We start from the raw sequence: 56543 nt of genomic DNA on the forward strand, positions 1-56543 counted from the left end.
AGTGACGGATCTCGTGTGTTGTACATTCTTACTGGATTGAATGTGCGGCGAAGAGGTTCCAGGAAATAGCTCCACCGTATAGACCGTACCCGAAACCGACACAGGTGGTCAGGTAGAGTATACCAAGGCGCTTGAGAGAACTATGTTGAAGGAACTCGGCAAATTGCACGCGTAACTTCGGAAGAAGCGTGACCCCATTTTACGCAAGTATGATGGGGTGGCACAGACCAGGGGGTAGCGACTGTTTATCAAAAACACAGGGCTCTGCGAAGTAGCAATACGACGTATAGGGTCTGACGCCTGCCCGGTGCTGGAAGGTTAAAGGGAGGGGTGCAAGCTCTGAACTGAAGCCCCAGTAAACGGCGGCCGTAACTATAACGGTCCTAAGGTAGCGAAATTCCTTGTCGGGTAAGTTCCGACCTGCACGAATGGCGTAACGACTTCCCCGCTGTCTCCAACATAGACTCAGTGAAATTGAATTCCCCGTGAAGATGCGGGGTTCCTGCGGTCAGACGGAAAGACCCCGTGCACCTTTACTATAGCTTTACACTGGCATTCGCCAAGGCATGTGTAGGATAGGTGGTAGGCTTTGAAGCAGGGACGCCAGTTCTTGTGGAGCCATCCTTGAAATACCACCCTTATCTTCGTGGATGTCTAACCGCGGTCCGTTATCCGGATCCGGGACAGTGTATGGTGGGTAGTTTGACTGGGGCGGTCGCCTCCGAAAGAGTAACGGAGGCGCGCGATGGTGGGCTCAGACCGGTCGGAAATCGGTCGTCGAGTGCAATGGCATAAGCCCGCCTGACTGCGAGACTGACAAGTCGAGCAGAGACGAAAGTCGGTCATAGTGATCCGGTGGTCCCGTGTGGAAGGGCCATCGCTCAACGGATAAAAGGTACGCCGGGGATAACAGGCTGATGACCCCCAAGAGTCCATATCGACGGGGTTGTTTGGCACCTCGATGTCGACTCATCGCATCCTGGGGCTGGAGCAGGTCCCAAGGGTATGGCTGTTCGCCATTTAAAGCGGTACGTGAGTTGGGTTCAGAACGTCGTGAGACAGTTCGGTCCCTATCTGCCGTGGGTGTAGGAATATTGACAGGATCTGTCCCTAGTACGAGAGGACCGGGATGGACGTATCTCTGGTGGATCTGTTGTCCTGCCAAGGGCATAGCAGAGTAGCTATATACGGAATGGATAACCGCTGAAGGCATCTAAGCGGGAAACCAACCTGAAAACGAGTGTTCCCTATCAGAGCCGTGGAAGACGACCACGTTGATAGGACGGGTGTGGAAGCATGGCAACATGTGAAGCTTACCGTTACTAATAGCTCGATCGACTTCTTCGTTCCCATTGTTCATGCTCATCAAAGATGAACATCATCTGTTCTGTCCTGACGCGCATAGCGCTCCGGACGGGCCGCGCCACAGGTATTTTGCTTGAAAGCAAAAACCGGAAGGCGCGACGACCTCTGGTCTGTATGGCAAACATACGGGAAGGGTCGCAGAAAGACGTGTTAAATTAAATGAAGCGCAAGCTTCCCAGCTTCTCGAAACAACACTCATGTGAAAACATGAACTGTGTTGCGTTTTGCCGACCTGGTGGTTATCGCGGGGCGGCTGCACCCGTTCCCATTCCGAACACGGCCGTGAAACGCCCCAGCGCCAATGGTACTCCGTCTCAAGACGCGGGAGAGTAGGTCGCTGCCAGGTCTGCAAAACGCAACAAATATCTTCTCAAGCAAACTCTTCGGCCCAGCCGATACAAAGGGCCGCTCAAAGCGGCCTTTTTGCATTACGGAACATGAAAACATAAGGAAAACGCCTCGTGCGTCCCTTAAAGGAGACAAATCGCCTTCGGCAATTTGCTCCGGCAATATACATCACAGCTTCCCTGTGATGCAGTCGCGATAAATCCAATACGGATTTACGCTGGTCGCGATAAATCCAATAGGGATTTACGCTGGTAACGCGGGGTGGAGCAGCCCGGTAGCTCGTCAGGCTCATAACCTGAAGGCCGCAGGTTCAAATCCTGCCCCCGCAACCAATATCTTCAAGACTATCAACAACAAAGCCCTCCCATCCCGGAGGGCAATTTGCGTTTAGGGCCTTGGATACCGCAAATGACTTGCTGGCGGTATATCACCGTGGGACTCTGATAGCGTGCAGCGGTCGATCCATTACGCCCACTCGAGCTTCGCGGACCCAACAGGCTCACGGCCCCTATTCATTGAACACCTCCATCAAAAGTTCTTCTGACCCCATCAAACAGCCTATCGTGCTAGGTCTAAGGCAGCCGAAAGTGACCCCGATCGTGCGGGATTACCGGGTGGCTTTGGACAATGCCGAGTACGCTTATGGACCTGCCGAAGATAAAGACGCTGATTGATTTTGTCGGACGAACGAACGTCACCGAACTCATGGTGACAGAGAAAAGCGTAACTGTGCGGATATTCAAAACCGCACCTCGAACAGAGACTGGCAGCAATGTCTCGGTCAAAGCCGAGGATGACGCCCTGATCGATCGGTCGGAGTCGATCCTTCCTGCCACCACATCGGCCACCTCCGTTCATGCCCCGATTTTTGGCGTTTTGCATCGCGCTTCCGCGCCTGGACAACCTTCATTTGTCGAGGCTGGAGATGTGGTCGAGGAGGGGCAGGCCCTCTTCATCATCGAAGCCATGAAAGTCTTCAATAAAATTGTTGCGCCACGCGCTGGCCGGATCACCTATCTGACGGAGGTTGATGGTGGCGAGGTTGAGGCCAATGATTTGCTGGCGGAGATCGCGTAGTGACGAAAGGTCTCAACACCACATCGGATATGCCGGGTTTCGACACGGTCCTGATTGCCAACCGGGGTGAAATTGCTGCACGCATTCAGCGCGCCTGCCGCGAATTGGGCTTGGAGACCGTAGCCATCTGCTCTGAGGCGGACAGGCAGGCTCCATATGGCCAAACGGCTGACACCTTCCTTTGTGTTGGCCCGGCGAATGCTGCCAAGAGCTATCTCAATCAGAATGCCATCTTAATCGCTGCCCGTCTGACGGGTGCCGGTGCGATCCATCCCGGTTATGGATTTCTGTCCGAAAATGCCGCCTTTTCTCAGGCGGTCGAAGATGCCGGTCTCGTATTCATCGGTCCGGACGCAAGGTCGATCTCCACGATGGGCGACAAGATCGCTGCCAAACGGGCAATGATTGCGGCCGGTGTGCCATGTGTACCGGGACCGGATACAGCGCTTCCCGAGGATGCTGCAACGGTTGAGCGTATCGCGAATGAGATCGGCTATCCAATCATCATCAAGGCTGCGGGCGGTGGTGGCGGGCGTGGCATGCGGGTGGTGCAGGAAGCTGCCTTGCTTCATGAAGCCATTACGTTGACGAGGGAGGAGGCGAGGCAGGCTTTTGGCTCTGCTGTCCTCTACATGGAGAAGTTTCTCCAGCATCCCCGTCATATCGAAATACAGGTCTTGTGCGACACGCACGGCAATGCCGTCTGGCTTGGTCACCGCGACTGTTCGATGCAACGTCGTCATCAAAAAGTGGTCGAAGAAGCGCCAGCGCCTGGAATTTCGGTCGATGTGATCCAGCCGGTTGGTATGGCTTGCGTCGAGGCTTGCCGACAGATTGGCTATCGCGGGGTGGGAACTTTCGAATTCCTGTTTGAAGACGGCAAGTTCTATTTCATCGAGATGAATACGCGCTTGCAGGTCGAACATCCCGTCACGGAAATGACGAGCGGCATCGACATCGTTCAGGCCCAGATCAAGGCGGCGCAGGGTAAGCCTCTGGACTTGCGGCAGGCAGATGTTATCTGCGACGGACATTCTTTCGAATGCCGGATCAATGCCGAAGATCCTGATAAGTTTCTCCCCTCGGCGGGCGTCGTGACCGATCTTGTGCTGCCGGAAGGAGAGGGGATTCGCGTCGATACCCATATCCATGTCGGCTACCGGGTGTCACCCTATTATGATTCCTTGATCGCCAAGTTGATCGTACATGCGCCGACCCGTGCTGAAGCCATGGTTAGGATGCGCCAAGCGCTTGCGGGTACACGGGTGGAGGGTATTTCGACCAATCTTCCGCTCCTGCGCGTCCTGTTTGAGGACGACGCTTTTGCGCAGGGCGAAACAGACATTCACTATCTTGAACAATGGCTAAAAGAACGGAGCGCGGCATGAGCAGGCCCGACTTTAGCGACCCCGTCTTACTCACAGCTTTGACCGATATGCTGACGGATGCAGGCGTGGACGGCGTGGAAATCACGACGCCTGAGGGTCAGGTACGCATTATTGTTTCTGCCTCGGCAAGATCTGCAATTTCCGTCGCCGTCACTGTTTGCTCACCAAAGGCCGCTGTTTCGAAAGTGGTGGTAAAAGCGCCGATTGCCGGTCTCTTCTGCTCTTCTAAGCCTGCTCTGCCTGCAAAAATGCAAAATCTTCCGCGTTTGGTTGCTGCAGATGACGTGATTGGATTTATCCGGATCGACCACATTCTCATCCCCGTTGTCGCGGGTCGTAACGGTTCGCTCGTCAATCAGCTTGCCGTGCAGGATGCTCTGGTTGGTTTTGGTGATCCGCTGTTCGAAATCGAGCTTCAATCATGATTGCGACATCGAACACTCTAGCACCTCGTCACGAAATCCAGCCCGTCATCAAAGGCCAGGCGCGCGTTTCGTTCATAGGCTCCCGGTCATTCTTGCTCGAAGCATCCGGCGAATTTGATCTGCCAGCACAACGCTGGATCTGGGCGCTTTCGCAAACGGTAAAAGTCTGGGCAGGTGTTGCGGAAGTCATTCCCGGCATGACGAACCTTCTGGCGATTTTTAAGGAAACGCCTGAAGATCCAGAGTCCATCGTGTCTCAGTTGCTCGATGCCTGGGATAAAGCAGCCAGTCTGGATATTGTCGGGAAGACTGTTGAAATACCGGTACATTATGGGGGCGAATACGCTGCCGACCTTCCAGCCATCTGTGATTTTTCAGGGCTGAGCGACCGCGAAGTCGTGCGGATTCACCATGAGGCGACCTACCGCGTCTTCGCGCTTGGGAGCGCGCCAGGCTTTGGCTATCTGCATGGTCTTGATGCGCGCATCTATATGCCGCGAAAAACCGTGCCATCGATCAAGATGGAAAAGGGTTGCGTGACGATCGGTGGAATGCAGACGGGTGTGGCGATGTTGACCGGACCGAATGGGTGGAATTCCATCGGTTACGCCGATTTGCAGATGTTCGATCCCGCCTCTTCTTCGCCAGCTCTTTTGGCACCCGGAGATACGGTTCGCTTCATACCTACAGGGATCGAGCTATGATCGAGATTATCGAAACCGGCCCCTTCAACACCGTGCAAGACCTCGGTCGCCCCGGTTACCGTGACATCGGGGTTTCTGCTGGCGGTGCCATGGATCCTCTGTCGCTCAAGATCGGCAATATTCTGACCGGTAATGCCGCAGATGCTGCTGTCATCGAAGTCCAGACTTTTCCATTCAAATTGCGTTTTACGAAAACAGCAACATTTGCCGTTACCGGGACGGATGGGCCCCCGTTGCTTGACGGGAAAGAGCTGCTTTCCTGGTGCGCTCATATCGGCAAGGAAGGTCAGATACTGGAACTGAGGCAGCCGCCGAAACTCGCCCGCGCCTATGTCGCGGTTACGGGCGGGGTGGACGTTCCGGTTTTGATGGGATCTCGAAGCACGGCACTGCGCGGCAGTTTCGGCGGTCACGATGGGCGACCGCTTGCAAAAGGTGACAGGCTGGAAATAGGGGCTTCCGCCGATCTGTTACCACTGCCATCAAACGGGCTTGGTGTAGTTGAGCCTTCCGTGGCTTTGAGCGATATTTTCCCGCCTGTGGTGGACGGCGTTTTGCCGATACGTGCTATTCCGGCCGGTGAACAAAAGCTGTTTGCCAATGATGGCGAGGAATTCTGGAGCCAGATCTGGCGCATATCCTCCCGCAGCGACCGGACCGGTTATCGGCTGTCGGGTGATCCTATAAAACCGACCGAAACCATCGAAATGCGTTCCCACGGTGTGATGCCGGGCGTTGTACAGGTGCCGCCAGGTGGCGAGCCGATCATCCAGATGAGCGATGCAAATACGGCGGGCGGTTATCCAAAGATTGCCGGCGTGATCGAAGCCGACCTGTGGCGGTTAGGACAGGCACGCGCGGGTGGGAAGATCAAATTCGTGAAGTCCAATCACGAGGAAGCGCGTGTGGCCGAGCGGGCAGTTGCGAAATACGTCGATGATGTTCGCCAGACCTCACAAATGGTCAAGCGAGCGCTGAATGCGATGGGTTGACGGACAACCAGGGAGCAAAGGGAGGAAACGATGAAGATCGATCTGAACTCCGACATGGGCGAAGGCTTCGGTCCTTACCGGCTCTGTGACGACGAAGCGATGATGAAGATCGTATCGTCGGCTAATATTGCCTGTGGTTTTCATGGCGGCGAGCCAGATACGATGGCGCGAATGGTTCGCCTTGCCAAAGAAAATGGCGTCGGCATCGGCGCACATCCGGGATTGCCTGATAGGGCAGGCTTCGGCCGACGCGAAATGCCCTTCCAGCCGGATGAGTTGAGACAGCAGATGCTGTATCAGCTCGGGGCCTTGATCGCGATTGCCAAAAGCGAAGGCGTCGAAGTCGGGCACTTCAGTTTTCATGCGGCCATGGGCAATATGGTCAATCGCGACCCGGCGCTTGCCGATATGATGATGAATGCCATTTCTGCCGTTGATCCGAAGCTTGTGGTGTTCGTAACGCCGGACAGCGAAATCGAGAGAGCGGCAAAACGCGCTGGCTTGAAGACCCTGGCATTGTTTTTGGCCGATCGCGCCTATGACGCCAAGGGAAGCCTTGTCGCGCGGGGTCTTCCCGGCGCGCTGGTCAAGGATGAACCATCGGTGCGTGCGCGTGTCCGCCGGTTCCTGACCGATGGCACGGTCAAAGCCATCGATGGCACGATCATCACAATGCCGGCTCGCTCCATCCTCGTCCACAGCGATACGCCCGGTTCACTGGAGCTGGCGCGTATCGTGCGTAGTGAAATCAGCGCCTCCGGCGCAACGCTCGCGCCTGCCGCAGAACTCGCGTCTTAATGGGCCTCTGGTTGGCCCGTTCTCTAAATCTTACTGAAAGATCATGCAGATGCCCTCTACATCAGACCGCCTGAAAAACGTTTCCATCTCCGCTTCCGCCGCCATGACCCAACGCGCCAGAGAGCTCGCCGCGCAGGGTGTCAAGGTGGTCAGCCTCTCCTCAGGTGAACCGGACTTCCCGACGCCTGCTCACGCAATCGAGGCCGCGCACGAAGCAGCCCTTGGCGGGCAGACGAAATATCCACCGATGGATGGCACGCCTGCGCTGAAAGCCGCGATTGCCAGAAAGTTCAAGCGGGACAATAATCTGACCTACGATGCCAGCCAAATCATCGTTTCTGCAGGCGGCAAACAGGTAATTTTCAACGCCATGCTTGCAACCTGCAATCCGGGCGACGAGGTCGTTATTCCCACCCCGTCATGGGTCAGCTATGCGGATATCGTCAAATTCGCAGGGGGTGTTCCGGTCGCTGTGCCGTGCGTCGAACAAACCGGTTTCAAACTGCGTGCCGAAGATTTGGAAGCTGCGATTACGCCACGTACCAAGTGGCTCATTCTCAATTTTCCCAACAACCCCACCGGCGCCGCCTGTTCCCGCGCGGAGATGAAAGCAATCGCAGAGGTTATGCTGCGTCATCCCCATGTCTGGATCCTGACTGACGATATTTACGAGCATCTTGTCTATGATGGCTTCGAATTCGGTACAATTGCCGATGTCGAGCCGCGGCTTTATGACCGCGTTCTGACAATGAACGGCGTGTCGAAGGCTTACGCCATGACGGGATGGCGTCTGGGCTATTGCGCCAGCGGCTCGAAGGAACTTATCGCCGCAATAAGCAATGTAAACGGTCAGAACGGCGGCGGCATTGCCACTGTTTCGCAGGCGGCAGCCATTGCAGCGCTGGACGGTCCCCAGGATCTTCTTAAAGAACGCGCCGCTATCTATCGTGACCGTCGCGATTTTGTTCTGAGCAAACTCGGCGAGATTGACGGTTTGCGCTGCCATAAACCGGAAGGCGCTTTTTACCTCTATCCCAATATGTCTGGGCTTATCGGCAGGACCACCAAGGGCGGACGCAAAATCGAAGGCGATGTGGATTTTGTGATGGCGCTGGTGGATGAGCATCACGTGGCAACGGTACAGGGCGCCGCCTATGGTATGAGCCCATACTTCCGGATCTCCTACGCAACGAGCATGGAGATGCTGAGCGAAGGCTGCGCCCGCATTGCGCAGTTCTGCCAGGATATGCGTTGATCCTGAAAACGATCCTTTGGCTCGGTTGCCGGGCCAAAGGATACTCTAAAGTTTCAATTTTTCCGTCAGTTCCACCAGGATATCCTTGACGGCAAAAGCCGGCTCAGACAGCGAATTCTGGTCGGACATGCAGAGCGACAGTGTTTCTTCGATCCGTGGCGACAGCAGCCGGCAAATAAGTGGTTCGCTCGTTTCCGAGACGATCCGGTTGGCTATCGCTTTTGGCATGATGGTTGCGCCGAGACCACTGGCAACGGCGCGGGCAAGCGTCCTGACGATTTCCACTTCCGCGACGACCTTCAGATTGATCCGGCTGCGGGTGAATGCCGTGTCTACAGCGCGCCGGACAAAATTATACGCGGGTGGCATCAGCATGGGCATGCCATCAAGCGCGGCGATCGGCACCGGTTTTGAATCCGCTTCGATTGCGAAATCGCGATGTGCGACAAGATAAAATTCTTCGCTGAGCATGGGCTCGAATTTTACGCCCTTGATTGGTCCGACCCCATGGATCAAAGCCAGTTCCAGACGTCCATTCATGATCATCTGGCTATAGGTTTGTCCCACACTTTCCGTCAGGTGGATCAATATCCCCGGATGTCGCTTCCGCGTTTCCGCCAACAGCTCCACGGAAAGCGTTGCAGCGCTGCTGAATGGGACCAGACCGACAGAGACGCGTCCCGCAATTGAGTTACCCGCCGCCGATACGTCAACCTGCGCCTGTTCCATCTGGCGCAATATGATCTGTGCATGGCGGTAAACGGCATGCCCCGCATCCGTCATCGTCACGCCCTGCTGGCTGCGGATGAGCAATTTCTGGCCGAAATGATCTTCAAGCGCGGCTAGTTGCTGGCTGAGTGCCGGTTGCGCCAGATGCAGAATATCTGCGGCGCGCGTGATGCTGCCACTGTCTACGATGACGATGAATGATTTGAGACGTCTTATATCCATGCTTGGCGCAGCTTACAGGCTCGCACGCGTTTTGCAATCTGGGCGCCAGAGCGGAAAGCTCCTGCCTGGAACAAGAACATCCCGGAATCCCGTCTCTAATTGCCTGTTTGCGGGTCTCCATAAAACTTACTTATTACTCCAAAAATAATCGGTCTTAGGCAAGCAGGGAAAGCTTCGCTAGTGTTGATGGTAACAAAAAAGGGGATCAGAATGCCATTCTCCGATTACAAGACCGCTTTGGTCACCGGTGCTTCATCCGGTATCGGTGCCGCTGTCGTAGAGCGGTTTTGCCGCGAAAACATTGAAGTCCACGCGGTTGCCCGCAGCGCCGGCGCCCTGAATGAACTTGCCGAACGCACCGGCTGCATACCGCACGCGATCGACGTTACCGATCGCGCTGCAATTGCCGATCTTGCAAACAAGGTGCAGTTCGACATTCTCGTGAACAATGCCGGCGTCGACAGGCCGAAGAAGTTCCTTCAGGCTGATGCGGAGGATATCGACCTTTTGATCGATGTGAATCTCCGTGCCGTTCTCCACATCTGCCGGCTGATTGTTCCGGGCATGGTGGAGCGTGATCGCGGGCATGTCGTCAATATCTCGTCCATCGCCGGAAACTATAATTTCGGCGGCAACTCGACCTATCATGCCGTTAAAGCTGGTGTCGCCATGCTTTCGAACCAGTTGAGGCTGGATGCATTCGGCAGACGCGTCCGCGTAACGGAGATCTGCCCCGGCCGCGTGGCGACGGATATCTTCACTCACGTTCACGGCAACGATCCGAGCGTGCGCGAGCGCTTCATCGATGGTTTCGAGTTGCCGAAAGCGGAAGATATTGCCGACGCGATAGCCTTTGCCATTGCCGCTCCAGTTTCCATGAATATCGGCCATATGGAAATCACCCCGACATTGCAGGTTATGGGCGGACTTCAGACGGCCAAACCGCAGACTGTGGCGCAAGCTGACGCAGCGAAGGAACAAAAGCCGTGAGCGGTTTCGACCTGTCGGCAATCCTGAGCGACCCGCAATATATTGCAATGCTCTGGCACGGATTGCAGATGACCTTCGTCATCTTTATCGGGTCCTGGTCTCTCGCCATGACGCTTGCGCTGGTCCTGTTATGCGTGCGGTTTTCATCGTCGCGTTTTGCTGATCGCGCCGTGGCGGCCTATGTTTCCTACCACCGCAATGTGCCCACACTCGTGCAATTGATGCTGTGGTACTTCGGGATATTCACGCTCCTGCCTTCAGGTTTGACGGACTGGCTGATCGGTCACAATGCCGAAGCGATCTTTGCCGTGGTGGGTCTTGGTCTCTGTCAGGCAGCCTATTTCAGTGAGGATCTGCGTTCAGGCCTGCGCTCCGTCAGCCCGGGACAGATGGAGGCGGCCAAGGCATTGGGCCACGGTTATCTCTCCGCGATGCGCTTCATCATCATGCCGCAAGGCGTGCGTAATGCCCTGCCGCCGCTCATCAATCACAGTGTCTCCTTGTTCAAGAACAGCAGCCTCGCCCTCATTATCGGCGCTTCCGAATTGACGCATGCCATCAAGGAAATTGAAAATCTCAGCTTCCAGACCTTCGAGATCTATCTTGTCGGAACTGTTCTGTACCTCTTCTTCTCGCTGTTGATCATGGGTGCCGGTGCGTATCTTTCGATGCGCCTTGATCCGGCGTGGAGGGCACGCGGATGATCGGCGACATGATTACCATCGTTCATGACAACTGGTTGCTGCTGCTGATCGGGCAATATCCGAACGGCCCGCTTGGAGGGCTTGCGAACACGATCATCCTGTCTGCCCTTGCCATCGCACTGGCCTTTCCTGTCAGCATCCTTATGGCGATGGCGCGCCTGTCCAAGTGGCGGCTCCTGCGGTGGCCGGTAACGGGGCTGGTCTATGTCACGCGCGGCGTGCCTTTGCTCATGCTCATCCTGTGGAGTTATTTCCTCGTTCCGCTGTGGACCGGCGCAGACGTGCCGAGCTTCGTCATCATGTTGACGACGCTTGTCATCTATCAGGGCGCATTTCTCAGCGAAGTCGTAAGAGCGGGTATTGTCGCTCTTGGTGCGGGGCAGATGGATGCGGCGAGAGCGCTTGGCCACAGCTATCTCGGTGCAATGCGCTTCATCATCTTGCCGCAGGCGCTTTACAACATGATCCCCAGCATGATCTCGACATTCGTCGCCACGATCAAGGATACGACGCTCGGTTACGTCATCAACGTACCCGACCTCACCTTTGCGGCAAGTCAGGTCAATAATCAGCTTCTGACCCAACCATTCCAGGTCTTCCTCATCCTCGCGGTTGTCTACTACGCCATTTGCTGGAGCTTGACGTATCTCGCAAATGCCGTCGAGCGGCGTATCGCCAAACGCCGTGCCGGTGTGGTCGGTCGCCGGCAACAGGCATTGCAGGCGCAGGCGAAAATCATAACGGAGCAGCCATGACAAACACGGCATCATCAACACAGCAGACCATCCGCATTTCCAATGTCTGCAAGAGTTATGGCGACTACGAGGTTTTGAAGAATGTCGACGCCGAAGTCGCGCGGGGCGAGGTTATCGTCATCTGCGGCCCTTCCGGCTCCGGCAAATCCACATTGATCCGTACCGTCAATCGTCTCGAAGAGATCAACAGCGGATCCATCACGCTCGATGGGCAGGATATTCACGCGGCAACCAAGACAAAGGAACTCAATCTTCTGCGCAGCAGAGTTGGTTTTGTGTTCCAGAATTTCAATCTCTTCCCGCACCTGTCCGTTGTCGAAAATGTCACGATTTCCCCGATCCGGGTGAAAGGCGTCGCACCTGATGTTGCCCGCCAGAAAGCTTTGAAGCTTCTGGATCGGGTAGGCCTCTCCGACAAGGCCGGCGCCTATCCGGGGCAATTGTCCGGCGGTCAGCAGCAGCGCGTGGCAATTGCGCGTGCGCTGGCCATGGAGCCGCCCGTCATGTTGTTCGATGAACCGACAAGCGCTCTCGACCCGGAAATGGTTGGAGAGGTGCTGGCCGTCATGAAGGGGCTCGCGGCAGAGGGCATGACCATGCTTTGCGTGACCCACGAAATGGGCTTTGCCCGTGAAGTTGCCGACCGCATCTGGTTCATCGACGCCGGCGAAATTCTCGAAAAAGCGACGCCGGAAGAGTTTTTTACAGCACCACGCCATCCGCGCGCGCAGCGGTTCCTTTCCGATCTGCGCCACTGATACCAATCAATCATAAGAGGAGAACTGACCATGAACTGGAAATGCCTGACACTTACCGTTGCACTGGCTGGAACCGCTCTCGCGTCACCAGCGGCGGCTGATCAACTCGATACGATCATGGCGAACAAGGTGCTTCGTTGCGCAACCTTTGCTGATGTCGTGCCATTCGCGGCACCCGATCCGAAGACCCGTGAAATGGCCGGTTTTGACGTTGATCTTTGCAACGCGATCGCCAAGGAACTGGGCGTGAAGGCCGAAGTCAAACCGGTGTCGGTGGAAGCCCGTGTGCCGGAAGTCAAGCTTGGCCGCGTCGATATCACTGTCGCCAATCTCGCCTACACACAAAGCCGCGCCGAGCAGATTCAGTTCAGCGATCCCTATTATCTCGCCAAGGAAATGCTGATCGTGCCGGTTGATGATGCCGGCAAGAAGAAGTCGGATTACGAAGGCCAGCGTGTCGCCTCCACCAAGGGCTCGACCTCTGAAATGTCTATCAAGCTCAACAAGTCCGAGCCGCTGACCTTCCAGGATACTGCCTCTGCCTATCTTGCCGTTCAGCAGGGCAAGGCGCGGGGTATGGTGGCCAACACCATGACCACCACCAAGTTCATCAATGAATCGAAGACCAAGGGCAAACCGATGCGCATGATCGAGGAGCCGATGCTCTATCAGCCGATCGGTGTCGGCATGGCAAAGGACAATCCTGCCCTGACAGCGAAAATCAATGAAGTGCTGCGCACACTCGACGCCTCCGGCGAGATAAACAAAATCTGGGACAAGTGGCTTGGCCCGAATACCGAATACAAAATGACCCGTACGGACAAGGTCGTCCCGCTCTCCGAGCTGAAATTCGACCCGATCCCCTGATCCCGCCTGGCTTCAAGCCACGGCAACGATTGACACATGACAATTAAACTCAATGCGAGTGGCGGGACGTTCCCGCCGCCAGCCTTACCGTGGGAGGTTTTATGATCCACATTAAAGATATAGCAGAACGGCCAAGCAAGGCAGACGTCGAAGCCCTTTCGAAGTTTTCGCCGGCAACCATCCACGAGGCACAGGGTCGCAGGGGCGCACTTTCCTCCCGCATCAAGCCTGTCGATTACCGCATGAAACTGTGTGGTCCCGCCTTTACCGTCAAATGCGCGCCGCGTGACAACATCATGTTGCAGCTGGCCATTAATTACGCCAAGCCCGGCGACATCATCGTGGTTTCAGCTGGTGAGTACGAAGAGGCTGGTTCCTTTGGCGACGTGCTGGCAAATGCCTGCCTTGCAAAGGGGATCGGTGGTCTGGTGACGGATACCGGTGTGCGTGACACCTTGCAGCTTCGAGACCTTGGCTTCCCTGTGTTCTCGTTCAGCGTCTGCATCAAGGGTACCGTCAAGGAAACGATTGCCGCAGTAAACGATACGATCATCATTGGCGATGAGATCGTCAATCCCGGCGACATCATTGTTGGCGATGCGGACGGTTTGGTGGTTGTGCGTCGTGCGGACGCTCAGGAATCAGCACGTCTTTCGCAAATTCGCGAAGATGCTGAAGCGGGCTTCATTGAAGCTTACAAGCAGGGCAAATCCGTTATCGAAGTTAGCAATCTGGAGCCCGTCCTGAAGGCAAAGGGGCTTGTCGTTGATATCTGATTTTTGTGTGGTGCAGCGAGGCGCGTTTGGCGTTTTTGAACTTTTAAAACCGTCGCAACCATAGCTACATCAATGCAAACAAAAGCCCTCCCCCCGCGGAGGGCTTTTGGCTTCACGGCTGACGAGACCATCGAACTCCAGGAAGCCCCAAGGGCGGCCCTTCTTGCGCGCTGCGTGGCCAAGGATCCAGTATGGGCGGATCGCGGTTTTTTATGCGTTCCGAGCTATGAAGATACGTCCGATCGTGTTGAGCAGAATCTGCGCAGCCAGAATGGCGGTTGAGCCGGTGTGATCGTAATCAGGCGCGACCTCGACCAGATCAATGCCGACGATCTCGCCACGCTTTGCAAGACCTGCAATCAGTTCCAGTACCTCGTAATAGATGAAGCCACCATGGCTCGGGGTCCCGGTTCCTGGCGCGATGGACGGGTCGAAGCCATCGATATCGATCGAAAGATAATAGCGCTTGCCCGCGGGGATGCGCTCCACTACGGCGTCCACGCCGAGTTTGCGGATCTGGCGCACGGAGAGAATATCCGAGCCCTGGGAGCGGGCATAGTCGTATCCTTCCTTTGCGGTGGAGGAGACGTTGCGGATACCGAGCTGGGTCATTCCGGTGACCCACGGTTTTTCCGAGGCGCGGCGCATGGGGCTGCCATGTCCGAAGCGGACGCCGTGACGCTCATCAACGAAATCGAGATGCGCGTCGATCTGCACCAGATGGATCGGCTCCTGATCGCTGAAGGCATTGATGCAGGGGATGTTGATGGAGTGGTCTCCGCCAAGCACCACAGGCAGTGCGCCGGCTTTAAGGATTTTGCGGACGCCGAACTCGATATTCGCGTGGCTGTTCACCGTATCGGTATGAACAATGTCGGCGTCGCCTATATCGACGATCTTCACGCCTTCCAGATATGTGACGTCGTCCTCGTGATCGTAGGCGCCTGCGTGGCCGAAGGAAAACAGGGTGGAGGCCTCACGGATGCTGCGCGGCCCGAAGCGGGCGCCGGGGCGCCATTGCGTCCCAAAATCGAATGGGGCACCGAGAACCGCAACATCCGCGTCGATCGCGTCCCAGTTTTCGACGTAGGGACTTTTGGCAAAGGTGGAAATACCGACGAATGGCAGGTTCAATCGTCCGCCGTCATAGCCGTGGGCAGTCATGGAGATGTCCTTTCAGATATCAAAGTGCGCGCTCGCGCCAGGTTTGCAGAAATTGTGAAAGGCGTTCGCTCTTCGGATTACTGAAAAGCGTCTGCGGCGCGCCTTCCTCAACGATCTTGCCGTCATCCATGAAGACGACACGGTTGGCCGCATGCGCGGCAAAACCCATTTCGTGCGTGACGATGACCATGGTCATTCCTTCCGCCGCGAGCGTCTTCATGACGGAAAGCACTTCACCGACAAGTTCGGGATCGAGTGCGGAGGTCGGTTCGTCGAACAGCATGGCGCGGGGGTTCACCGCCAGTGCGCGGGCGATGGCGACGCGTTGCTTCTGCCCACCGGACAGGCCGTCGGGTCGGCGGTCAGCGAAAGCGGCAAGCCCGACTTTATCCAGCATGGCGCGGCCGCGCTTTATCGCTTCGGCCTGGGGAAGACCATGGACGAGCCTGAGCGCCAATGTCACGTTTTTGATGACGCTCATATGCGGCCACAGATGAAAGTGCTGAAAGACCATTCCAAGCGGGCGGCGCGTCTCTGCCAGTTCTTTCGGACCGGCGCGTTCGCGGCCAAGCGGGGTTTCACGCCAGCCGATCAGGCGGCCGAAGACATCGACATCACCCGCGTCATAGGGATCGAGAAATGCAAGCGAGCGCAGAAGCGTGCTCTTGCCCGATCCCGAAGGTCCGATGATGCACAGGACATCACCCATATGAATGTCGAGATCGATGCCTTTCAGAACGGTCTTGTCACCGAACCTTTTCTCCAAGCCGCGCGCGGAAATAACAACTGTTCGTTCGCTCATGTCAGGAGCCTTCGGTGGAAAGGCGGCGTTCGAGATAGAGGCCGAGCCGCGACAGGATTTCGACGATTGCCCAGTAGAGCAGGGCAATGGTGAGATAAGGGGTTACGACCGCGAAGGTGATCGAGCTGATCGTACCGGCGACCTTGGTCAGCTCGCTGAGCGTGATGACGGACAGAACGGCGGATTCCTTGACGAGATTAATGGCCTGGCCGACGGAAGCCGGCAGCGTCAGTGCCAGCGCCTGCGGCATCTGGATGTGGAGAAAGGTGTCGCCGGAGGTAATGCCCAGCATTCCCGCCGCTTCGATCTCGCCTCTTGGAACGGCATTGAAACCGGCGCGGAAAATCTCCGCAAAGGGGCCAGCGCCATAGAGGCCGAGACCGACGATGCCGGCGGCATAGGGGCTGAGGATCAGCCCCAATTGCGGGCCGCCATAATAGAAAAGAAACAGGATTAGCGCGAGCGGCGCGCCGCGGGCAAACTCCACATAAAGCCTTACCGGCAGGGAGATGGCCATGTACCGCGACCGTAGCGCCGCAGCCAGCACGATACCGATGATGACGGCCAGTGCGATACCCGCAATGGAAACTGTCAGTGTTGTGAGCAAACCGGCCGCATAGAGAGGAATATCGTTCAGGAAGCCGGAAATCATCGCGTCGCCCCCTTTGTGAGGTGCCGTTCGACAAGGAGGCCTATTCCCGCAAGCAGCGCTCCGACCGCGACATAAAGCAGGAGAGCCGAGAGATAGGCGTCGAGTGGCCGGAAGGTGGTGGCTGCATATTGCTGGGCACGGCGCGTCAAGTCGGTGACGGCGATGACCGAAACGAGTGAGGAGTTCTTCACGAGAGCCTGTATCTCGCCGACAAGTGCCGGCAACATGGTTCTGAAGGCCTGGGGCACTTCAATGTGCAGGAATGTACGACCTGCGGAAAGGCCGAGCATGGCGGCGGCTTCCCGCTCTCCCTTTGGAATGGATTGCAGGCCTGCCCTGTATATCTCCGACTGGAAGGCGGCTGTGTTTAGCGCCAGCGCCAAAGTTGCGGCAGCAACCGGCGTCAGATCCAGCCCCAGAAGTGGCAGGACGTAAAAGACGATCAGCAACTGGACTAGAATGGGCGTGCCTCGCCAAAAGGAGATGTAGAGACCGGATGCCAGGCGGGGCAGGCGGCCGCTGCGACCGCAGGCCGCGAGGAGAAGGGCCAGCGGCGCTCCCAGAAGAAGCGCCGAAAGGCTGACGGTCAGCGTGGTGAAGAGGCCGTCCACAAGAACCGGCCAGATGGCAAAAGATATCTTGTCCATGACCGGTTCGACCTGCCGGTCACTCAGTCGCCGGCAGAGTGGCGGGCAGTTCCATCTGCGCGCCGAACCATTTCTTCTGGAATTCGGCCAGTTTGCCGGATGCGTTGAGCTTTGCCAATTCACTGTCCATGAAGGCATTTAGCGTCGCACTGTCAGTATCGTTGCGGCCCGCCCATGAGAAATAGGTCTTCGGTCCGAAGGTCGGCAGAACGACTTCAAAAGCATCCGGCCGCTGGCGTGCAGCTTCCAGAAGGTTTGGAAGCGAGTTGACGACGGCGCGCAGGCGCCCGGCACCGAGGTCGGCATAAGCTTCTGAGAAATCCGTGTAGCTGGAGACCGTCGTGGCATCCTTGCCGGCCGCCTTCAGTTCGGCGGAAAACGTCTCAAGCGCCTTGAGCTGCGCGGAGCCCGCCTGCGAGCCGACGGGCTTACCCGCGATATCTTCCGGCTTGGAGATCTCGGCATCGCCCTTGCGTTTCAGGATTGCCATCGTCGCATCGGCAATGGGTGCTGAGAGCTTGTAGGCCTTCATGCGTTCCGGCGTCACGGTGACCGAGGTCACGACATAATCGAAGCGGCTGGCGGCAAGGCCTGGCAGGATGCCCTGCCAGGGCAGATCGAGACGCTTCAGCTCAACGCCCGGCAAGGCTTTCATGACTTCTTCCATGATGTCAGCGGAATAACCGACGATCTTGCCGTCCTCGACAAATTCGAACGGCGCAAACCGGGCCTCGGTTGCGACAGTGAAAACCTTATCGGCCTTGATCTTTTCCAGAAGATCGGCGGCATGGGCGGATGCGCCGAGGCTGACAGCGAAAGCTGCGCAGAGCGTGAGAGATTTCAGAGTGGGCAGGTTTTGCATGGTTTCGTTCCCTTATTGGTTTGTGATTGGGGAGGAGGAAACCATGGACATTATTCCAGAAAAATAGGAAACTGATGGAGTTTATATTTGTAAAATTGATGTAACGGTCCCCATGCAGCTCGCGCAATCCGACCTTCGTTCTCTCGCCGTCTTCCGCGCCGTCGTGGAGCACAAGAGTTTTCTCGGCGCGCAAATCACGCTCGGGCTGAGCCAGTCCGCTGTCAGTTTCCACATCAAGGCACTGGAAGACAGGCTCGGTTTCAAGCTGTGTCGGCGAGGGCGATCCGGTTTTGAATTGACGGATCGCGGCGCGCTCGTACATGAGCGTTCGAAAGTGCTGTTCCTGGCGCTGAACGCCTTCGAAAGCGATATCGGTACGCTCAAGAACCGTATTACCGGTACGTTGCGACTGGGACTTGTGGACAACACGATTACCGATCACGACCTGCCCATTCACCGGATCATCGCCCGCATCAGCGAAAAGGCGCCGGAAGCACGTATCGAGCTGGTGATCGACACGCCGGACGCCCTGTTGTCGGAAATTGCCAATGGCGGCCTGGACATCGCACTTTTACCGGAAACGCTGCCGTATCAGGGCCTGAAGCTTTCGCGCTTCAGGGAAGAGGCGCATTCACTGTATTGCGCGAAGGGACACCAGCTCTTTCATCTTCCCGATGCCGAACTTTCCGTCGAGCGCATCGAATCCTTCGATTTTGTCGTGCGGCCCTATGCCAATATGCGTGAGCTGCAATATTTTCCGCAGGCACGGGCGCGCGCTTCGGCCTCCAACATGGAGGCGCAGGCGATGTTCGTGATGTCCGGCCACTATGTTGGGTATCTGCCTGATCATTATGCAGATGATTGGGTCCAGAAAGGAATTTTCCGGCCGTTGATGGCAGCAAAGACCCGTATCCAGTCCACCTTCGTTATTGCCACGCGGTCCGCTGAAAAGCCTTCGACGGTGCTCGATTTCTTCATTCGCGAACTCGCCGGTTTCGCATCAGAGGCGTTTCACAAGAACGCGCGCAAGGCGTAGAGCATACGCCGCTCACAGCCCCGTCGTCGCGAACGCCGACGTATGTTCCAGAGGGGCAAGTGTGATCTCGGAAGAAATTGCCTTGCCGATGGCATCGCTGTTCGCTATCCATACTTCAATAATTCAAGGATTATTGAAGTATGGATCAGCATCAGGCTCTTTCGGCATTTGCTGCCCTCTCTCAGGAGACGCGCCTCGCGATCGTTCGAGCACTTGTCGTTGCCGGTCCTGACGGACTGGCCGCCGGTGCAATCGCCGAGCGCATGGGCGTCTCGGCAACGAACGTGTCGTTTCATCTCAAGGAACTGGAGCGGTCTGGCCTGGTCTCGCAACGACGAATATCGAGGTCTATCCTTTACAGCGCCAGCTACGACACTTTGGCCGAGCTTGTGAAATTCCTGGTAGAAGACTGTTGTGCCGAACATCCGGCGATTCTGGAGAATGTCGAGCGAAGCAATGGATGCGCCAGTCCGGCCGGCACTTCGTCCGATGGGGGCAATATCATTGCATAATTCGAAAGTACCTGCTGGCATCGTCTCAGCGCTTGGCCTCACGCAGATCATCGGTTACGGCACTCTCTATTACAGTTTCAGTATTCTTGCCCCCGGCATGGCGGAAGACCTCGGCCTGACATTGGCGGAGGTATTTGGCGTCTTTTCGGTGTCGCTATTCATCGGAGGTCTGTCGGCAACCTATATCGGCAGGCAGATGGATAGGATCGGAGCCGCCACGGTGATGACGGTCGGCTCAGGCCTTGCGGCCTTGATGCTGTCGCTCTGTGCCTGGTCACCGTCAGTCGCAATCTTCGCCGTTGCCATCATCCTGCTCGAGGTATCGTCCGGAATGGTGCAGTATCAGGCCGCATTCGCGACGCTGGTCGAAAGCGATCCCAGAACCGCATCCCGGAGCATCACCTACCTCACGCTGATCGGTGGATTCGCATCGACGATCTTCTGGCCGATCTCGGCCGCGCTTTCCGAATGGATGTCGTGGCGTGAGATCTATCTGGTCTTTGCAGCGCTGAATCTGTTCCTTTGCATGCCTCTACACGTCTGGATCATGCGCGTCGGCAAGACCGGACCGAATGCGGATGCGGCTGTGCCTCGCGAAGCCATAATCGGAGCAATCCCCCACGATGCGCGCCGCCGAAGCATGATCATGGTGTCGTTCGCCTTCGCGCTTCTCGGATTTACGCTTGCCGCGATCCTCGCGCACATGGTGCCGATGCTCGGTTCCATCGGGCTAGGTGGCGCGGCAGTAGTTATAGGATCTCTGTTCGGTCCGGCACAGGTCGCAAGCCGCCTGATCAACATGGTCTTCGGAAAGAACCTGTCGCCGCCAGCGCTCGCCGTCCTGTCGGCGGTGCTGATCGTGTTCGGCATCCTGATCTTGCTGGCAACGCGAGACTGGCTACCGGGGTCAGTCGCGTTCGCAATCTGCCTCGGGCTTGGGTCAGGCATCAACAGCATCGCGCAGGGTAGCCTGCCACTCTATCTGTTCGGATCGGAAGGGTATGGCGCGATCACGGGCAAGATGGCGGCAGCTCGACTGGCGCTCGGAGCCGGGGCACCCTTCGCGTTCGCGGCGTCCATGGAAAACTTTGGCCTGAGCCTGTCACTCATTGGAAACGCATGTCTCGGCGCGGTCAGCATCACGGCATTCGTTGCGGTGGCAGCGTCCTGTCGGCGGCCAGCCACCGCAACAACCTAGGTCGTCAGATCGACTTCAGGGAGACCCGCTTCTCCAACTCGACTGCTTCTTCCTTCCGCTCGCTGTAGCGGTCGGTCAAATAGGCCGAGGCATCGCGGGTCATGATGGTGAACTTCACCAGCTCCTCGCAGACATCCACCACCCGGTCGTAATAGGGAGACGGCTTCATCCGTCCGTTAGCATCGAACTCCTGATACGCCCTTGCGACCGACGACTGGTTGGGGATGGTGATCATCCGCATCCATCGCCCGAGGATACGCATCTGGTTCACGGCATTGAAGGACTGGCTGCCGCCGGAAACCTCCATGACGGCGAGCGTCTTGCCCTGTGTCGGGCGAACAGATCCGAGCGAGAGAGGAATCCAGTCGATCTGCGACTTCATGATGCCGGTCATCGCGCCGTGGCGCTCGGGGCTTACCCAAACCTGCCCTTCCGACCATTGCGAGAGCTCACGCAATTCCTGCACCTTCGGGTGGCTCACCGGTGCTTCGTCGGGCAAAGGCAGGCCCTTCGGATCGAATATCCGAACTTCGCATCCAAGTCGTTCGAGCAGCGGCCCTGCTTCGAAGGCAAGCAAACGACTGTAGGATACCTCGCGTAGCGAACCGTAGAGGATCAGAATGCGGGGCTTATGTGTCGAAAAGGCCGGACGCATAGCATCGAGATCAATCGCGTGCAGGTGCTGGCCCTCAAGTGCGGGGAATGTGTCAGGCAATGCGCTTTCCTTCATCATCGAGGAGCTGTTCGCCGTCTTCTTTGGTAAACGGCCCCTTGAATGCGTCTGCCGGAAGTATATCCAGAACCACTTCCGAGGGGCGCGACAACCGCGTACCCATTGGGGTGATGACGAATGGCCGGTTGATCAGGATTGGTGTCTCGAGCATGGCATCGATCAACTGGTCATCGGTCAGTTCAGGATATCCAAGCCCAAGCACCGTATAGGGCGTGCCCTTCTCGCGGATCGCCTCGCGGACGGTCAGCCCGGCGTCGGCGATCATCTTGACGAGTTGCTCGCGGCTCGGCGGGGTTTTCAGATACTCGATCACAGTGGGTTGAATACCGGCGTGCTCAATGAGTGCGAGGGTGTTGCGCGAAGTGCCGCAATCCGGGTTGTGATAGATGGTGACGTCCATGCTCATTGCCTTTCGGTAATTGTGTTTCGGGAAACGGCTGGGGCCGCCTCGTACCAATCCTTCGAGCGGTTCACGATCCAGACGACCGAGAGCATGACCGGAACCTCGATGAGGACACCGACAACGGTTGCCAGTGCTGCGCCTGATTGAAAACCGAACAGGCTGATAGCGGCCGCAACCGCGAGTTCGAAGAAATTGCTTGCACCGATCAGTGCCGACGGACCGGCAATGCAGTGCCGTTCGCCGCTCATCCGGTTCAGAAGATAGGCGAGCCCGGAGTTCAGATAGACCTGGATAAGGATGGGGATTGCAAGCAAGCCGATGACGGCTGGTTGGGCGATAATCTGCTCGCCTTGGAAGGCGAAGAGAAGAACCAGTGTTGCAAGCAGCGCTACCAGCGAAATCGGCTGCAGCCTTGCGAGAATGCGATCGAGCATCCGTGACGTTCCGTCCGCCATGAGCCGGTGCCGGATGAACTGCGCGAGGAAGACGGGCACGACGATATAGAGGGCAACGGAGAGGACGAGCGTGTCCCACGGAACGGTGATTGCGGACAGGCCAAGCAAAAGGCCGACAATGGGAGCAAAGGCGATGACCATGATCGCATCGTTGAGTGCGACCTGCGAGAGCGTGAATAGTGGTTCGCCGCGTGTCAGGTTAGACCACACAAAGACCATGGCAGTGCAGGGCGCTGCGGCAAGAATGATCAGTCCCGCAATATAGGAGTCGATCTGGTCAGCGGGAAGATAGGGGCGGAACAGCCAGCCGATGAAGAGCCAGCCCAGCAACGCCATCGAGAACGGCTTGACGGCCCAGTTGATGAACAGCGTGACGCCGATACCCCGCCAGTAGGTGCCGACCTGCGTGAGAGAGCGGAAATCGATCTTCAGCAGCATCGGAATGATCATCAGCCAGATCAGGATTGCGACCGGGATATTCACCTTGGCAATCTCGGCCGCGCCAATGAGCTGGAAGACGCCGGGCAGCAAATGGCCGAGGGCGACACCGACGATGATGCACAGAAACACCCAGACGGTTAGGTAACGTTCAAATGTGGACATCAGGCGGACTTTCCCGCGTGTGGAGTGCAGCAGGGCGTCAACTCGGCGATCAGCGGAGCGCAAAGCTCTGCCGATCCACCACAACAATCCTTCAGGAGAAACAGCGTCATGTCGCGAAGCTGTTCTATCTGCGCGCGATACATGATGATTCTGCTCTGGCGTTGCGATGATACGAGGCCCGCGCGTGACAGAACATTCAGATGCGCGGACATGGTGTTTTGCGGCACCACCAGCGCGCGCGCGATGTCACCCGCCGGCAAGCCTTCCGGTGCGTGCCGCACAAGCAGCCGAAAAGTTTCGAGACGGGTTGGCTGCGCAAGCGCCGCCAAAGCGAGAATAGCCTGTTCTTGTTCCATATATCCAGATTAATGGAAATATAGGCATAGTCAATGTGTTTTTGCGGGTGTTACCAAACACCACAAACTCCAGGGAATCATTTTACGAATATCGACAGAAACCCATTTCGGGCCGGTTTTTAGTGCGGGAAAATCGTCGGCCCAGTCGCTTCGGCGACTTGGTATTATTGTACATGCGAGTCCGCCTGCATGAGTGGGACGCCACCCATGCAGGCTTGCTTCAAGGCATTGCGGACGAAACCGGCAAGCGTTCTGTTCGGCTCACGCGCCCGAACGGTCTCTCTGTTCGCGCCATACGGCGAAAGCCTTCTGGTGTTCGTCCTTCGTGCAGGGATAAAGACCGATGATGGTTGCGCCGCCCTTCACCTGTTCGACCACGAAATCCTCGTAAGCGGTCATTTCCACCGCTTCTGTCGCGATTTCGTCGGCAATTCCGGCGGGGATGACGATGACGCAATCCGCATCGCCGACAATGATATCCCCGGGGAAAATCGGGGCATCGCCGCAGCCAATCGGGCCGTTGATTTCAATTGCTTCGTGTTTCGTGAGGTTTGTAGGGCTGGATGGTCGGGTGTGGTAGGCTGGAATATCCAGCTCCGCAATCGTCGCAGCATCGCGGAAACCGCCATCCGTAACGACGCCGGCAGCACCGCGCACCATCAGGCGGGTGATAAGAATATCACCAGCAGATGCGGCGCTCGGGTCTTTGCGGCTGTCCATGACCAGTACGTGGCCGGGCGGGCAGGTCTCAATGGCGACGCGCTGGGGATGTGCTGGGTTGCGGAATTCCACCAGCTGGTTGCGGTCTTCGCGGGCGGGCATGTAACGCAGCGTGAATGCAGGCCCGACCATGTTCGCGCCCTTGTGGCCAAGCGGGTGGACGCCCTGAATGACCTGGTTGCGCAGGCCGCGCTTGTAGAGTGCGGTTGCGAGGGTGGCGACGGAAACCGTCATCAATTTTTCCCTGGTTTCTGTATTCATCTTATTCTCCTCGAATAGCGTGAGTGTCTGCACATCAGTTTTTGTGGATCGGTTCGTCTATGAAAACGCCGCCCTGGTATTTCGCGATTGCGGCATCCGGATCAGGGCGAGGGACATCCCGTTCGATATCGGCCCGGAAGCGTGCGGCATTATCCCGCCGCTGCCAGCCGAGAAAATCGACGTGGGAATTATCCCACCAGCTGTCGTCATTGGCAGAGACGCCCCAGATGACCAGGCAACCGAGTTTTGGCGCGTGAAATACGGCCTCTACCAGGGAGACCAGATCGTCATGGCTGAGCCAGGTGGATAACATGCGCCAGTTGGTGGGCTTCTCTTCGCAGGAGCCAATGCGGACGATGGCCGTTTCCTGTCCGAATTTGGAATGGTAGAGGCTCGCCATTGCCTCGCCGAAAATCTTCGAGACGCCGTAAAGGCCATCCGGCAAAAACGGCGTCTGCGGCGATAGCTGCTCACCCTGCGGATAATATCCGATGGTGTGGTTGCTGGAGGCAAACAGGATGCGTGGCATGCCAGCAAGCCTTGCTGCCTCGTAAAGATTATAGACACCGCGCAGATTGGCGGCCTCGATGGGATCGTAAGCCTTTTCGACGGAGATGCCGCCGAGATGGACGATGCCGTCGCAATCCTTCACCAGCGCATGGACGGCGCCACCGTCCTCCAGAGAGCAGCGGATGATCTCTTCATTCGCTGCCGCCGCACCCATATCAACCACATCCGAAAGGCGGATGATCTCCGCGAGGTGGCCGAGCCTGCCGCGCAACATGCTGCCCAGCTTGCCGCCGGCGCCCGTAATCAGCAAACGTTTCATCATTTTGCGCGCTCCCGTCTCAGAATATGTCGGGTTCGCCAGCGGTGCGGCCGAAATCCGTCTGCAGGAAATCGAAATCGCATCCGGCATCCGCCTGGGTAACGTGTTTCGAGAAGATGTAGCCATAACCACGCTCGTAACGCGGCGGCGGCGCCTGCCATGCGGCCCGACGCTGGGCGATCTCCTCTTCGCTGACCAGCATGTCGAGACGGCGCTGGGGCAGATCGAGCCGCACGATATCGCCGGTCTTCAGCAGGGCAAGCGGCCCGCCGACGAAGCTTTCCGGCGCGACATGAAGAACGCAGGCGCCATAGGAGGTGCCGGACATGCGGGCATCGGAGATGCGCACCATATCGCGGTGACCCTTCTTGATCAGCGCCTTGGGGATGGGCAACATGCCCCATTCGGGAAAGCCTGGGCCGCCAAGCGGGCCCGCATTACGCAGAACCAGAACGTGATCGGGCGTCACATCCAGATTTTCATCGTCGATTGCCGCCTTCATCTCGGGGTAGCTATCGAAGACCAGCGCCGGACCTTCATGGAAATGGAGTTTCGGATCGCAGGCGGCGGGCTTGATCACAGCACCATCCGGGCAGAGATTGCCGCGTAGAACGGCAAGCGATCCTTCAGCGTAAACAGGGTTATCCAGCGAGCGGATGACGTCGTCATTATAGACCCGCGCGCCTTCGAGGTTTTCGCCCATGCTGCGGCCGGTAACGGTGAGCACGGAACAGTCCAGACGGCTTTCGATCTGCTTCATCAGGGCTCGCAGACCGCCCGCATAATAAAAATCCTCCATCAGGTAATCTTTGCCGGAGGGGCGGACATTGGCGATAAGCGGCGTCACGCGGCCGAGTTCGTCCAGCTCGTCCAGCGTCATCGGTACACCGGCGCGGCGCGCCATGGCAATCAGATGCACGACGGCATTGGTGGAACAACCGGTCGCCATGGCAACGATGGCCGCATTCCGAAACGCGGCCGCAGTAAGAATACGATCCGGGGTCAGCTCCTCGGCCACCATTTCCACAATGCGACGGCCACAGCCTGCCGACATGCGCTGGTGTTCGGCGTCCACCGCCGGGATGGAGGAAGCGCCGGGCAAAGTGAGACCGAGCGCATCGGTGATTGCCGTCATGGTCGATGCCGTACCCATGGTCATGCAGACGCCGGCGGAGCGGGCAATGCCGCCCTGCACGCCGCGCCATTCTTCATCGGTCACGTTACCGGCCCGGCGCTCGTCCCAGTATTTCCAGGCATCGGAGCCGGAGCCCAGCACCTTGCCGGCATAGTTGCCGCGCAGCATCGGCCCGGCTGGAAGATAGATCATCGGCACGCCGGCCGAGATCGCTCCCATGACGAGGCCGGGGGTGGTCTTGTCGCAACCACCCATCAGCACCACGCCATCCAGCGGATGCGAACGGATCATTTCCTCCGTCTCCATGGCGAGCATGTTGCGATAGAGCATGGAGGTCGGCTTGGTGAAACTCTCATCGACCGAAAGCGAGGGCATCTCGACCGGGAAGCCACCTGCCTGTAGGACGCCGCGCTTCACATCCTTCACACGTTCGGGAAAATGCGAGTGACAGGTATTCAGCTCCGACCAGGTGTTGAGAATGCCGATGACGGGTTTGCCGGCAAAATCCTCCTCCGAATAGCCAAGCTGCATCATGCGTGAGCGGTGGCCGAAACTGCGCAGATCGTCAGGCGCGAACCAGCGGGAGGAACGGAGTTTTTTGTCGGTCATGTCAAAGGTCCTGCTTTACGGGGGCGTGGCGACGAAGGCTTAGTCCTGCTTCAGCGTCTGCCCGCTTTTCGTATCGAAGAGGTGGATATGTTGGAGCGGCGCCGACATGCGGATGACTTCGCCAGCCGATGTCGATGTCTGCCCCGCAAGATGCAGGGTGACGTGGCTGCCGTCACCGAGGTTGCCATAGAGATAGGATTCCCCGCCGAGCTGCTCTGCCGTGCGCACGGACATGGTCACCGCACCATCCGGTGTGGGCTGCACATGGTTGGGGCGAATGCCGAGCGTGACCTTCTGGCCGGGTGCGTAGGAAAAGCCGCTCTGCGGCAACGGGATCAATTCGCCGGTCGCGATTTTAAGGGACGGCTGACCTTCTGCTACTACTTCGCCGGCGAAGAAGTTCATCTTCGGCGAACCGATGAAGCCTGCTACGAAAAGGTTTGCGGGGCGATTATAAAGATCGAGGGGAACGCCGAACTGCTCGAGCTTTCCGGCGCGCAGCACGGCAATCTTGTCGGCCATCGTCATGGCCTCGACCTGATCGTGGGTCACATAGATCATGGTATTGCCAAGACGCCGATGCAGGCTGGAGATCTCGCCGCGCATATCCACGCGCAGTTCCGCATCGAGGTTCGACAGCGGCTCGTCAAACAGGAAAACCCGCGGTTCGCGCACGACAGCGCGACCGATCGCGACGCGCTGTCGCTGGCCGCCCGACAGATCCTTCGGCCGCCGCTCAAGCAGCTGGTCGATCTGCAGCATCTTGGACACCTGTGAGACCTTCTCGACGATGTCTTTTTTCGGCGTGCCGATATTTTCCAGGCCGAAGGACAGGTTTTCCCGGACCGTCATATGCGGGTAGAGCGCATAGGACTGGAACACCATGGCAAGCCCGCGATCGGCAGCCGGAACCGCGTTCACCACGTCGCCGCCGATGACGATATCGCCGCCGCTCAGCTCTTCAAGACCGGAGATCATGCGCAGCAGCGTCGATTTTCCGCAACCGGACGGGCCGACGAAAACACAGAACTCGCCGTGCTTGATATCGAGATCGATACCCTTGATGACGTCGAGGGCGCCATATGTTTTTTTGACCTGACGAAGCTCTATACTTGCCATTGTGTCATTCCCTCCCTTGAGGATCATTTTCCGCCGGTCGATGCGATGCCGGTGGCGATATATTTTTGCAGGAACATGAAGACCAGCGCGATTGGCGCCAATGTCAGCACCGTCATGGCCAGCAGGTTGCTCCACTCTGTCGTCATTTCTCCCTGGAAGGAGTTGAGCGCCAGTTGCAGGGTGAAATTGTCGTTGCGCGTCAGCACGATAAGCGGCCACAGGAAGTCGTTCCAACGCCACATGATGGCGAGGATGGCCAGCACCGCTAGCGCCGGTGCAGACAGTGGCAGGATGATGCGCCAGTAGATTTTCCATTCGCTGGCCTTGTCCATGCGTGCCGCATCTAGGATTTCATCCGGGATGGTCAGCATGTACTGGCGCAGCAGAAATACGCCTGTCGGTGTGGCCGCTCCTGGGATGATCACACCCCACAGGCTGTTGATCATGCCGAGCTGGCTGGTGATGAGAAAAAGAGGAACGAGCACGACGGTCTGCGGGATCATCAACGTTCCGACGACGAGTGCCAGAACCACGCCTCTGCCCTTGAAGCTGTATTTCGACAGTGCAAAGGCCGCCATCGAGTTCACGATCAGCATGATGACGGTCGACGTCACCGTTATGAAGGTCGAGTTCCAGAAATAAAGCGGAAAGTTGAAGCGCTGGAAAAGCTCGGTGTAGTTCTCCGTCGCCAGTGCCACCTTCTCGGCCGGGCGCAGCTCGTTGAACGGCATCTTCATGACTTCGCCGGGCTTTGCCGGATCCACCACCTGGGCGACGAGCCCGACGCGCCTGATCATGCCGAGCTTGCGGCCTTCCTTGTCGACAAAGGCCGGCAAAGGTGCGGCCTGACCGTCAATGACCACGGTTTCCTGCGCATAGGGAAGCAGGCGCGGCGGAAACCGCTGGAGGTCGGCTTCCGTCTTGAAGGAGGAGAGAACGAGCCAGAGAACGGGTCCGAACATCATCAGAACGGCAACGCCGAGATAGGCGTAGGACAGCCAGTCGGTCCAGTGCAATTTGCCGTTTCTGCCGCGTGTGCGGGTTAGAAATGCGCCAATCCTAGCCATCGACTTTGCTCCTGTTGGCCCGGAATTGCAGGGCAGTCAGCACCACGAGAACCACGGCAAGCAGCAGCGAAGCGGCCGCGGCCAGTCCGAAGTTGCGGGGTGTTCCGGCAAAACCAGTCTGATAGATGAATTGAATGATGAAGGTCGTTGCCGAACCCGGCCCACCGCCGGTAAATGCGAAGACTTCATCGAAGGTCTGTACGCCCTTGATGAGGGACAATACGAGAACCACGAGCATGGTCGGGGCGAGAAGCGGCATTGTGATCCGGCGGAAAATCCGCCACGGGCTTGCCTTGTCCAGCTGTGCCGCCTCATAGACGTCACGCGGAATGGCCTGAAGACCGGCAAGCAGGATGAGCGTGTAGAAGCCCATATGCGCCCAGACGGACAGGAATACCGACCATCCAAAGGCAAGGTTGGCCTCCAGCAGCCAGTCCACCGAACCGATACCGAGGGAATCGAGCGCAGCGTTCAGGACGCCGAAACGCTGCAATATCCACTTCCATATCAGCGCCACGACCACCGGTGAAAGCAGCACGGGAAAGAAGAAGACGGCGCGGAAGAAACCGCGTGCCCTGATGTCACGGTTGAGCACGACCGCCGTAATCAGAGAGAAGCCCACCATGAACCCGACCTGCAGCACCACGAAGAAAAGCGTGTTCCAGACGGAGCGCCAGAAAAGATCGCGCTGACAGGAATTGGGATCGAAATAGTTCTGGCACGAGAGAAGGACCGAGAAGTTTTCGCCGCCCACGGAGGGGCGTTCCGACAGCAGGATATGCTCGCTGCCTGTCACTGAATAAGCCATGTTGAGAACGATCGGCAAAAACGCGAAGACCGCAAACAACAGGAGGTTGGGTGTCAGAAACACCCATGCGATGCGCCGATGCCCGAGCATTTTCTGCAAGAGGGCGAAAGGCAGCTCTATGATGCCCATGACGGGCGCAAGAAGTCTGTACATTGATGGTCCTCCTTCGATCCGGCGCGGCGCGGCAAGGCCGCGCCGGAAGGCGATGGATCACTTCGCCTGTTTCAACGCTTCCTCAAGATCGGCCTTCGCACGTGTCATGGCGTCGTCGACCGTGCTTTCGCCAACAATCGCCTGCGTGACGCGCTGGACGGAAATGTTGAACATCGCACGGTTGTTCTTGTAGCCCTGATAGGCGTAGGCGATGGGGCTGATACCAGGGACCTGATCCAGCCACGCGTTCATGGCCTTCTGGGTCGCCGGGGTTGCGCCGGTGTAGTCGATAGGCTTTGCGCCGACGGCCTTGTGAGCCGGGACGTTGCGGGTACGGACGGTGAAATCGAGGTAATTTTCGTCCTGCGCGAGGAAGTTCAGAATATCCGCGACGATCTTGGGGTTCTTGGTCTGCTTGAAGCCCACGATACCCGTTCCGCCTGGCATGCCGGTGCATGCGGCCGGTCCGCATGGCTGCGACACGACTTCCCAGTCGAAAGCATCGCCGACCTGACTGTCGAAGCGCGCTGTCTGCCAGCTGCCGGAATAATAATAGACGAGCTGACCGTTGATGAATTCCTGCGCCGCATCGCGGTAGGTGTTGCCACCCTGACCGGCCCAGACGTCACGCGCCATGGTGCCGTCCTTGTTCCACTCGACGAATTTCTTCACGAAAGTGGTGAAGCCCTCGTCGACCAGGATCGGCTTGCCGTCGGCGTCGAAAAGTTTCGCACCGTAGGAAATAGCCGGACCGGCGATACGGTGACCGGAGCGGTCGATCGCCATGGGGTATGGCGAGCCGGTGGCCTTGGCCACTTCATTTGCTGCCTTCGCCCAGTCGTCAAAAGTCGCATCCTTGCCGGGAACGGCGACTTTCGCCTGATCGAACAAGGTGCGGTTGATGAAGGCGCCGGTAATGGTAAGCTGCGTCTGCATACCATAGATGCCCTTGTCGTCCGGGCCGCTACGATACCATTTCAGCACATCGCCGAAATTGTCCTGCCAGTACTTCGCATCCACGTAGGGCGTCAGGTCGAGATAATAGCGATTGAGGCCGCCAAGATCGGTGACGGTTGCGAAATCCGGGCCGCTGCCGCCGGCGAGCTGCACCGGCAGGCCTTCGAGAAGCGCCTTGTAGGGCACGATATCCGTAACGATCTTGACGTCAGGATGCTGTTTTTCGTAACGCGACAGGATGTCCTTCAGGACCTCGCAGCCGTTGCCGTCATAGGCGCAGGTGAAGCGAACTTCCTGTGCCTCAGCGGCACCGGCAAGAGATGCCGTCCCCAGGGCCAAGGCAAACGCCAGGCTGTATTTTCTGCTCATCTGGTTTCCTCCCTTTAGATGATTATGCCGTGGCGGACGCGCGCGGAGCCCAACCCTTGAGCCGCTCGTTGTCAGCGGTCAGCGGCAGGCGAACGGCCGTGCCTTCCTGTACCGATGTGTAGATTGCGGTTACGAGTTCGATGGACTGCAAGCCGTCCGTAATCGTCACTTCCTTGCCCGCGCGACCCTCCATCGCATTGGCAATCGCCTCGACAAAACCGGTGAAGCCGTTTTCGCCATCTTTAACCGTTGCGAGGACGGCGTCGATCTGGTCCTGCGTGGTCGGCGCCCGCGCCGTAAAGTGCCATTTATCTTCCGCCGGACGATAGGGCAGCGTTCCGCTTTCGGCCGTGAAGCCTTCGAAGCAGAACCGCAGACGGGACGTGTCGTCGGCTGCACCAAGCGTGACCGAGCTGGTGGCGAGCGCGCCGCTCTTCATGCGGAAGCTGATGGCGGCACAGTCTTCCGTCTCAATCCTGTTCACCCGGGTGTCGGCCATGGCGAAGACCTGTTCCACCGGACCTAGGACATGGCACAGAAGGTCGTGGGCATGGATGGCGTGACCGAGGATCGCGCCGCCACATTCACCCTTCCAGGTGCCGCGCCAGGGAATGTCGTAGTAGCTCGCGCCACGGTTCCAGTGAACTTCCGAGCTTGCCACATAGGCTTTGCCAGCAAGTCCGGCGTCGATGAGGGCGCGCAGCTGCCGTAGGGCGGGACCAAAACGATACTGGAAAACCGGAAAGACGCGCCGTCCGGTCTTCTTGACAGATTCCATCAGCGCATTTGCTTCCTCCAGCGAACGCACCAGCGGCTTTTCACAGACCACGTCCTTGCCGGCCGCGTGGGCCTTCAGCATTACGGGGAAATGCAGATGCGGCGGCAGGCAGACGTCTATGAGCGAAATGCTTTCATCGGCGAGGACTTCTTCGAGATCCGCCGTGATGCGGATGGAAGAACCTTCGCCAGCCACCGCCCGTGCCCGCTCCACATCAAGATCGCAGATCGCCTTGACGGTGAAACGCTCCGGCAGCGCCAGATAACCGCTCAGATGCTGTGCGCCGATACCGGCGCCGATAATGGCGACGCCGATCATGCTGCGGTTCCTTCAGCCTTGGCCTGCGCCTGAAGCGAGAGGTCACAAACCTTGAAGACGTGTTCCTGCGTCATGGCAGTTTCCGTGCGGTTGCGGATATCGTCGCATACACGGGCGAAGTAGGGCAGGCCGGCACCGGATGCGTCGATATATTCGCAACGGTCGCCATTGACGAGGATCAGACGGTCTGTGCCCTCGGTGTTGCCGACATCGACGTATTTGCGCAGTTCGATGTAACCTTCGGTACCGAGGATCGTCAGGCGGCCATCACCCCATGTCGGCAGTGCATCGGGTGTGTACCAGTCGACGCGGATATACCCATGGCCCTTGTCGCCGCGCAGCACGACTTCGCCGAAATCCTGCAGGCCCGGATCGCCCGGGTTGGCGTAATTGGCAACGGTGGCAGATACGATCTCAACTTCGGTGGAGCCGGTAAAGAACATGAACTGGTCGATCTGGTGGCTGGCAATATCGGTGAGAATGCCGCCATAGGCCTCGCGTTCGAAGAACCATGTCGGGCGAATTTGTCGGTTCAGGCGGTGCGGACCAAGGCCAACCGTCTGGATGACGCGGCCGATGGCACCCTGTGCAACCAGCTCGGCGGCTTTCGTGACGCTCGGGACTTCGAAGCGCTCGGAAAAATCGACGGTCCAGATTCTTTTGGTCTTGGCAACGGTCTGGCGCAGGCGCGCAAGCTGGTCGAACGTGGTGCAGCCCGGCTTGTCGGACATGACGTCCTTGCCCGCTTCCATGGCAGCGATGGCAAGATCGGCACGCTTGGACGGAATGTCGGCAATGATGACGAGATCGATGGTTTGGTCAGCCAGCAAATCCTCCTTGGAGGCAGCACGCGGCACGTCCGGGAAGCGCTTTACGAAACCTTCGACCACGTCCGGCTCGCCTTCCGTCCACCAGCCCGCGAATTGCGCACCGGCATCCAGCATGTTCTGCGCCATGCCGAAAATGTGCCTGTGCTCTATGCCGAGAGCCACGAACTTGATTGGTTTACTCATCCTGCAGTTCCACTTCCTTGCCGGTTTCGGCTGAGTTGATGATCGCGTCGATCAGTCTGTGAGACAAAAGAGCTGCTTCACCGGTGACGACCGGCGGGCGCCCTGAAGAAATGGCGTCGACGAAATCGTCGAAAACGCCCTGATGCCATTCATGCGTGAAAGCCATGGGATCGGCGCCGCCGCCGGTGCCGGAAGCGGCACCACCGAAGGTTTCCTGGCGGCCGTCGCGCCAGTCTACATGCAGCAGGCCGGATGCGAGCCGCAGGCTTGCCTTGTCGAAATGGAGAAGAATGGATTCAGGCGCACCGGGAAAGCTTGCGGTGCTCGCGACGAGCGAGCCGACGGCCCCGTTTTTGAAACGAAGGCCGGCCGATACGTAATCCTCGGTTTCCATCTTGTGAAAACGCGTCGTTGCCGCCATGGCCTGCACGCGGGCCACGGGGCCTGCAAGGCTCAGGGCCAGATCGATCGTGTGGATTGCCTGCGATATCAGAACGCCGCCGCCGTCACGCGCAAGCGTGCCGCGTCCCGGCTCATCATAATAGGCCTGGGTACGCCACCACGGCACCGAAATCTCGCAAAGGCCTAGTTCGCCGAGCGTGCCGGATGCGACCAGTTCGCGCGCCTTTTGCGATGCGGCGCGCATGCGGTGCTGGAAAATGATACCGAGCGTTACACCCGCATCGCGGCAGAGCGCTACCAGATCGGCCGCTTCCCGCGTGTTGCGGGCGACAGGCTTTTCGAGAAGAATGTGTTTGCCGGCTTTTGCAAGCGGACCGACGATATCGGCGCGGGCATTGGGCGGCGTTGCGATGATGGCGAAATCGACATCGCCGTCACGCGCGGCTTCCTCGATTGACGCGTATACGGCAACGTGGTGACCGGTGTGTTTTGCCGCTTCGGCAGCCAGCGCTTTCGCGCGGCCGGAGCCACCGTCAACAATCGCTTTCAGGCGGATTTTTTCAGGGCTTGCCGCACAGGCAAGCACATGCGTCTTCGCTACCATTCCGGCACCAACGATGACGCAGGTCTTGATATTTTGCATTCGGGAGCCTCCTTCCCATGGCCATTCAATTGCATACCGGTATGCCGGTTGTCAACACACCAGTGTTCCGGTATACCGGTTATAGAGAAAGACATTTGGAGAGCGTATGCCAAAGATCCCGATGACAGGCGGCACGGTGCCGATGATGGAACGACTGGATTTCAACCGACCGGTTGTGGACCAGATCTATTCGGCGCTGAAATCTGCCATCCTTTCGAGGGAGCTGTTTCCGGGCCAGGCCGTGTCGGAAAACGAGATTGGCCAGTCCTTCAACTCCAGCCGCACCCCGGTGCGCGAGGCGTTGAGCCGGCTGCGAGATGACGGTTTGATCGTCACCCTGCCGAGCCGCGGGACCTATGTCTCGAGACTGTCGGACAAAAATATCCGCAGCGCGCAGTTCATTCGTGAGGCGCTGGAGGTTGCCGCTGCCCGCAGGCTCTGCCAGACCGGCATCCCGGCCGAAGCGGACCAGGAAATCCTGCATGCGCTGGAAGGCCAGCGTGTGGCGATGGAGCTTGGCGACAAAAAGGCCTTCCGTATCCATGACGACCAGTTCCACAGCGCCCTTGCCGCCGCAACCGGCCTCGAAAGGCTGGAGACCCTGTTGATCCGGGAAAAGGCTGGGCTAGACCGCCTGCGAGCGCTGGCGATTACCGACGAAGCACACATGGCCAGACTGCTGACGGAGCATGAGGCCGTCTACAATGCAATAAAGGCGCGTGAGGAGGAGAGCGCGGTGGATTATCTGCGCCAGCATCTCCGCCGCGTCCTCGGCATTCTGTCGCAGATCTTCGAAGCACATCAGGAATATTTCGAATAACGCCACGCTGCGCAATTCAACGGTTCAGACAGAAAATGACAACAGCAAATTTCGACAACGCGCCTGCGATCGATCAGGCAGGACTCCTGTGCGACCAAATCAGCATTCTTGCGGAAAGCCCGGTGTGGGACGAAAGACGTCAGGTCCTGTTCTGGTGTGACATTCTTGGCAAGAAGCTACGTTCAGCTGGGCTGGGCGGCGTCCAGTATCGTGAATGGACGTTCCCGGAAACCGTCTCCAGTCTTGGGCTCTGTCAGAGCGGTGATCTGATTGCCGCTTGCGGAATGGATATACTCATCCTCAATCCGGAAAGCGGCGCGCGGCGCACACTTCATTCCATTCCCGCACCTGAAGGCATCGCCTGCCGGCTGAATGACGGACGTGTCGGTCCGGATGGAGCTTTCTGGGTTGGTACCATGCACAATGTCCCGCTCTCGCAGATGCAGCCCCATGGAGAGCTCTGGCGTATTACGAATAATGGGGCCGAACGTATCCAGACCGGACTGACATGTCCCAACGGCCTCGCTTTTTCGCAGGACGGTTCCGTCATGTGGCAAAGCGATTCCGTGCAGAAATGGATACGCAGGCGGAATTTCGACAAAACCAACGGTGTATTTGATGAAGGTGTGCTCGTCGCACAAATGCAGGAAGAGACCGGAAGGCCCGATGGTGGATGTCTTGACATAAGCGGCCGATATTGGAGCGCGGGTGTCTCTGCCGGCGTTTTGAACATTTTCTCGGAAGACGGCAGTCAACAGATCGGGACGGTAAGGATGCCTGTTCCGCATCCAACGATGCCCTGCTTTGGCGGGCCGGATTTCGGCTCGCTTTTCGTGACATCGCACCGCCATAACATGACGCAAGACAGGCTGAGCGAGGTACCTCTTTCCGGTGGCGTTTGGGTCATTCCGTCCGGCATCAAGGGCTTTCCCGCATTCCGTTTTGAGGATGGCAGGTGAAGCCCAAATCGTAAGTCTTTGATCTTTGTTGCCCAACGCAAGTGATGGGTTTCGGCCAGTCTACGTCAGGCAAATTCGTCCTGTTGATCCTGTAGTCTGGCCGTAATCAGCATCGCTTCCGCATTGGTAGATATTGCGGTCGAGATCAGCGTGTTCCGTGCTTTTCCTGCAAAAGCCGGATGGTGAGGTGCTGCAGCAGAATGATGGTCTTGGCGTCGCGAATATCGCCGCGGCTGATCATCTGCATAGCGTCTGGCAGAGCGATTTCCAGCACATCTATGTCTTCTCCCTCGTCCGCGGAGCCGCCGCCTGTGCCCACTTTATGGTTCTCGGCATATTCGCCGTAGAAAAAGGCGAGGTATTCGGTGACCGATCCGGGGCTCATATAGATATCGAACAGATGGGTGAGTTCGGAAACCTCATAACCGGTCTCCTCCATCAGTTCCGCACGCATGCGCGCTGCCGGTTCAGCGCCTTCCAGCAGCCCCGCCGGTGTCTCGATCAGCGACTCGAGGCCGCCGTTCAAGAGAACCGGCAAACGGAACTGGCGGGTGAGCAAAACATGGTCGTTTGCGGGGTTGTACAACAGGCATGTCGCTCCGTTGCCGCGATCATACGCCTCCCGGGTCTGCCGTTGCCAGCTTCCGTCCCTTAGCTGAAGTTCATACTCATATTTGGTCAGTCGTCCCCAATCATCCGCCAATACGCGTTGCGAAATCGGGCGGTAAACACTGCTATTCATCAAGTCACCTCGTCATTATCTGTCTTTTCAAAGGCCGTGCAGCCGGCCTTCGACTTGCGTGCGTGTCTCGCCGCCGACCCATATCTGGCCGGTATCATCGCGGGTCAGGTAAATGCGGCCTTGACGGCCAAGACGTGTGCCTTGGGCGGCGACATAGTCTTCCGCGACCACGCCTGTCGCAAACAGCCATTGCGCCAGCGAGGCGTTGAGGCTTCCGGTGACCGGATCCTCGGCGATGGCGCCCAGATGATCGCTGAAGAAGGCGCGAACCTCGAAGGCGGCTTCGCCGCCATTTGCGTGCGGACCAACGACGCCAATGTCAATGCGGCCGGGCCAGCTGCGGACCGGCTCAAGGGCAAGCACCTTCTCAGCCGATGCCAGCCTGATCCCCAACCAGCCGGGGCCATTGTCGATCCATGCGGCATCAACGATGTCGCGTGTCTCTATTCCCAGCAGCAGCCGGGCCTCTTCCAGGTCTGCGGGTGTCGGCGCGCCTGAACGGATAAGGGGCGGAGCGGCAAAGGAAAGTCGACCATGCGCGTGCCGGATCGTCACCAGACCGGCACCGCATTCCTGAACGATGCCCGTTTCGCTTTTGGGCAGGCCGTTTTCGGAAAGCCAGGCATGGCAAGTGCCGAGCGTAGGGTGTCCGGCAAAAGGCATCTCCCGGTCCAGTGAGAATATCCGGACACGGTAATCAGCCTGGGGGTGGGTGGGCGGCAGCAGAAACGTGGTTTCGGACAGATTGAACCACCGCGTCAATCGCTGCATGTCATCCGTGGTCAAGGTGTCTGCACCCGTGACGACCGCCAGCGGATTGCCAGAAAGCGGGCCGGAGCCGAATACATCGATCATATGGATAGTAAAGGTCATTGCATCGTTCTTTCAGTTCGGATCGATTGTCGGCGCGCACTGTCTACTGCGTAATCCGTTCCAGCACGCGGCTCAATGCCCGCTTCAATGCGCTCGAACCGCCATTGCCGTCAAAGTCCTGAAGAACCTGCTCGTTCAGGCCACCCTTGGTGGCGAATTCGCGGCTGAGATCGGTAAAGTCCGTGTCCTTGCCGGCAAGCAGCGCCACTTCGGAGAGGCCGGCGAAGAGGGGTGCAAGATAGGCGCGGCCCTTTTCTTCCGGCAGGCCGTTTTCCGCCAACCACTCCGTCGTCTGTTGCAGAATGCCGAAATAGGTTGCCATCAGGGCGCTTGCGGCGGCGAGAAGGTCGTATTCCGCCTTTGTTTCACATTCCACCGCATTTCCGAGCACGTTGAAGATCGCGGCGGTATCCGCATCGGAGGGGTAAACGGCCGTGACGCCTTTGCGGCGGGCGACAAAAGGCAGCGGGATCGCCTGGGTCAGGCGCACATCCGCGCCGATCCAGTCAAGCAGTGCATGTCGACCGGTTGCGGCAACGACGCTTATGACTTTCTGCCCCTCGCGAAACCGCAGCGGCCGGATGACGTCCTCGGCGATCTGCGGGCGGATGGCCAGAACGACGGTATCGCAGCCGTCGACAATCGCCTGATTGTCGCTGGAGACGATCACCTGCGGGAAATCGGCGGCAAGCCTGGCCGAGATATCCGCGCTGCGTTGGGACACCATGATATGCGGCACGGCGGCAGGCGTGCTGAGGAGCCCCCGCACCATCGCATCGGTGATAGCGCCGGTTCCGATAAAGCCGATTTTCTGGGGAAGGGACATGATGACTCCATTGCATTGATAGGAAGGAACGATACATCGGTACGGCTGACGCAGGAAGGCAATGAAACAATCTCTAGATTGCCGGGGGCTGGCATATCTGCCGAAGAAATGGCGTGGCAACCGGATCGGCCACCTCACATACCCGTTAAATCTCTCCGAACCAACGGGCTGCTGCCCTTGCGAATTTCTCCTTGTCCGGAGCAGACTCCGTGGCCCAGGCGACGATACCATCGGGGCGCACCAGGACTGTGCTCAAGCCCAATTGATCGATGGCATTGCCGGCGACATAGGAAATCCGGCCGTTCCAGCGGCCTGCCAGCGCTTCAAGCGATGCGTCCACGCTAAAATTCAAAAGCAGACCTTTGCCCTCTCTCAGAAGTTCGCCGGTGCTCCTCCCGTCCGCCAGTGCGAAGTCCGGAACGCTTCAGCCCACCAGCGGATCGTTGCCGCCTAGCTCGTAGCGGAGGGAAATGCCCCATACGCGCTCGGCGAAATATGTCGCGCCGTCGCGGGTCTCGATGAGATCGCGGATGATGGCTTCCAGCGCCCGTGTACTCCGGCTTGGGCGCATCAGTGCGACCTGGGCGCGCGACCAGTCAAGGACCTGTGCACCCACTGGGTGTCGCTCACAGTCACGGCCGATGCTCCCGGAAAGCGGCGGCCAGTGTGCGCAGCGCCTCACGGGATCTGCTGTCGGTAAGGGTCGAGAACATCACGATCTCGGTGGAAGGCAGCGGCGGGAGGCTGAAACGCTGGCTGACCTCGATTGTACCGGGTGGCGCCAGGCGGCAGGAGAATGCCGAAATGGCGAGACCTGCCGAAACGGCCGCGGTCACCATCGATGAGGTGCCGCCAAGAAAGACTTCCGTCCACGCGATGGCGGCGGAATCAAGAGCACGAGCGGCGATGTCACGTACACCGCAGGCGGGCGAAAGCGCTGCCAGTCGCAGCGGCTCGCCCTGACGATGCTCGAATTGCGGGGCTGCGAACCAGCCGAAATGCTCTGGCCCGAGCACTTCGCCATCACGCCTGTCATCCTCGCGCCGGATGATTGCAGCATCGATCTCGCCGCGGTCGAAGGCATCCAGCAACGTGCGGGAATTGTCCATCCGCACTTCTATCGTCAGTCCCGGATCGTGCGCGTTGAGCCGCGCCAGCAGCGTTGGCACTTCCGGCCCGGCAACATGGGCGGCGATGCCAAGGCCAAAGCGTCGGCGCGTGGAAAAAAGCCCTGCCATGGCGCGATCGTGCGCGGCAAGGAATTCGCGGGCTGGTGTTAGAAACACGGCGCCTTGCGCGGAAAGCCGCACCGAACGCGGCGTCCGCTCAAGAAGCCGCTGGCCGAGCCGGTCTTCCAGTCGCTTGAGCTTGACGCTGATGGCACCCTGCGTGGTTCCGAGCGTTTCGGCAGCGCGGGTGAAGCTCTGCAGATCGGCGATGGTGACGAAAGCCTGAACGGCATCCACATCCAGAGTGGTCACTTTAATCATCCAAATTTGTTGTCTCTGAAATATCCAAGCATCCAATTCAGTTATGGTCAAGCTTTCACTAATTTGCCTTGGACTCTGCAAAACACGGATCGAAGCGTGCATGTCTTCTGATGCTTCAGTCCGAACCACGAAAGGCTGAAGAATGACCCTTGCCGTTACCGCCCCAACCCGGAGTAGAAGTACCATTGCGCTCGCTGCCGTCTGTCTCTCCGCTCTGATGTTCGGGCTGGAAATCTCCAGCGTGCCGGCGATCCTGCCGACGCTCGAGCAGGTGCTGCACGCGGATTTCCGGCAGCTGCAGTGGATCATGAACGCCTATACGATCGGCGTGACGATGGTGCTGATGGCAACCGGCGCGTTGGCCGACCGCTTCGGTCGCAAACGCGTCTTCATCGCGACCATCGTCGCTTTCGCCATTTCCTCCCTCGCCTGCGGCATGACTGAAAGCGTGGCGGTGCTGATCGGCGCACGCTTCCTTCAGGGACTAAGCGGTGGAGCGATGCTGGTATGCCAGATCGCCATTCTGTCACATCAGTTCCGCACGGCCCGCGAGCGTGGAATGGCTTTCGGCTGGTGGGGTATTGTCTCCGGCGTCGGGCTGGGTTTCGGGCCGATCATCGGCGGAGCCATCGTTGCGCTGTGGAGCTGGGAGTGGGTATTCCTCGTTCACGTGGCCCTCGGCATCCTGACACTGTTCCTTGCCGCAAGCGGTGTGGAAGAATCGCGTGATCCGGATGCGACCCGTCTTGATCTTGCCGGTATCGCCACACTTTCGGTTGCCGTGTTCTGCCTTGCGTTTTTCATCACCCAAGGACCGGAACTCGGCTTTGCCAGTTCAAAGGCACTTCTGATCCTTGGTCTATCAGTCGCGAGTTTTATCGCCTTCGTGATCGTCGAAAAGCTCACTCCAAGGCCGATGTTCGATTTCTCCGTATTTCGCATCCGGCCATTTTCCGGCGCGATTATCGGCTCGGCGGCGATGAACATCAGCTTCTGGCCGTTCATGATCTATCTGCCGATCTGGTTTCAGGCGGGCCTTGGTTATGACAGCGTCACCGCCGGTCTCGGTCTGCTTGCCTATACGCTGCCAGCGCTGGTCGTACCGCCGTTGGCCGAGCGTCTGTCGCTGCGTTATCAACCCCGTCTTGTCGTCCCGGCCGGGCTGTTCACCATCGGTCTCGGTTTCATGCTGATGAAACTTGGCAGCAGTGTCGCAGATGCGAGCTGGCTCACCATGCTGCCCGGCTGCATCCTGTCCGGTGTCGGGCTTGGCCTCACCAACACGCCGGTCACCAATACGACAACCGGTGCCGTTCCCGCTGCCCGTTCCGGCATGGCCTCCGGCATCGACATGAGCGCGCGAATGATCTCGCTTGCCATCAACATCCCGATCATGGGCTTCATTCTGGTTGAGGGCGTCTGGTCGTCGCTTAGGGCCAACCTGCCGTCCGGCGCGGATTTGCCCGCCCTGCGTTCGCTCGCGGAGAAGATCGCGGCGGGAACCGCGGGATCGTCGGTGGAGCGTGTTTCGGATGCACTCGTCCATCAGGCACTCGCGGACGGTTTCGGTCTGGTCATGCTTTATGCTGGCATCAGTGTCTGGTTGCTCGCCGCTCTGAGCTTTGTGGTTTTCGGCCCGGCGCGAAAGCTTGCCCACGGTTAGTGGTGCCCGGGCGCTGGGACGATAGTCAGGCGGATTTCAGGATTTGCAGTCCTGCCGAAGGTTGGGCGGCCGCAGTCTCCTCGCGGCTCCAGCGGCCAAAGGCGGAGCGGCCCAAAATCGCAATCGACGTATCCTCCTGCGGCGCATGGACGAGCACCGTCTGGATGTCGCGGAAATGTCGTTCGAGGCCCAGTTCGCTACCAAGACCTGGATTGCCGATGCCGCGCACTGCGATCTCGACGGCATCACGCAGCTGCCGGCCGGCAAGCAGCCTTGCCCTGATGAATCCTTCCGCATCGCCATTGTTGTTTTCGAGCGTGCCGAAAATGATCTGGCGGGCGCCGGAGACCAGAAGATCGATTTCGCCTGAAAGCGTTATGAAACGTTCCGTGCGGGCGATGGGATGGCCGAGATTGGCCGGCACACGCTCATGCGCGAAGCGGATGAACTTGGCCTGAGCGGCTTCTGCTACGCCGAGGTAAAGCGCTGTCAAAGCCAGCGTGAGTGCCGCATGCGCCCGGTTGTCCTGCTGGGCGACCGATGGATCGACGAGGTCGATGACGTTTTCCGCCGGGATTTCGACATTGGCATATTCGACATCGTGCGATCCCGTAGCGCGCATGCCGAGGCTCTGCCAGTTCTCGATGACCTTGATGCCCGGCAACCCGTTCGGCACCACGAATGTTCCCACCCGCGCCGGCGTTTCGTCAGTATGCGCCCAGACAAGGAAATGCGTGAGACCATATGCGCCCGTCACGAAGCGTTTTCGGCCCGTGATAGACCAGCCATTGTTTGTCCGGCGGGCGAGCGTCGCGGGCAGGCCACCGCGCGCCGGCGACCCCAGCTCCGGCTCGACACGCGCGGCATTGAGCAGCAACGGCCGTTGTTTGGCGTCCATCAGAAGCCGCCGGTAGAGATCTTCGGGCCAGTGGTTTTTCGCGGCCTGGGCGAGATGGGTAAAGATCGTCATGGCGCTGATCAGCGCCACGGAAGGATCGCCCCGGCCAAGTGCCGCGAGAATGTGGGCGGTATCGGCAAGCGTCGCTCCTTGGCCGCCATAACGTGTCGCAACCGTGCTTTCGAGGAGGCCGCTTTCGTGAACGGCACGGATACCCGTCCAGGGAAACTGGCCAGTCTGGTCCGCATCCGGTGCGGCCTGTTCAAGGATGCGAGCGGTTGCGTCTAGGACAGTTGGGTCATGAGACATGCGTGGTCGAGGCTCTCTGGCTGTGGGGAATACCATTTCCCCATCAGGGGCGATTGGCTCCGTCTGCACTTCAAAAAAATGCCCGGTCAGGCGACCGGGCCGGATCGCGGCATTATGCAGCGGTCTTTTTCTTCGCATCTTCCCGTTCGCGAATGCCTTCGCGGACAAGCGGCAGGATGTAGCGGCCATAATCCACCGCGTCGTTGTAATTGTCGTAGCCGCGGATCGAGATCAGGTCAGCGCCAAGATCGATGTAGTCGAGGATGGAATCCGCAATGGTGCGTGGCGAACCGACCAGCGCAGTGGTGGCGCCGCTGGCATTGGTGGCGGTGACCGTCGGATACCAGAGGGCGCGATCATGCACATCGCCGCGTGCGGCGATTTCCAGAAGCCGTTGCGAACCGACATTGGCCGGGCGCGGCGCGTTGAGCGGTGCGCGTGTTACACCTTTCTGCCGGTTCTCGTTCAACCGATCCAGAGTTCTGTGAGCCTTTTCCCAGGCAAGCTCGTCCGTCTCGGCGACGATCGGCCGGAATGTGACCCAGATCCGGGGGCGATCCGTGCGGCCCGCCTTTGCGGCTTCCGCATAGACCCGCTCGATCTGCTGTTTGGTTTCGGCAAGCGGCTCTCCCCACAGGCCGAAGATATCGCAGAGCGAACCACCGATGCGATAGGCGGCGTCCGAGGAGCCGCCGAGCGAAATCGGAATAAGCCCGTTTGTGGGCCGCACCGCGCTGCGGAATTGCTTGAACTGGTAATATTTTCCGTCGAAGTCGAAGGGCTCTTTCGAGGTCCAGGCCAGGCGCAGGATGCGGATATATTCCTCCTGGCGCTCATAGCGTTCTTCCTTGTTGAGGAAGTCGCCTTCACGCGCCTGTTCTTCATCGCTGCCGCCGGCAATGAAGTGCACCACGACACGTCCACCACTCAACTGATCGAGCGTCGCGAGCGACTTGGCCGCAACTGTGGGATAAACCGTGTTCGGCCGCAGGGCGACGATGATCTTGATGTTTTTCGTGTGCGCGAGCACCGTGGCGCCCAGCGTGAAAGGATCGAAAGACGATGAGGAGTAAGGGATCAGCGTATAGTTGAAACCGTAATCATCAAGGGCGCGGGCATAGCGCTCCAGAAAAACAGGATCCACAGGTGCGTCTGGAACGGGGTTTAGATCGTTCGATGCATTGGGAAAGCTTACGCTGATAAATTCCGCGGACATGGGCGCTCCTTCAGGTTCAATGCAAGCATGTTAGGGCGCGGCGCAGGAACGAGGAAGACAGGTCTTTCTTTTTCTATCGAATATGTAGAAAATATTCCCTGTGACGGCCTTCGATATAGGACCAGCAACCGCCGCCGCGTTTCCGTCTTCAAGTCGCTGCCACGAAGTGGCAATCGCTCGGTGCCCTAACGGTTAAAAGGTGGGCGACCAGCCCAGGCTCGGAGCCACCGTGTCCGCCAGATCGGTCAGCAGTTGTATGTTTTCGGCGAGACCGAAGGCAGGCGGCAAAAACAGCACGACCTCATCGGCTGCTGCAAGGCCCGGATCGTTGAATACCGATGCCAGCACCTGATCGGGCGTGCCCTGGAAAACGGGCGAAATTTGAAACCCCGCTGGCTGGGCTGCCTGTTCGAGAGCGCCTTTGGGGCGAGACGCGGCAATACCCTTGGTACGCCGCTCCAGATCATAGGCGGCGTATTTTTCGCGAAGCTCGGCCGTGGTGCCAACCAGGATGGAGGCGGCGACGGCGACCGGAGGCGGTTCCGTTGTCCATGTCTTGCGCCATGTGAAACGGAAGGCCTCGATGATGCGGGCCTGATATTCCCCGAAGCTCTCGCCTTCTGCCTGATCGTGCTGGACGGTTCCCGAGATAAGGCCGATGCCGAGTTCCGCCGCCTGCACAGCCGAAGCAATGCTTGCTGCACCCTGCCGGATGCGCGAACGCAGTGTCGGGCTATGCGGCGTGACACGCAGTGCCGTGCCCTCCGGGTTGGATTGGCCGCCTTCGACACGGTGCAGGACATCGCCAGCGATTGCCGAGAGGAAGCGGGCCTGACGACGTCTGGCCTCTGTGCGGGCATCGGTGTCGACCGTGCCGAATACCGCGTCAAAGGCGGCGTTTGCGCCGGTCGAAATGGCAAGTTCCAGTCGCCCATCAATCAAAAGGTCGGTCGTGCCGGCCGCCTCGGCAAGCAGGATCGGATCCTGATAGCGCATGGGGATGACCGCAGAACCGAGCGTAATATGCCGGGTATGCTGGCCGGCAGCGGCGAAGAACGGAAGCGGTGAGGACAGATAGTGATCGAAATGCCGCTGATAGGCCCAGCCGGACTGGTAGCCCAGTTGTTCGGCAGCCTTGAACAGTTTGATACCCTCACGCAGCCCCTGCGCCGGCCCGGCATCGTCGCTGAAAGATACGCGGGTATTGAAGCCGAGCCGCTGTTTGGGGCGGAAGGACGTGGACGCAGTATCGATGGGTGCAGCGATGGTCATGCGATCTTTTCCTTATCGTGAACCCGCCGGGGCAGCGGCTGTGGCGCACGGGCGATGGTTGCGGCACCGGATGGGATCGATTCCAGCAGCGACGCGGTATAGGGGTGCTGCGGATTGTCGAAGATATCGACGACCGTTCCATGTTCGACGATACGCCCGCGCTGCATCACCGAAACGGTGTGGGCGAGCTGGCGTACCAGTGCCAGATCATGGGAGACGAAAACATAGGTCAGGCCGAGCTTCGCCTGCAGCGAGAGCAGCACATCGACGATGTCTGCCTGGACGCTGACATCAAGTGCGGAGGTCGGCTCGTCGAGCACGATCACATCCGGTCGGAGAACCAGCGCCCTTGCAATGGCAACGCGCTGGCGCTGGCCACCCGAAAGGGCCGTCGGCTTGCGGTTGAGAAGGTGTTCGCTCAAGCCCACATTGGCCAAAGCCTCACGAACAGTTTCGAGCCGTTCCGCACGGGTTCCGATCTTGAAACGATCAAGCGGCTCGCGCACCAGCTGTTCGACACTCCAGGTGGGATCAAGCGAGGTAAACGGGTTCTGGTAGACGAACTGAAGATGGCGCCAGGTTGCACGCAGCGACGTACGGGAGCGGCCGGTCAATTCTTCGCCGGCTACCGATATCGTGCCGGTGTCGGGTTCCTCCAGGCCAAGCAGCAGCCGAATGGTTGTCGTCTTGCCAGAGCCGGACTCACCAACCAGCGCATGGGTGGTACCTGCAGGCACGTTGAAGGAGACGTTGTTGACCGCCGTCAGCACCCTGTCGCCGACCCTGAAATTCTTGGTGACGGCATTGACCGCGATCTTTGGCGTCGTCGTGGACTCTGCCTTCAGCAGACGGAAACCCGGATCGCGCAGCCGGGCGTAGCGATCCGGATTGAGTGCCGGCACGTCCGCATGCAGCTTCCTTGCATAGGCAGAGGCCGGTGCGGAAAACACCGATGCGGTGCTTCCGGCTTCCTGAACCTTGCCACCCTTCAGGACTACCAGCGAATCCGCCCGTTCGGCGGCGATCGCCAGATCGTGTGTGATGAGGAGCATGCTGATATCCAGCTCGTGCTGCAACCGCGAGAGCAGATCGAGGATCCGCTTCTGGATCGTCACATCGAGCGCAGACGTTGGCTCGTCTGCGACCAGAAGTGACGGGCGCGGCAGAACCGCAAGGCCTATGAGCACCCGCTGCAACATGCCGCCGGATAATTGGTGCGGGTAGGACTCGTAGACAACACCCGGGTTTTCCAATCCCACCTGCGCGAAGGTCTCGAGAATGAGGGCCTTGCGGATCGCCTTGTCAGGCTCGTCGAGAAGTGCGGCCGCCTCCATGGCCTGCGCGCCGATTGTCCGCACCGGATTGAGCGAATTGCCTGGATCCTGCGGGACAAAGCCGATGGCGCGTCCCCGCAGCGGTCGGAAGTTGCGCTCTGGCAGTCCCAATATCTCCTGATCACCAAAGGTGACGTGGCCGGTGGCATGTCCCCCGCTTGGCAAAAGCCGAAGGACCGCGCGGGCGATTGTCGATTTGCCGGAACCGGACTCGCCAATGAGGGCAAGGCTCTTGCCACGGCCGAGTTCGAAACCGACATTGCTGACGACCTCCTGGCCTCCATAGGCAACCGAAAGATCGTTGACCCGGAGAAGCGGGACAGGAGCCTGCTGCGGCTGCGGTCTGGCCGCAAAGGTAACGGGGCGGGCGATAGTGGTGGTCAGTCTGTCTTGCGTAGCCATCGGCTGATCCTGTTTACAGAGAGGACGGTCGCGATTGTGACGAAGGCGGGGGCGTATACGAGCCACGGCCATTTGAGGTAATCCTTGCCGATCGAGATCAGCAGGCCCCAGTCCGAGGCGGGCGGCGGGTCGCCGTATCCGAGAAAGGCAAGGCTTGCGATCACGAGGATCGACTCGCCGAACTGCAACACGGCAAGCGGCAGCACCGAGCGTGACGCGTTGGGCAGAACGTGGCGCAGAAGGATGAACCAGCGCGAGCCGCCGAGCAGGTACGAAGCCTCCACGAATGTCGCCTGTCTGGTCTTGATGACCTCCGCACGCGTGACGCGGGCAAAGACCGCTACGGCGGAGACGCCGGTGGCGATGGCGGCATTGATGGTCTCGAAACCGATGGCGGTGACCACGATCACCGCCAGCAGAAACTTTGGAATTGCCAAGAGCACATCGACCAGCCGGGCAAGTGTGATATCGACCCAGCCGCCGAGAAAGCCCGCAAGAAGCCCGATGAGACCGCCGGCGAAAACGCCGATGACGACCGCGACGAGTGCGCTGGAGACGGAAGAGGACGTGCCATAAACGACGCGTGCGTAGACATCGCGGCCGAGGTGGTCGGTGCCGAACCAATGCGCAAGACTTGGGCCGAGCAATTTGTCCGTCGGCACCCCGACGACCGGGCTGTGACTGGTAAAAAGGCCGGGCGCCAGTGACCAGGCGACGACGAGCGCGATAATGGCGAAGGACAAGGCGACGGTCAGCGGTATCCGCAGGCCTGTCAGCCTGTTTGCAGGGGTCGCACCCGGCAGGGAGGCGTTCGAGGCGAAAGTCATGGTGTCACCGCCTTGGTGGTGGTGGAGGAATCCTCTGTAATGGCCAAGCGAGGCTTTCGCGCGCCGAGAATTTGCACGCGTGGATCGAGCAGGGGATAAAGAAGATCGGCAATCAGGTTGACGAGCACGAACACCACGGCTCCCAGCGAAACGATCGCTTGCAGGACGGGCAGGTCCTGCGTGCTCACGGAGCGCTGCACCAGGCTGCCGAGACCGGTTCGCCCAAAGACAGACTCGGTGATCAGTGAATTGCCAAGCAGTTCACCGACGGTGATGGCGATCACGGTGACGACGGGCAACGAAGCAGGCTTGAGCAGATGCTGTGCAAACAGCCGCGCCTGTCCGATGCCGCGGCTGCGGGCGACGGCCGCGTATTCCTGTTCTGCCTCCCTGTCGAGGTTCGCTATAAGTACCTCGGCGATTTGCGCAGAGAAAGGAATTCCGATTGTGATTGCGGCAAACACCGTTGCCCAGAAGCTATCTGGTTCGATAACGCGGAAGAGGCGCAGCTGAAAGCCGAAGAGATGGATCAGTATCAGGCCAATCACAAAATTAGGTGTCGAGAGAAACAGCGATGGGAAAGCTCGTAGCAATCCCTGGCCGTAGCGCTTTGGTACCACCTGGGTTCCGTAAGCAACGGCCATTGCGAGAATCAAGGCGACGGCAAGTCCCGTGGATGCAAGGATCAGTGTCGATGGCAGCACTTCAGCGATGAGGGTCGCCACCGGCCGGTTGGAGCGCATCGACATGCCCAGATCACCAGTCAGAAACCCCGACAGGGACGACCACAGCTGCACGAGAACCGGTCTGTCGAGGCCCTGCGCGGCGATGATTTCCGCGATCTCCTGCTCGGTGAACCCGTTTTGCGGGTTCCTGAGCACGCTGGTGATCGGGTCGCCAGGCAGGATGCTGACGACCACGAAGGTGAAGACATAGGCCAGCAGTATGACGACGACCGCCTGGCCAAGCCGCTTTGCGGCGTAGGTTAGGTAGGCATTGCTCATGCCGGTGACCTCCTTCAACGTTGCCCTGTTGTGCGCATCAGTCGCTGATGGAGGCGGTATAGTAGCTGGCATAAGCCACGCCGTTATACACTTCGCCCTTCAGCTTCGGGGACTGCACGTAGATCCGCTGCACGATCTGCGTTCGCGGAATGAAATAGCCCTGCTCAAGGACATATTTCTGCAGCTCATCGAGAAGCGGGCTGCGCTCGTCGACAGAGCCGGCGCCGGCGATCTTGTCGCGCAATCCGTTGAGCGTCGCGTCGCGGTCGTCAAGGGCGAACCAGTTCTCGCCATTGTTGGCGTTGGTGAGAATGCTGGCGACGGTGCCTGCATCGATGAAGCTGCGCGTCACCTCATAGGTCGGGATGGCCGCACCGCCGAATTTGACCTTTTCACCAAAGGTCACGACGTCGTAAGCGCGAATAGCGACTTTCCAGCCGAGCTTGCCGAGTTGCTGGGCGATGAGTTCATCGACCGACTTGGATGTCGCGAGATAGGGATTGGAGTGGATTGTCAGCGACAGCGGTTTGCCGTCTTTGGTCCGGATACCATCGGCGCCCTTGACCCAGCCCGCCTCGTCGAGCAGCTTTTCGGCCTTGGCGGGATCGTAAGCGAGAAGTGCGCTGTGGTCGGTCGCGCCCGGCACGTTGCTCTGGATGAAGGACGTGGCGAGCTTCCAGTCCGGCGTATAGACGGTGTCGATGATTTCCTGACGATTTACACCGGCCTGAAGTGCCTGGCGAACCTTCACATCATCATAGGGCGGAAGCTTGGTGTTGACCGCCCAGCCGTTGACGAAGCCGAGATAACGCGGCGTTGCGACGGTGAAGCCCTCTTCGTGCAGTGACTTCAGCTCCTGCGGCGAAGCATTATAGGCGACATCGGCCTGGCCGGACTGGACCGAGGCGACACGCAACGACGGTTCCGACACCAGCTTATAGGTGATGGAATCGAGGAAGGCTGGGCCGGTGTGGCCAACGGCGGCAGGACCCCAATTGTAGTCCTTGCGCTTGACCAGCTTGACGTAATCTCCCTCCTTCCAGGATTCGACCACATAGGGGCCGCTGCCGGAAGTCTTGCTGAGATCGGCCTGCTGGGTGGCGGGCTGGGCGATGGTCTTCGGCGAGATCAGGATCGAGCCGTGGTAACCGAGCGTCGGAATAAAGCCGAGCGTCGGCTTCTTGAAGAAGACCTTCACCGTGGATGCGTCCACCGCTTCAGCATGGTCGTAGGTCTTGGGGAAAAGACCGATCGGGTTGATGCCTTCGCTCTTGCGTCCGGCATACCAGATGTCGAGATTGGCGACGACCGCCGCTGCATCCAGCGGTGTGCCATCGGAGAAGGTCACGCCGTTTTTGAGGTGAAGCGTGAATTCTGTGGCATTGTCGTTCTGCTCCCAGCGCTCGGCAAGCCAGGGGCTGACCTTACCATCGGCATCGACATAAAGCAGCTTGTCGGCGACATGGCCCCAGATATGGCCCTGAAAGCTGGAAATGGCGCTGTTATTCGGGATCCAGGTGTCGCCGAGAGAATCGATGAGGAAGGTGATGTCGCCGCCATTGCGGGGGGTATCTGCTGCCCCAACCGGAGCAGGCGCCATCGTCGTCAGAAGCGCGATTGCCCCTGCGAGAGTGGTGGTCAGCAGACCCCGACGGGAGAAGGAAAAAAGCGAAGAACGTATCGTCATTAAGAAATCCTGATTGGTCGCGTTGTTTCTTGTCTTTGTGATTTCAGGAACTATCGCCGCTCTGGCTGGTCTTTTGCGGGCACACGAAAGGCTTCACACGACAGCCTTGCCGGTGGTTTCAATGTCCTGAAATCGGGAAAAATGTGCCTGCGTTACCTCTTGGAGGGTCCGACCGATGTCACGGCTTAGCCGTTACTTTCAGCCATTGACGGCTCGTTCGATCGCAGGCCGTGCTTGCTGATACATCGTGCGGTCATGACGCGGTCCCTTGTTTCGAAATTCGGTTCTTGATGTCTAACGTAGCAGGGTGGCCAGAAGGAGAAAGACCAGTTGTTCTTTTTCTATCGAATTAATGGATTATTTTGCCGCGGTTTCCGAAGGTGGTAGGATCAGCTTTTCCGACGCCCGAAATACGTTGGCGGTGCGATTTTTCAGGTAGTGCCGGAACACCCATCCCTCACTTATTTTGCAAATGTCATCTTTTCGAAAATCCGCACCGGAGGCGCCTCACCGGCAAAACGTTCCACCTCCACTCTGGTAATCTGACCGGTCGATCCCTGCGCCAGTTTCGAGGTGCCGATGTCGCGCGTCAGGATGTTCGGATTGCCGTGAATGCACATCGCTTGCTCTGCATGCCGGTCATGCGGTTCGAACCACGCACCCGTCGCCAGCTGCATCACGCCGTTGCGCACATCCGTGCTCAGGACGGCTGCGGCGAGGCAGCTGCCACGACTGTTGAACAGCCTGATGATATCGCCATCGGCAATGCCCCGGCGGACTGCATCTTCGGGGTTGATGCGCACGGGTTCCCGGCCCTTAATCTTGGTGGAGCGGCTGAAGGCGCCATAGTCGAGCTGGCTGTGCAGACGCTGATGCGGCTGATTGCAGACCAGATGCAGCGGATAGAGCGCTTCGTCTTCCGGTTTCGTCCTGCCGGGATACCATTGCGGATGGCCGCCGCAATCGTCATAGCCGAAACCCTCGATCGTCTCGGAGAAGATTTCGATTTTACCGGATGGTGTCTTCAGAGGGAAGGCTAGGTGATCATCACGGAAGGCACGCGCAGGCCCTCCGTCATCCGGCTTGAGCGGCAGACCTATCTCTCCACGTTCCCAGAACGTTTCGAAATCGGGAGCCTCATGCCCACCGGCGGCAAGCGCCCCACGCGTTGTTTCATAGAGGAAGGCAAGCCATTCCCGGCTGCTGCGGCCTTCGGTGAAGGTTTCGAATTTGCCGAGCCGGCGCGCGATCTCGGAGAAGATTTCGTAGTCGTCGCGCGCCTCACCAACCGGTTCGATCAGCTTTTTCATCGCGATCATCAGAGGATCGCGGTCGGCGGCGCCAATGTCGTCGCGCTCCAGAGTTGTCGTCGCCGGCAGCACGATATCGGCATGCCGCGCGGATGATGTCCATGCGGTTTCGTGCACGATGATGGTCTCGGGCCGTCTGAACGCTGCCCGTAGCCGGTTGATATCCTGATGGTGGTGGAACGGGTTACCACCCGCCCAGTAAACCAAGCGGATATCGGGATAGTGCATCCTCTGGCCGTTATAGTGAAATTCCCCACCAGGATTGAGCAGCATGTCGGCAATACGCGCGACCGGAATGAAATCCGCGACCGGGTTTTTGAACTGGCTAAGTGTCGGCAGGGGAACGGCCAGCAGGTTCTTGCCGACATTGCCCAAAGCGCCGAGGGAATAGGAATATCCGCCGCCGTCGAGGCCAATCTGACCGAGCATGGTGGCAAGAACGATCCCCAGCCAGACGGGTTGCTCACCATAATCGGCGCGCTGAAGCGAATGGCTGACAGTGATCAATGTTCTCGCGCGCGCCATGGTGCGGGCGAGTTCCCTAATAGTTTCCGTGCCGATGCCGCAGAGCCCGGAAGCCCATTCGGGGCTTTTCGCCACACCATCGGTCCGGCCGAGCAGGTAGTCTTCGAAACGCTGATTGCCGACGGCATAGCGGTCAAGAAACGCCCGATCGTGCAGGCCCTCGGTGACGAGAACATGCGCAAGTCCGAGCATCAGCGCGACATCGGTACCGGGTATGACCGGCAGCCACTCCGCATTGAGGTCTTTCGGAAAATCGTCTTTTAGCGGGCTGATCAGCACGAATCGCGCGCCGCGTGCACGTGCGCCATTCAGCTTCTGTGGCACGATATGCACGCTGTTGCCGCCGCCATGCACGTCCGTATTCTTGATCGCCATGCCGCCGAAGGCGACGATCAATTCGCTGCTGCGCTCGATTGCATCCCAGGTAACGCTCTTGCGGTCGAAATGATCATAGGGTCCGAGAACATGCGGAATAATGACCATCGCCGCGCCGGAACTATACGTGTTGACGGAGCGCACATATCCGCCAAGCGTATTCAGAAAACGGTGGACCTGACTTTGCGCGTGATGGAAACGTCCGGCGCTCGACCAGCCGTAGGAGCCGCCGAACACGGCCTGTGGGCCGTAATCGCCGTAAACCCTTTGAAGTTCCTTCGCGACGAGGTCCGCCGCCTGCGGCCAATCGACCTCCACATAGTCGTCCGCCCCGCGTATCTGCGCGTTGCCCGGTTTTCCCTCCAGCCAGCCGCGCCTGACCGCCGGACGCCGGATGCGCGCGGCGCTATCGGCGATTGCCGGCAGATTGGCGAGCAAGGGCGAGGGGTGTGGATCGTCCGGATGCGGACGGATATCGAGCTTGCCATTCCGGTAGCTGCCGGAAAAGGCGCCCCAGTGGGAGCTGTGGGTCTTGTAATTATCCATCTGCGAAATCCCGCACGGTCAAAGCGTTTCTCGGCGGCTGGGCAAGTCTTGGCTCGGCAGGATCTTGCCCGGGTTCATGATGCCGGCCGGATCTATGGCGTTTTTGATGATGGCCATGAGGTCCACCGCGTCGCCGTGTTCCTGCCGCAGATAAGCGATCTTGCCGGTGCCAACCCCATGCTCGCCGGTGGAAGTGCCGCCAACCGAGATGGCGTGCTGCACCATCTTCTTGTTGATTGCCGCCACCTCGTCGAGTTCGGCTTGATTTGCAGGGTCTACGGCGAAGACCACATGATAGTTGCCATCGCCGACATGGCCGAGAATGGCGGCGGGCACGCTGCAGTCGCGTAGCAATTCCCGGGTCCTGACGATGCAGCCGCTCAACTCGGATACCGGCACGCAGACATCGGAAGACCAGCCCCTGGCGTTCGGGCGCTGCGAGACCACGGCGTAAAACGCGTTGTGGCGCGCCTTCCAGAGGCGGTTGCGATCTTGCGGCGCATTCGCCCATTCGAAATCCCTGCCGCCATTGTCTTCCACTATGGCAGCGACCATCTCGACCTGCTCCTTCACGCCAGCAGGCGAGCCGTGGAACTCGAAGGCGAGCGTGTCCTCGACCTTGAGGGAAAGATTGGAATAGGCGTTGACGGCCTCGATCAGGCCACGGTCCATTAATTCCATTCTCGCAACTGGAATGCCGAGCTGCACGACCGTAATGGCTGCCGCAACTGCCTGTTCGACGCTTTCGAAGGAGCAAAGTGCAGCCGAGATGGTTTCGGGAATTCCGTAGAGTCGCAACGTCACTTCCGTGATGATGCCGAGCGTCCCCTCGGAGCCGACGAACAGCCGCGTTAGGTCATAACCTGCTGATGATTTACGCGCCCGCCCGCCGGTGCGGATGACCTGGCCGTTCGGCAAGACGACTGTCAGCGACAGCACGTTTTCTCGCATTGTGCCGTAACGCACGGCGTTTGTGCCGGAAGCGCGGGTTGCCGCCATGCCGCCGATGGACGCATTGGCGCCAGGATCGATCGGAAAGAACAGGCCCATGTCGCGCAGATGCGTGTTCAGTTGCTCGCGCGTGACGCCGGCCTCCACCGTGCAATCGAGATCCTCGGCGCTGATGCGGACGATTTTCGACATGCGCGACAGATCGACGGAGACACCGCCACGCACTGCCGTCAGATGGCCTTCGAGCGAAGTGCCGGTGCCGAAGGCGATAACGGGAACACCTTCAGCGGCGCAAAGCCGCACGGCTTCCGCCACATCATCCGTGCTCTCGGCGAAAACGACGGCATCCGGGATCGACGGCGTATGGTGGGATTCGCCACGGCCGTGTTGTTCCCGCAATGCCTGCGCGGTGGAAAAACGCTCGCCGAAACGGTTGCGCAAAGCGTCCGAGAGAGCGGGAGGCAGTGCGCTCATCGCGATACTCCGCGCGAAGAGGGCGGGAAAAGAGACATGAGAAACTCCACGGGAATGGTCTGGAGAGAGCCATGGCCGGGTTGCGGCCACGGCGTGACAGTCACCCGGTTTTCGGCGGGGATCAGGCGGCCAGTTTTTCGCCCTTGAGATGACGTTCGAGGAAGGGCAGGCTGTCCTGTCCCCAATACAGTTCGTCCTCGTAGCGGAATGTCGGAAGCCCGAACACACCGGCTGCCTTTGCGGCCTCATAATTGGCTTTCCGGATGGCTTCCACGGCATCGCTTCCGCCGCGTTCGTCCAGCGCCGCCCCGTCGAAACCGGCTTTGTCAGCGATTGCGCGGCGAACTTCGGCATTGCCAATATCTTGGCCTCCTTCCCAGAAAGCTTCCTGAAGCGCCTTGGTCAGCCTCAACCAGTCCTCGCCCGCATCGATCGCGGCAATGACCATGAAGCCGGCCGGCGTGGGATCGGAAAGGGCGGCGCGATTGTCGAAGTTAAGGGACTTGCCGCGCAACGCCGCCCATCGCTTCAAATCCTTCGTCCAATAGGCGCGGCGCGCTTCCGGACGGTTGCGTGAGTAGATGGCGCCATTATCCTCGATCAGCGGGATGACATAGGGCCGTATCGTGGCGTTGTGCTCGTTAGCGAGCGTGGCGAAAGGCTCCAGGCCGAGAAAGGCCCAGGGGGAGCCGATGCCGAAGAAATAGTCGATGGTCTTGGTCATATCTTGTCTCCTGAGGATATCTCGCCGGTGGCGAGATCGAATACCGAGAGCGCACAGTCCCGGGCGATGAGTACGGCATGCGGATCGCGCCCGACCGCGACGGTGGCAAGTGCGCCTTCGTAAAGAAGCGAAAGGTGGGAGGCGGCCTGATCCAGTCGCACCCCCGCTTTCGACATGACGGTCTCGAAAATATCCCGCACCATTCTTTTGTGGGTTCGAGCCACGGTGACGACGCGTTCGAAATCGCCGTGTTCGGCAACCGCGAGTGCAAAGGCACAGCCCCTGAATTCAGGGCTGTCGGCCTTCTCGTAAAGCCGCTCGAAAATCACCTGCAGCTGGTCCCTTGGATCAATCGTCGCCGTCAGAACATCCTTCAGCGAGCGAATGACACGATCGTGGCGATCCTGAAGATAGGCCGCGACAAGATGATCCTTGGACGGAAAATGCCGATAGAGAGTAGCTTTTGCGACCTTCGCTTCTTCGATGATGCGGTCGATACCGACCGCCCGGATACCTTCGGTATAAAACAGCGCGCCGGCGGCGGTGAGAATCTGGTCTG

The 56543-nt window shown here is 58.8% G+C and carries 54 protein-coding genes, 1 tRNA gene, 2 rRNA genes and 1 pseudogene (2 of these 58 running past the window's edge); 22 read left to right on the forward strand and 36 right to left on the reverse strand.

The window, feature by feature from the left end; genetic code table 11:
- From G6L97_RS18775 to G6L97_RS18820, 10 genes are all read left to right on the forward strand, one after another.
- A 23S ribosomal RNA gene (locus G6L97_RS18775) occupies positions 1-1347 on the forward strand; it begins 1460 nt to the left of the window's first position.
- A gap of 249 nt (positions 1348-1596) precedes the next feature.
- Positions 1597-1711 (forward strand): 5S ribosomal RNA (gene rrf, locus G6L97_RS18780).
- Positions 1712-1968: 257 nt separating this feature from the next.
- A tRNA-Met gene (locus G6L97_RS18785) sits at positions 1969-2045 on the forward strand.
- A gap of 310 nt (positions 2046-2355) precedes the next feature.
- Positions 2356-2790, forward strand: coding sequence for an acetyl-CoA carboxylase biotin carboxyl carrier protein (locus G6L97_RS18790; RefSeq protein WP_112201073.1), 435 nt, complete (start codon positions 2356-2358; stop codon positions 2788-2790).
- Between the two features lie 29 nt (positions 2791-2819).
- Entirely contained in the window at positions 2820-4178 is a 1359-nt protein-coding gene (gene accC / locus G6L97_RS18795) for an acetyl-CoA carboxylase biotin carboxylase subunit (RefSeq protein ID WP_174003629.1), read from the forward strand.
- Positions 4175-4603, forward strand: a complete 429-nt coding sequence (locus G6L97_RS18800; RefSeq protein WP_149916407.1) for an acetyl-CoA carboxylase — start codon at positions 4175-4177, stop codon at positions 4601-4603. Before accC ends, G6L97_RS18800 begins: the two co-directional genes overlap by 4 nt.
- Complete coding sequence (pxpB, locus tag G6L97_RS18805; RefSeq protein WP_174003548.1) at positions 4600-5307, forward strand: 5-oxoprolinase subunit PxpB; 708 nt, start codon at positions 4600-4602, stop codon at positions 5305-5307. The genes G6L97_RS18800 and pxpB overlap by 4 nt, the downstream gene beginning before the upstream one ends.
- On the forward strand, positions 5304-6299 hold the full coding sequence (locus G6L97_RS18810; RefSeq protein ID WP_174003551.1) for a 5-oxoprolinase subunit C family protein: 996 nt from the start codon (positions 5304-5306) through the stop codon (positions 6297-6299). Before pxpB ends, G6L97_RS18810 begins: the two co-directional genes overlap by 4 nt.
- Before the next feature lie 30 nt (positions 6300-6329).
- Positions 6330-7097: a 5-oxoprolinase subunit PxpA gene (locus G6L97_RS18815; protein ID WP_112199404.1), complete on the forward strand. Its 768-nt coding sequence runs from the start codon at positions 6330-6332 to the stop codon at positions 7095-7097.
- A gap of 49 nt (positions 7098-7146) precedes the next feature.
- Positions 7147-8352 carry a pyridoxal phosphate-dependent aminotransferase gene (locus G6L97_RS18820; protein ID WP_080850206.1) on the forward strand — a complete coding sequence of 402 codons (1206 nt, stop codon included), beginning with the start codon at positions 7147-7149 and terminating at the stop codon, positions 8350-8352.
- A gap of 45 nt (positions 8353-8397) precedes the next feature.
- Here G6L97_RS18820 and nac read toward each other — a convergent pair whose 3' ends face one another.
- Positions 8398-9303, reverse strand: coding sequence for a nitrogen assimilation transcriptional regulator NAC (gene nac, locus G6L97_RS18825; protein WP_003518016.1), 906 nt, complete (start codon positions 9301-9303; stop codon positions 8398-8400).
- Between the two features lie 210 nt (positions 9304-9513).
- On the opposite strand from nac, the gene G6L97_RS18830 reads away from it, so the two are divergent.
- From G6L97_RS18830 to G6L97_RS18855, 6 genes are all read left to right on the forward strand, one after another.
- Positions 9514-10293 (forward strand): SDR family oxidoreductase, encoded by a 780-nt coding sequence (locus G6L97_RS18830; RefSeq protein ID WP_174003554.1) that lies wholly within the window; start codon positions 9514-9516, stop codon positions 10291-10293.
- A complete protein-coding gene (locus G6L97_RS18835) occupies positions 10290-10997 on the forward strand; it encodes an amino acid ABC transporter permease (RefSeq protein WP_003518018.1) in 708 nt (235 codons plus the stop codon). Before G6L97_RS18830 ends, G6L97_RS18835 begins: the two co-directional genes overlap by 4 nt.
- A complete protein-coding gene (locus G6L97_RS18840; RefSeq protein ID WP_003518019.1) occupies positions 10994-11752 on the forward strand; it encodes an amino acid ABC transporter permease in 759 nt (252 codons plus the stop codon). The genes G6L97_RS18835 and G6L97_RS18840 overlap by 4 nt, the downstream gene beginning before the upstream one ends.
- Positions 11749-12510: an amino acid ABC transporter ATP-binding protein gene (locus tag G6L97_RS18845; RefSeq protein WP_003518020.1), complete on the forward strand. Its 762-nt coding sequence runs from the start codon at positions 11749-11751 to the stop codon at positions 12508-12510. Before G6L97_RS18840 ends, G6L97_RS18845 begins: the two co-directional genes overlap by 4 nt.
- Positions 12511-12540: 30 nt before the next feature.
- Complete coding sequence (locus G6L97_RS18850; RefSeq protein WP_174003557.1) at positions 12541-13377, forward strand: ABC transporter substrate-binding protein; 837 nt, start codon at positions 12541-12543, stop codon at positions 13375-13377.
- A 101-nt stretch (positions 13378-13478) separates the two neighbouring features.
- On the forward strand, positions 13479-14153 hold the full coding sequence (locus G6L97_RS18855) for a 4-carboxy-4-hydroxy-2-oxoadipate aldolase/oxaloacetate decarboxylase (RefSeq protein ID WP_174003560.1): 675 nt from the start codon (positions 13479-13481) through the stop codon (positions 14151-14153).
- 210 nt (positions 14154-14363) lie between these two features.
- Here the strand turns inward: G6L97_RS18855 and speB are convergent, their stop codons facing one another.
- Genes speB through G6L97_RS18880 form a run of 5 tightly spaced genes read right to left on the reverse strand, consistent with a single transcriptional unit; the run spans position 14364 to position 18280 of the window.
- A complete protein-coding gene (gene speB / locus G6L97_RS18860) occupies positions 14364-15317 on the reverse strand; it encodes an agmatinase (RefSeq protein WP_013761977.1) in 954 nt (317 codons plus the stop codon).
- Between the two features lie 19 nt (positions 15318-15336).
- On the reverse strand, positions 15337-16119 hold the full coding sequence (locus G6L97_RS18865; RefSeq protein ID WP_003518027.1) for an amino acid ABC transporter ATP-binding protein: 783 nt from the start codon (positions 16117-16119) through the stop codon (positions 15337-15339).
- A 1-nt stretch (position 16120) separates the two neighbouring features.
- Positions 16121-16771, reverse strand: a complete 651-nt coding sequence (locus tag G6L97_RS18870; RefSeq protein ID WP_174003563.1) for an amino acid ABC transporter permease — start codon at positions 16769-16771, stop codon at positions 16121-16123.
- On the reverse strand, positions 16768-17418 hold the full coding sequence (locus tag G6L97_RS18875; protein ID WP_035199833.1) for an amino acid ABC transporter permease: 651 nt from the start codon (positions 17416-17418) through the stop codon (positions 16768-16770). The genes G6L97_RS18870 and G6L97_RS18875 overlap by 4 nt, the downstream gene beginning before the upstream one ends.
- A gap of 19 nt (positions 17419-17437) precedes the next feature.
- Positions 17438-18280: a transporter substrate-binding domain-containing protein gene (locus G6L97_RS18880; protein ID WP_174003567.1), complete on the reverse strand. Its 843-nt coding sequence runs from the start codon at positions 18278-18280 to the stop codon at positions 17438-17440.
- A 112-nt stretch (positions 18281-18392) separates the two neighbouring features.
- On the opposite strand from G6L97_RS18880, the gene G6L97_RS18885 reads away from it, so the two are divergent.
- From G6L97_RS18885 to arsK, 3 genes are all read left to right on the forward strand, one after another.
- Positions 18393-19316, forward strand: a complete 924-nt coding sequence (locus G6L97_RS18885) for a LysR family transcriptional regulator (RefSeq protein ID WP_003518035.1) — start codon at positions 18393-18395, stop codon at positions 19314-19316.
- A 140-nt stretch (positions 19317-19456) separates the two neighbouring features.
- Entirely contained in the window at positions 19457-19828 is a 372-nt protein-coding gene (locus tag G6L97_RS18890) for an ArsR/SmtB family transcription factor (protein ID WP_025595275.1), read from the forward strand.
- Entirely contained in the window at positions 19821-21026 is a 1206-nt protein-coding gene (arsK, locus tag G6L97_RS18895) for an arsenite efflux MFS transporter ArsK (RefSeq protein WP_025595274.1), read from the forward strand. Before G6L97_RS18890 ends, arsK begins: the two co-directional genes overlap by 8 nt.
- A 4-nt stretch (positions 21027-21030) precedes the next feature.
- Here arsK and arsH read toward each other — a convergent pair whose 3' ends face one another.
- From arsH to G6L97_RS18965, 14 genes are all read right to left on the reverse strand, one after another.
- Positions 21031-21759 carry an arsenical resistance protein ArsH gene (gene arsH / locus G6L97_RS18900; protein WP_173997579.1) on the reverse strand — a complete coding sequence of 243 codons (729 nt, stop codon included), beginning with the start codon at positions 21757-21759 and terminating at the stop codon, positions 21031-21033.
- Entirely contained in the window at positions 21734-22159 is a 426-nt protein-coding gene (arsC, locus tag G6L97_RS18905; protein WP_081308787.1) for an arsenate reductase (glutaredoxin), read from the reverse strand. Before arsC ends, arsH begins: the two co-directional genes overlap by 26 nt.
- 2 nt (positions 22160-22161) lie before the next feature.
- Entirely contained in the window at positions 22162-23220 is a 1059-nt protein-coding gene (arsB, locus tag G6L97_RS18910; RefSeq protein ID WP_013761984.1) for an ACR3 family arsenite efflux transporter, read from the reverse strand.
- Positions 23220-23576, reverse strand: coding sequence for an ArsR/SmtB family transcription factor (locus G6L97_RS18915; RefSeq protein WP_003518041.1), 357 nt, complete (start codon positions 23574-23576; stop codon positions 23220-23222). Before G6L97_RS18915 ends, arsB begins: the two co-directional genes overlap by 1 nt.
- A gap of 261 nt (positions 23577-23837) precedes the next feature.
- A complete protein-coding gene (locus tag G6L97_RS18920; protein ID WP_003518042.1) occupies positions 23838-24557 on the reverse strand; it encodes a ribonuclease activity regulator RraA in 720 nt (239 codons plus the stop codon).
- Between the two features lie 34 nt (positions 24558-24591).
- A complete protein-coding gene (locus G6L97_RS18925; RefSeq protein WP_025595272.1) occupies positions 24592-25389 on the reverse strand; it encodes an NAD-dependent epimerase/dehydratase family protein in 798 nt (265 codons plus the stop codon).
- 16 nt (positions 25390-25405) lie between these two features.
- Positions 25406-27130, reverse strand: a complete 1725-nt coding sequence (araD, locus tag G6L97_RS18930) for an L-arabinonate dehydratase (RefSeq protein WP_019566605.1) — start codon at positions 27128-27130, stop codon at positions 25406-25408.
- A 39-nt stretch (positions 27131-27169) separates the two neighbouring features.
- A complete protein-coding gene (locus G6L97_RS18935; protein WP_060642175.1) occupies positions 27170-28249 on the reverse strand; it encodes an ABC transporter ATP-binding protein in 1080 nt (359 codons plus the stop codon).
- A 23-nt stretch (positions 28250-28272) separates the two neighbouring features.
- Positions 28273-29316 (reverse strand): carbohydrate ABC transporter permease, encoded by a 1044-nt coding sequence (locus G6L97_RS18940; protein WP_003518047.1) that lies wholly within the window; start codon positions 29314-29316, stop codon positions 28273-28275.
- Positions 29309-30277 (reverse strand): carbohydrate ABC transporter permease, encoded by a 969-nt coding sequence (locus tag G6L97_RS18945; RefSeq protein WP_003518048.1) that lies wholly within the window; start codon positions 30275-30277, stop codon positions 29309-29311. The genes G6L97_RS18940 and G6L97_RS18945 overlap by 8 nt, the downstream gene beginning before the upstream one ends.
- Before the next feature lie 57 nt (positions 30278-30334).
- Positions 30335-31603, reverse strand: a complete 1269-nt coding sequence (locus G6L97_RS18950; protein ID WP_025595270.1) for an ABC transporter substrate-binding protein — start codon at positions 31601-31603, stop codon at positions 30335-30337.
- Positions 31604-31625: 22 nt separating this feature from the next.
- Positions 31626-32699: a Gfo/Idh/MocA family protein gene (locus tag G6L97_RS18955; RefSeq protein ID WP_112154364.1), complete on the reverse strand. Its 1074-nt coding sequence runs from the start codon at positions 32697-32699 to the stop codon at positions 31626-31628.
- Positions 32696-33712, reverse strand: a complete 1017-nt coding sequence (locus G6L97_RS18960; protein WP_112154365.1) for a Gfo/Idh/MocA family protein — start codon at positions 33710-33712, stop codon at positions 32696-32698. The genes G6L97_RS18955 and G6L97_RS18960 overlap by 4 nt, the downstream gene beginning before the upstream one ends.
- Positions 33705-34757 (reverse strand): Gfo/Idh/MocA family protein, encoded by a 1053-nt coding sequence (locus G6L97_RS18965; RefSeq protein WP_013761993.1) that lies wholly within the window; start codon positions 34755-34757, stop codon positions 33705-33707. The genes G6L97_RS18960 and G6L97_RS18965 overlap by 8 nt, the downstream gene beginning before the upstream one ends.
- 106 nt (positions 34758-34863) lie before the next feature.
- Here G6L97_RS18965 and G6L97_RS18970 point away from each other — a divergent pair, with 106 nt between their 5' ends.
- Positions 34864-35577, forward strand: coding sequence for a GntR family transcriptional regulator (locus tag G6L97_RS18970; RefSeq protein WP_003518055.1), 714 nt, complete (start codon positions 34864-34866; stop codon positions 35575-35577).
- Positions 35578-35612: 35 nt separating this feature from the next.
- On the forward strand, positions 35613-36536 hold the full coding sequence (locus tag G6L97_RS18975) for an SMP-30/gluconolactonase/LRE family protein (protein WP_025595266.1): 924 nt from the start codon (positions 35613-35615) through the stop codon (positions 36534-36536).
- Positions 36537-36681: 145 nt separating this feature from the next.
- On the opposite strand, the gene G6L97_RS18980 is transcribed toward G6L97_RS18975, so the two are convergent.
- The 5 genes and pseudogenes from G6L97_RS18980 to G6L97_RS19000 form a co-directional block, all read right to left on the reverse strand.
- Positions 36682-37278, reverse strand: a complete 597-nt coding sequence (locus tag G6L97_RS18980; RefSeq protein WP_019566599.1) for an NUDIX domain-containing protein — start codon at positions 37276-37278, stop codon at positions 36682-36684.
- Between the two features lie 27 nt (positions 37279-37305).
- The gene (locus G6L97_RS18985; protein WP_174003571.1) at positions 37306-38151 is read right to left on the reverse strand and encodes a PhzF family phenazine biosynthesis protein; all 846 of its coding nucleotides are present in this window, start codon (positions 38149-38151) and stop codon (positions 37306-37308) included.
- A 43-nt stretch (positions 38152-38194) separates the two neighbouring features.
- The gene (locus G6L97_RS18990; RefSeq protein WP_060642179.1) at positions 38195-38977 is read right to left on the reverse strand and encodes a pyrroline-5-carboxylate reductase; all 783 of its coding nucleotides are present in this window, start codon (positions 38975-38977) and stop codon (positions 38195-38197) included.
- A gap of 145 nt (positions 38978-39122) precedes the next feature.
- A pseudogene (locus tag G6L97_RS18995) lies at positions 39123-39608 on the reverse strand (aromatic-ring hydroxylase C-terminal domain-containing protein); the annotation flags it as partial.
- Between the two features lies 1 nt (position 39609).
- Positions 39610-40467, reverse strand: a complete 858-nt coding sequence (locus tag G6L97_RS19000; protein WP_003518061.1) for a LysR family transcriptional regulator — start codon at positions 40465-40467, stop codon at positions 39610-39612.
- Positions 40468-40609: 142 nt separating this feature from the next.
- Between G6L97_RS19000 and G6L97_RS19005 the strand changes: the two genes are divergently transcribed.
- Entirely contained in the window at positions 40610-42130 is a 1521-nt protein-coding gene (locus G6L97_RS19005) for an MFS transporter (protein ID WP_025595262.1), read from the forward strand.
- A gap of 25 nt (positions 42131-42155) precedes the next feature.
- Here G6L97_RS19005 and G6L97_RS19010 read toward each other — a convergent pair whose 3' ends face one another.
- The 11 genes from G6L97_RS19010 to G6L97_RS19060 all read right to left on the reverse strand — a co-directional run.
- Positions 42156-43337, reverse strand: coding sequence for an acyl-CoA dehydrogenase family protein (locus tag G6L97_RS19010; protein WP_025595261.1), 1182 nt, complete (start codon positions 43335-43337; stop codon positions 42156-42158).
- 112 nt (positions 43338-43449) lie between these two features.
- Positions 43450-44553: an LLM class flavin-dependent oxidoreductase gene (locus G6L97_RS19015; protein WP_003518064.1), complete on the reverse strand. Its 1104-nt coding sequence runs from the start codon at positions 44551-44553 to the stop codon at positions 43450-43452.
- A gap of 192 nt (positions 44554-44745) precedes the next feature.
- Positions 44746-45825 carry an LLM class flavin-dependent oxidoreductase gene (locus tag G6L97_RS19020; protein ID WP_025595260.1) on the reverse strand — a complete coding sequence of 360 codons (1080 nt, stop codon included), beginning with the start codon at positions 45823-45825 and terminating at the stop codon, positions 44746-44748.
- Complete coding sequence (locus G6L97_RS19025) at positions 45822-47561, reverse strand: dipeptide ABC transporter ATP-binding protein (RefSeq protein ID WP_060642180.1); 1740 nt, start codon at positions 47559-47561, stop codon at positions 45822-45824. The genes G6L97_RS19020 and G6L97_RS19025 overlap by 4 nt, the downstream gene beginning before the upstream one ends.
- A complete protein-coding gene (locus G6L97_RS19030) occupies positions 47540-48388 on the reverse strand; it encodes an ABC transporter permease (protein ID WP_003518068.1) in 849 nt (282 codons plus the stop codon). Before G6L97_RS19030 ends, G6L97_RS19025 begins: the two co-directional genes overlap by 22 nt.
- Positions 48385-49392: an ABC transporter permease gene (locus G6L97_RS19035; protein ID WP_003518071.1), complete on the reverse strand. Its 1008-nt coding sequence runs from the start codon at positions 49390-49392 to the stop codon at positions 48385-48387. The genes G6L97_RS19030 and G6L97_RS19035 overlap by 4 nt, the downstream gene beginning before the upstream one ends.
- A gap of 37 nt (positions 49393-49429) precedes the next feature.
- The gene (locus G6L97_RS19040) at positions 49430-51079 is read right to left on the reverse strand and encodes an ABC transporter substrate-binding protein (protein ID WP_025595258.1); all 1650 of its coding nucleotides are present in this window, start codon (positions 51077-51079) and stop codon (positions 49430-49432) included.
- A 461-nt stretch (positions 51080-51540) separates the two neighbouring features.
- Complete coding sequence (locus tag G6L97_RS19045) at positions 51541-53835, reverse strand: molybdopterin guanine dinucleotide-containing S/N-oxide reductase (protein WP_060642181.1); 2295 nt, start codon at positions 53833-53835, stop codon at positions 51541-51543.
- A gap of 18 nt (positions 53836-53853) precedes the next feature.
- On the reverse strand, positions 53854-55260 hold the full coding sequence (locus G6L97_RS19050; protein ID WP_025595256.1) for an FAD-binding oxidoreductase: 1407 nt from the start codon (positions 55258-55260) through the stop codon (positions 53854-53856).
- 121 nt (positions 55261-55381) lie between these two features.
- On the reverse strand, positions 55382-55984 hold the full coding sequence (locus G6L97_RS19055; protein ID WP_025595255.1) for a 2-hydroxychromene-2-carboxylate isomerase: 603 nt from the start codon (positions 55982-55984) through the stop codon (positions 55382-55384).
- A protein-coding gene (locus G6L97_RS19060) for a TetR/AcrR family transcriptional regulator (RefSeq protein WP_174003574.1) crosses the window boundary here: on the reverse strand, positions 55981-56543 show its 3' portion. 16 nt of this gene lie beyond the right edge of the window; the window shows 563 of its 579 coding nt (coding positions 17-579); the start codon falls outside the window, past its right edge; the stop codon is at positions 55981-55983. Before G6L97_RS19060 ends, G6L97_RS19055 begins: the two co-directional genes overlap by 4 nt.

This window comes from Agrobacterium tumefaciens (genome assembly GCF_013318015.2).
Taxonomy (GTDB): Bacteria; Pseudomonadota; Alphaproteobacteria; order Rhizobiales; family Rhizobiaceae; genus Agrobacterium; species Agrobacterium tumefaciens.

What these genes read in the sequence shown, in the direction of transcription:
- G6L97_RS18790 (WP_112201073.1), top strand. Translation starts at nt 2,356, where the DNA reads ATGGACCTGCCGAAGATAAAGACGCTGATTGATTTTGTCGGACGAACG.
- accC (WP_174003629.1), top strand. Translation starts at nt 2,820, where the DNA reads ATGCCGGGTTTCGACACGGTCCTGATTGCCAACCGGGGTGAAATTGCT.
- G6L97_RS18800 (WP_149916407.1), top strand. Translation starts at nt 4,175, where the DNA reads ATGAGCAGGCCCGACTTTAGCGACCCCGTCTTACTCACAGCTTTGACC.
- pxpB (WP_174003548.1), top strand. Translation starts at nt 4,600, where the DNA reads ATGATTGCGACATCGAACACTCTAGCACCTCGTCACGAAATCCAGCCC.
- G6L97_RS18810 (WP_174003551.1), top strand. Translation starts at nt 5,304, where the DNA reads ATGATCGAGATTATCGAAACCGGCCCCTTCAACACCGTGCAAGACCTC.
- G6L97_RS18815 (WP_112199404.1), top strand. Translation starts at nt 6,330, where the DNA reads ATGAAGATCGATCTGAACTCCGACATGGGCGAAGGCTTCGGTCCTTAC.
- G6L97_RS18820 (WP_080850206.1), top strand. Translation starts at nt 7,147, where the DNA reads ATGCCCTCTACATCAGACCGCCTGAAAAACGTTTCCATCTCCGCTTCC.
- nac (WP_003518016.1), bottom strand. Translation starts at nt 9,303, where the DNA reads ATGGATATAAGACGTCTCAAATCATTCATCGTCATCGTAGACAGTGGC.
- G6L97_RS18830 (WP_174003554.1), top strand. Translation starts at nt 9,514, where the DNA reads ATGCCATTCTCCGATTACAAGACCGCTTTGGTCACCGGTGCTTCATCC.
- G6L97_RS18840 (WP_003518019.1), top strand. Translation starts at nt 10,994, where the DNA reads ATGATCGGCGACATGATTACCATCGTTCATGACAACTGGTTGCTGCTG.
- G6L97_RS18845 (WP_003518020.1), top strand. Translation starts at nt 11,749, where the DNA reads ATGACAAACACGGCATCATCAACACAGCAGACCATCCGCATTTCCAAT.
- G6L97_RS18850 (WP_174003557.1), top strand. Translation starts at nt 12,541, where the DNA reads ATGAACTGGAAATGCCTGACACTTACCGTTGCACTGGCTGGAACCGCT.
- G6L97_RS18855 (WP_174003560.1), top strand. Translation starts at nt 13,479, where the DNA reads ATGATCCACATTAAAGATATAGCAGAACGGCCAAGCAAGGCAGACGTC.
- speB (WP_013761977.1), bottom strand. Translation starts at nt 15,317, where the DNA reads ATGACTGCCCACGGCTATGACGGCGGACGATTGAACCTGCCATTCGTC.
- G6L97_RS18865 (WP_003518027.1), bottom strand. Translation starts at nt 16,119, where the DNA reads ATGAGCGAACGAACAGTTGTTATTTCCGCGCGCGGCTTGGAGAAAAGG.
- G6L97_RS18870 (WP_174003563.1), bottom strand. Translation starts at nt 16,771, where the DNA reads ATGATTTCCGGCTTCCTGAACGATATTCCTCTCTATGCGGCCGGTTTG.
- G6L97_RS18875 (WP_035199833.1), bottom strand. Translation starts at nt 17,418, where the DNA reads ATGGACAAGATATCTTTTGCCATCTGGCCGGTTCTTGTGGACGGCCTC.
- G6L97_RS18880 (WP_174003567.1), bottom strand. Translation starts at nt 18,280, where the DNA reads ATGCAAAACCTGCCCACTCTGAAATCTCTCACGCTCTGCGCAGCTTTC.
- G6L97_RS18885 (WP_003518035.1), top strand. Translation starts at nt 18,393, where the DNA reads ATGCAGCTCGCGCAATCCGACCTTCGTTCTCTCGCCGTCTTCCGCGCC.
- G6L97_RS18890 (WP_025595275.1), top strand. Translation starts at nt 19,457, where the DNA reads ATGGATCAGCATCAGGCTCTTTCGGCATTTGCTGCCCTCTCTCAGGAG.
- arsH (WP_173997579.1), bottom strand. Translation starts at nt 21,759, where the DNA reads ATGATGAAGGAAAGCGCATTGCCTGACACATTCCCCGCACTTGAGGGC.
- arsC (WP_081308787.1), bottom strand. Translation starts at nt 22,159, where the DNA reads ATGGACGTCACCATCTATCACAACCCGGATTGCGGCACTTCGCGCAAC.
- arsB (WP_013761984.1), bottom strand. Translation starts at nt 23,220, where the DNA reads ATGTCCACATTTGAACGTTACCTAACCGTCTGGGTGTTTCTGTGCATC.
- G6L97_RS18915 (WP_003518041.1), bottom strand. Translation starts at nt 23,576, where the DNA reads ATGGAACAAGAACAGGCTATTCTCGCTTTGGCGGCGCTTGCGCAGCCA.
- G6L97_RS18920 (WP_003518042.1), bottom strand. Translation starts at nt 24,557, where the DNA reads ATGAATACAGAAACCAGGGAAAAATTGATGACGGTTTCCGTCGCCACC.
- G6L97_RS18925 (WP_025595272.1), bottom strand. Translation starts at nt 25,389, where the DNA reads ATGATGAAACGTTTGCTGATTACGGGCGCCGGCGGCAAGCTGGGCAGC.
- araD (WP_019566605.1), bottom strand. Translation starts at nt 27,130, where the DNA reads ATGACCGACAAAAAACTCCGTTCCTCCCGCTGGTTCGCGCCTGACGAT.
- G6L97_RS18935 (WP_060642175.1), bottom strand. Translation starts at nt 28,249, where the DNA reads ATGGCAAGTATAGAGCTTCGTCAGGTCAAAAAAACATATGGCGCCCTC.
- G6L97_RS18940 (WP_003518047.1), bottom strand. Translation starts at nt 29,316, where the DNA reads ATGGCTAGGATTGGCGCATTTCTAACCCGCACACGCGGCAGAAACGGC.
- G6L97_RS18945 (WP_003518048.1), bottom strand. Translation starts at nt 30,277, where the DNA reads ATGTACAGACTTCTTGCGCCCGTCATGGGCATCATAGAGCTGCCTTTC.
- G6L97_RS18950 (WP_025595270.1), bottom strand. Translation starts at nt 31,603, where the DNA reads ATGAGCAGAAAATACAGCCTGGCGTTTGCCTTGGCCCTGGGGACGGCA.
- G6L97_RS18955 (WP_112154364.1), bottom strand. Translation starts at nt 32,699, where the DNA reads ATGATCGGCGTCGCCATTATCGGCGCCGGTATCGGCGCACAGCATCTG.
- G6L97_RS18960 (WP_112154365.1), bottom strand. Translation starts at nt 33,712, where the DNA reads ATGAGTAAACCAATCAAGTTCGTGGCTCTCGGCATAGAGCACAGGCAC.
- G6L97_RS18965 (WP_013761993.1), bottom strand. Translation starts at nt 34,757, where the DNA reads ATGCAAAATATCAAGACCTGCGTCATCGTTGGTGCCGGAATGGTAGCG.
- G6L97_RS18970 (WP_003518055.1), top strand. Translation starts at nt 34,864, where the DNA reads ATGCCAAAGATCCCGATGACAGGCGGCACGGTGCCGATGATGGAACGA.
- G6L97_RS18975 (WP_025595266.1), top strand. Translation starts at nt 35,613, where the DNA reads ATGACAACAGCAAATTTCGACAACGCGCCTGCGATCGATCAGGCAGGA.
- G6L97_RS18980 (WP_019566599.1), bottom strand. Translation starts at nt 37,278, where the DNA reads ATGAATAGCAGTGTTTACCGCCCGATTTCGCAACGCGTATTGGCGGAT.
- G6L97_RS18985 (WP_174003571.1), bottom strand. Translation starts at nt 38,151, where the DNA reads ATGACCTTTACTATCCATATGATCGATGTATTCGGCTCCGGCCCGCTT.
- G6L97_RS18990 (WP_060642179.1), bottom strand. Translation starts at nt 38,977, where the DNA reads ATGTCCCTTCCCCAGAAAATCGGCTTTATCGGAACCGGCGCTATCACC.
- G6L97_RS19000 (WP_003518061.1), bottom strand. Translation starts at nt 40,467, where the DNA reads ATGATTAAAGTGACCACTCTGGATGTGGATGCCGTTCAGGCTTTCGTC.
- G6L97_RS19005 (WP_025595262.1), top strand. Translation starts at nt 40,610, where the DNA reads ATGACCCTTGCCGTTACCGCCCCAACCCGGAGTAGAAGTACCATTGCG.
- G6L97_RS19010 (WP_025595261.1), bottom strand. Translation starts at nt 43,337, where the DNA reads ATGTCTCATGACCCAACTGTCCTAGACGCAACCGCTCGCATCCTTGAA.
- G6L97_RS19015 (WP_003518064.1), bottom strand. Translation starts at nt 44,553, where the DNA reads ATGTCCGCGGAATTTATCAGCGTAAGCTTTCCCAATGCATCGAACGAT.
- G6L97_RS19020 (WP_025595260.1), bottom strand. Translation starts at nt 45,825, where the DNA reads ATGACCATCGCTGCACCCATCGATACTGCGTCCACGTCCTTCCGCCCC.
- G6L97_RS19025 (WP_060642180.1), bottom strand. Translation starts at nt 47,561, where the DNA reads ATGGCTACGCAAGACAGACTGACCACCACTATCGCCCGCCCCGTTACC.
- G6L97_RS19030 (WP_003518068.1), bottom strand. Translation starts at nt 48,388, where the DNA reads ATGACTTTCGCCTCGAACGCCTCCCTGCCGGGTGCGACCCCTGCAAAC.
- G6L97_RS19035 (WP_003518071.1), bottom strand. Translation starts at nt 49,392, where the DNA reads ATGAGCAATGCCTACCTAACCTACGCCGCAAAGCGGCTTGGCCAGGCG.
- G6L97_RS19040 (WP_025595258.1), bottom strand. Translation starts at nt 51,079, where the DNA reads ATGACGATACGTTCTTCGCTTTTTTCCTTCTCCCGTCGGGGTCTGCTG.
- G6L97_RS19045 (WP_060642181.1), bottom strand. Translation starts at nt 53,835, where the DNA reads ATGGATAATTACAAGACCCACAGCTCCCACTGGGGCGCCTTTTCCGGC.
- G6L97_RS19050 (WP_025595256.1), bottom strand. Translation starts at nt 55,260, where the DNA reads ATGAGCGCACTGCCTCCCGCTCTCTCGGACGCTTTGCGCAACCGTTTC.
- G6L97_RS19055 (WP_025595255.1), bottom strand. Translation starts at nt 55,984, where the DNA reads ATGACCAAGACCATCGACTATTTCTTCGGCATCGGCTCCCCCTGGGCC.